Below are 57,671 nucleotides of genomic sequence, written 5' to 3'. Positions count from 1 at the left end.
GGACATACAGCGTGCGTGTGCAGGCAGACGCGCAGTTCCGCGCCCATGCGGAAGATATTGGCCGCCTGAAGGTTCGTTCGGCAACGGGTCAGATGATCCCGCTTTCGACGCTGCTGAAGGTGGACGCGACGACAGGACCGGAACGCACCAACCGTTATAACGGCTTCCTTGCGGCCGATATCAACGGCGGTCCGGCGCCGGGCTTCTCCTCGGGACAGGCGCAGGCGGCGATCGAGAAGATCCTTGCCGAAACCCTTCCCGCGGGCGTCGATTACGAATGGACTGACCTGACCTACCAGCAGATCCTGGCCGGCAATTCCAGCATCGTTGTCTTCCCCTTGGCGCTGCTGCTCGTCTATCTCGTGCTTGCCGCGCAATATGAAAGCCTCACCTTGCCGATCGCGATCATCCTGATCGTACCGCTCGGTGTGCTCGCGGCCCTCACCGGCGTCTGGCTGACAGGAGGGGATAACAACATCTTTACGCAGATCGGCCTTGTCGTCCTTGTCGGTCTCTCGGCGAAGAACGCGATCCTGATCGTGGAGTTCGCCCGGGAGCTGGAATTCGAGGGACGAACGCCGCTTCAGGCGGCAATCGAGGCAAGCCGGCTTCGTCTGCGCCCGATCCTGATGACCTCGCTCGCCTTCATCATGGGCGTGGTGCCGCTGGTTGTCTCTACCGGTGCAGGTGCGGAAATGCGCGCGGCCATGGGTGTCGCCGTCTTCTCCGGCATGATCGGCGTGACGTTCTTCGGCATCTTCATGACACCGGTCTTCTACGTGCTGGTGCGCAAGCTGTCGGGCAACCGCCCGCTCATCCAGCACAAGCAGGAAGAACCGGCCAATTCGGACTACAAGCTCGAAAAGGCCGGCTGAGACCATACTCCCATCCACCGCACCTTCGACGCAAGCCCGCCGCGCATCCCCCGGATGCGCGGCGTTTTTCATGGACGGAAATGTCTATGCCGCCTTACTAAAATAGAATCAGTTTCAAATGCTTAAGCGGAAAACACGCCTATATTGCCCCACATTGAACCTGTCAAAAATCAATATATCGGCTTCAATCGGACAGGTCCTCAAGAAACGACGCTATTCTATGCTTGGAATTTTGTGGTAATTTCCAAGAACAGGGTGATTCGGACTAAATGATTTAGTTCAGGGGCGGCATGATGGAGCAGGACTACGAGAACTGGGCAACGACCGTTGCCTATTCGATAGTGATGCATGAGGGTCTTGATCTCGCGCTTTCCGCGCAAAATCTCGACAGAGGCAAGACCAGAAACAATCGCGAGCGGTTGATGGAAGCCATTCGCACATCCTTGCTGGAAGCGCGCTCGCGCAGCCACTTGACGGCGATGCAGCGGATTTAACGCCGGCCTGGCTCCGGACCTTGCCTGCGGCATAGCTTGCCGTAGCAAGATCAGATCGGAAGAAGATCGGTCCGGACCGCAGCCTTCAGCGGCAGATGGTCCGAGGCGATACGCGCCAGCGCGCTGTCATGCGCCTCCACCTGCTCGATCAGCCCTTTTCGATTGGCGATGATCCTGTCGAGCGCCAACACCGGCAGGTTGGACGGAAAACTCGGCACCGCCGGCGGCAAGGCGCCGAAAGCATCCCGGAACGTATTGAGCGACGAACCGTTGCCGAGACGCCATTCATTCAGGTCTCCCATGAGAATGGTCGCGCATTCGTTGCGCGCTTCAAGAAGGCCGATCAGCGCTTTCGCCTGCTGGGCGCGCGAATGCCTGAGAAGCCCGAAATGGGCGGCGATGACCCGCAGCGTGCTGCCGCTCTTCAGATCCAGTTCAACGACAAGCGCACCGCGCGGCTCCAGCCCCGGCAATTTCAGCGTATGCACATCCCTGACGGCGCCTTCCTTGAAAAGGACGACATTGCCGTGCCAGCCATGCGCCTTCACACCGGCCTGCACCGGCACTGGGATGAGGCCGCTTTCCCGCTCCAGCCGGGCGAGATCAAGCAGGCCGGTGCGCTCGCCGAAACGGCTATCCGCCTCCTGAAGCGCGATGATGTCAGCGCCGATTTCCTGAATGACGCGGCTGGTGCGATCGGGATCGAACTTGCGGTCACGACCGACGCATTTATGCACATTGTAGGAGGCGATGACCGGAAAGGAATGGTCTTTCGTCGCCGGTGCCGCATTCTGCCGCTGACGACGGTCGCGCAGCGACTGCATGACGAAGGCGGACAGGCTGGTGTTTTTCGTCAAAGCCGTTTTTTCATCCTCCAGCAAACCGTTCTTTTTCACGCGTTTATGCCTCCGGTCTCGCGCAGCGCCCCGTCGGACGCACCGCATTCTAAAGATAAGGCGAAGCGAGCCACAGGACACGCTCCACAAAACGGACAACGAATGGCCGCGCATTCAGTTCGCTGAGCCGCACGGGCAAGGCGGTTGCACGTGCATCCCGGATGCGCTCCCCGATCGTTGCTGCGAATTCCTCATCCATAACTTCGAGATCGATCTCAAAGTTCAACCGCAAAGAACGCGGATCGAGATTGGAAGAACCGATGTAGCTCCAGCGCCCGTCGATCACCAGAAGCTTGGAGTGATTGAATGCCCCCGTCGCCCGCCAGATGCGGCAATAATTCTTCAGCATCTGGTCGAATTGCGCCGTCATCGCCCTGTCCACAAGCACCAGATTGTTGCTTTTCGGCACGATGATATCCACCACGACCCCCCGCCTCGCAGCGGTAATGAGCGCCGAAATAAGCTCCCGATCAGGGAGAAAATAGGGCGACATGATGAGAATGGAGGAACGGGCGACGGAAAATGCCCCCATCAGCATCTTGTGACTGGTCTCGATGCTCCTGTCCGGCCCCGAGGAGCAGACGCGGGCGACGATCTGCGAGCCTGGCACGCCATCGGGAATGGCGATATCCCAGACCGGCGCATCCAGAAGCTCCTTTGTCGTGAAGCGCCAGTCCTCCGCCGCAATGGAGAAAAAGTCCGATACCACCGGCCCGGTGATCTTGAAATGCGTGTCGTGCGACTGACTTTCCCCACCGAACTCAAGGGTAAACCCCTCGCGGATATTCATGCCGCCGCTAAATGCAATGCGCCCGTCCACCACGAGGATCTTGCGGTGGGTGCGCAGATTGGCATAGGGCAGCCGCAGCCCCATGATGACATTGCCGTTGAAGACATCGCAGACGATACCCTTTTCCCTGAGCGTCGGCAGGATGCTCGGCACGGAATAACGGGCACCCACCGCATCCACCAGCACACGCACCTCCACGCCGCGAATCTTCGCCCTTTCGAGCGCGGCGACAAAACGGGCGCCGATCCGGTCATTGTCGAAAATATATGTTTCGAGAATGATCGAGCGCCTCGCCTCCCCGATCGCCTCCAGCATGGCGGCATAGGCCGCATCTCCGGTCAAAAGCGGCTCGATACCGTTGCCGGTCGTCAGCGCATGGCGCGTTACCCGGTCGCCCAGCGTCTTCATCGCCTCGAAACGCCGTCCGAAGCGCGCGGCGATCGTGTCGCCGCCGGCATCCAGACGCGCCACGCGATCCATGATCTCGTCCTGCATGAAGGACCGCTTCTGCGTGATGTTGGACCGGCGAATGCGGTTGATGCCGGCAATCGCATAGATGACCGCGCCGACGATGGGAGAGAGAACGATGACGCCGACCCAACCGAGCGCGGAGCGCACCTCCTCCTTCGTCATCGTGGCATGCACGGCCGCCACGGTTCCCATCAAAATCGAGAGAACGGCAAGGATATGCGGCCAATAGGCAATGACGAGATCGAGCATGTTGCAACTATAGAGTACTTCGGCAATCCCGCAATGACAGGCAGGTAACGCCGGCAGAGACAAAGAACCCGACCGCGCCATGCTTTTGCGGGACAGACCCTTGCGGGATTAACGGTGGAAACCGGCCTTGCGATATGTCATGAGAGCGCATCTTGATCTTTGGCAGTGGCAGGGCGAGGTGCACTTGCGGGCTTTCTGCCTCGTTTGAAAGCAAGAAGGCCGTGATGCAGGAAAATACACAGGGCGCTGTCATCGTCATTTCCAGCCACGTCATGCGTGGCTCCGTCGGCAACCGCGCGGCGGTCTTTGCGCTGGAGACGCTGGGTTATCCGGTATGGGCGGTGCCCACCATCGTCATGCCCTGGCATCCCGGCCACGGCCCTTCCACCCGCATGCGCTTTCAGGACGACGATTTCGACAAGGCCATGACCGACCTCGAAAACGCCAAATGGATCGGCGAGGTCAAGGCTGTCCTGACCGGTTATTTCGGCAGCGCGGCGCAAGTGCGCTCCGTCGCAAGGCTGATCCGCAATCTCAAGGAAAAGAACCCGTCGCTGATTTATGCCTGTGACCCGGTCATGGGCGATCTGGGCGGGCTTTACATTCCCCTTGAGACCGCCGAAGCCATCCGCGATCACCTCATTCCGCTAGCCACCGTCGCCACGCCAAACCGTTATGAACTGGCCTGGATGAGCGGCGCCGAGCTTGAGACCAACAATGCCATCATGGATGCCGCGCTCGCACTCGGCCCGCCGAAAATGCTGGTCACCTCAGCCGTGCCGATGATGACGGGCGGCACCGGCAACCTCTATCTCAGCGGCCGCCACGCACTGCTTGCCGAACATCGCGCCATCGAAAATGCGCCGAACGGTCTCGGCGACCTGATGTCGGCGCTGTTCCTCGCCCGCCTGCTGGAGGGCCTGGATGATGAAAAGGCGCTGCAGCTGGCAACCGCCAGCGTCTTCGAAATTCTGGCGCGCACCAAAAAACGCGACATGAACGAACTGACGCTGGAGACGGACTCTTCAAGTCTCTCCACACCCATGGCCATGGTGCAGATGCGTCATCTCTTGCATCCTTCGCGCAGCAAGCGCAAATAGCGGCTAGAGCATTTCCAGGAAAGTAATCCCCGGGCTCCCGGCTGGAAATGCGGCAAACAAGGAGCTGGAGCGGTTTCGCGGTTCGAAGAAAAGCGAAAATGCTCAAAAAGGATTGGTCTTCAACGCACCGAGTTCTTCTCTTGATCTTGGTCCAAGCACAACGGTACTGCGATAGATGAAAGATTTTCCGGAAAACCTTCTCAACGGCTACAAGAACTTCATGAGCGGCCGCTATGTCGATGAACGCGAAAGATATCGCGTTCTGGCCGAGACCGGACAGAAACCGCAGACCCTGTTCATTGCCTGTTGTGACTCCCGTTCGGCGCCGGAAACCATTTTCGACTGCGGACCGGGAGAGCTTTTCGTCGTCCGCAACGTCGCCAACATGGTGCCGCCCTTCGAGCCGGACGGTCAGTATCACGCCACCTCGGCGGCCATCGAATATGCCGTGCAGGTTCTGAAGGTGAAGGACATCGTGGTCATGGGCCATGGCCGCTGCGGCGGCATTCAGGCAGCGCTCGACCCCAATCTTGAGCCGCTGTCGCCGGGGGACTTCATCGGCAAATGGATGAACATGGTCAAATCAGCGGCCGAGCAGATCCAGAGCAACGACGTCATGACCGCCTCCGAACGTCAGACCGCGCTGGAGCGCGTTTCCATCCGCAACTCCATCGCCAATCTGCGCGGCTTCCCCTTCGTCAAGGCGCAGGAAACCGCCGGCAAGGTCAAGCTGCACGGCGCATGGTTCGATATTTCGACCGGCGAATTGTGGGTGATGGACGGCAAAACGGGCGACTTTCGCCGCCCGGACCTGTGATTGAAGCGGGGTGGTTCTACGGGCGCCGTTTGGCCTGCTCAGGTAACTCCCGTCATCCTCGGGCTTGTCCCGAGGATCCAACCACCCAACAGAAAATCGAAGCGTCGCAAATCCTCGGGACAAGCCCGAGGATGACGTCGAGAATGCGGATAAGGCCTTGTTATCACAAGGCCTTTCAAACCTAAGACCTTATTGGCCGTCGATCGCTTTGCCGATGAACGCAATGGCCTGCTGGTAGACGCTTGCGGCGTTCCAGCCCTGAATGGCGGCATAGTTCGCCTGACCCTGCTGATAGCCCGCACCACGCTGCCAGCCATGGCCGACGAGGAAGTTCGCGGTGGAAGCCAGCGCATCGGCGCGCGAGCCGACGAGATCGATACGGCCGTCGCGGTCGAAATCCACGCCATAGCGCACGACGTTCAGCGGCAGGAACTGCGTCTGGCCGATTTCACCATGGGCAGCGCCCTTGGCGTTGACGTTCAGCGAACCGCTGCCGACGAGCTTCAGGGCTGCATAAAGCTGCTCGGTGAAATAATCCGAACGGCGGCAGTCGAAGGAAAGGGTCGCAACGGCGGAAAGCGTATGCTGGTTGCCCATGAAGCCGCCAAAGCCGGTTTCCATGCCCCAGATGGCGAGCAGCGGACCGGCCGGCACGCCATAGGCGCGCTCGATGGAAGCAAACAGAGCCGCATTGTTCTTCTTCATGGTCTTGCCGCGTGAAATGATCGTCTGACCACCGCGCTTCTGCATGAACTGTTCGAAGGAAAGCTTGAAGCTGTGCTGGCCCCGATCGGCGCGGATCGTCGCCTGGTTGTAGGAGACGCCGGAGAAAGCACGGTCAAGCACCGAGGCGCTGACGCCGCGGCCCGCCGCTTCCTGCTTGAAGGCGCCGACCCAGGCATCAAAACCCGCCGAGGTGTTGCCGCATTGCGCGGCCATAACCGGCGTCGCTGCCAGAACCGAAACCATGGCCACACCAGCCAGAATTACCTTCATTGCCCGCATCAAAATCTGCCTTCGATATACTTTGGGGAATTTTCCCGAGAACCAAACCTTCAATACTGTATGATTCAGGTGCCAAAACTGTCTTTTGGCGGCCTAAATTGCCTTTCGGCAGCAAGGCCTGCAAATAAACTGGCCGTGATGACAGCCAATTATGAAACCCGCCTGCCCCACACAGAACAGACGGGTTATACTTAACGAACCTTAAAAAATGGTATCAGGCAGCCGCCTTGCGGGGCTTGATGAAACCACGATTGATAAGGAGCTCGGCGATCTGAACGGCGTTGAGGGCAGCACCCTTGCGCAAATTGTCGGAAACAACCCACAGGTTGAGGCCGTTTTCGACCGTCGCATCTTCGCGGATACGCGAGATGTAGGTCGCGTCTTCACCGGCGGATTCGACCGGCGTGATGTAGCCGCCGTTTTCGCGCTTGTCGATGACGAGGCAACCCGGCGCTTCGCGCAGGATATCACGCGCCTGATCGGCGGTGATCTCGTTCTCAAACTCGATGTTGACCGATTCCGAATGGCCGATGAAGACAGGAACGCGCACAGCCGTGCAGGTTACCTTGATCTTCGGATCGAGCATCTTCTTGGTTTCGGCCAGAACCTTCCACTCTTCCTTGGTGTAGCCGTCTTCCATGAAGACGTCGATGTGCGGAATGACGTTGAAGGCGATGCGCTTGGTGAACTTCTTGGTTTCGACCGGGTCGGCGACGAAGACGGCGCGGGTCTGCTGGAACAGCTCGTCCATGCCTTCCTTGCCAGCGCCGGAAACCGACTGGTAGGTGGAGACGACGACGCGCTTGATCTTGGCGAAGTCATGCAGCGGCTTCAGCGCGACGACGAGCTGCGCCGTGGAGCAATTCGGGTTGGCAATGATGTTCTTCTTGGTGAAGCCCGCGACCGCATCGGCGTTGACTTCCGGAACGATCAACGGAACGTCCTGATCGTAGCGCCATGCGGACGAGTTATCGATGACGACGCAGCCCTGCTGGCCGATCTTCGGCGACCACTTCTTGGACACATCGCCGCCGGCCGACATCAGGCAAATATCGGTGTCGGAAAAATCGTAGTTTTCGAGGTTCGAGACCTTCAGCGTGCGGTCGCCATAGGATACTTCCGTGCCCTGCGAACGGGCGGAAGCAAGCGGCACGACTTCATCGGCGGGAAAACCGCGTTCGGCCAGGATATTGAGCATTTCGCGACCGACGTTGCCGGTGGCGCCTGCAATTGCAACTTTGAAACCCATGATCAAGCTCTCTTTCTGTCTCTCCTCTTTTTGGTGAGGTGGGAACCCGCATTAGATCGCGGCTTCCACGATCCCCGGCCAAACCGGGGAGAGAGCGGTGGCCAGAGACGTCAGACGGTTTTAATCGTCGTTTTGGCCGTAATTCGGATAGAATAAGAAAGGCGCGGATCATCGCCGGCGGATCGTGCCGGTCCTTCCATGACGAACATGTCTGCAACATGCATGCGCAAGGTGATGCTCCTTCTTCGCGAGAAGCTATTAGAAGGTTTCTTGTTTGTGTCAAGAAAAAAGGCGCGTTTCAGACCATCCGGTGCGGGCAGGCCAAAACCGCGCTGCGACATTTTTGCACATTATACATTAGACTAAAGTCATAATCCGAAAGCATCGCTCTTATTGGGGTTAATTTTCTGTCACTCTGACATCACGCGCATTGCAGCCGCAAGGTTTGCCCGGAGGAGAGAGATGGGCTCCGCAATGCGCCGATTGGGACATCTGTGGAGGACAGACAATGGCAAATGTTGCAGCCGTAAGCGGCGCAGCCCGTCCGATGACGGGTGAAGAGAAGAAGGTGATTTTCGCCTCTTCTCTCGGAACAGTCTTCGAATGGTACGATTTTTATCTATACGGTTCGCTCGCGATCTATATCGGCGCGAACTTCTTCAGCCAATATCCGGAAACAACGCGCAACATCTTCGCGCTTCTGGCATTTGCCGCGGGCTTCCTCGTGCGCCCCTTCGGCGCGCTGGTGTTCGGCCGTCTGGGCGACATTGTCGGCCGTAAATATACCTTCCTGATCACAATTCTCATCATGGGCGTTTCGACCTTCCTCGTCGGCGTCCTGCCCGGCGCATCCCAGATCGGCATCGCCGCTCCGATCATCCTAATCGTCCTGCGCATGCTTCAGGGTCTGGCGCTCGGCGGCGAATATGGCGGTGCCGCAACCTATGTGGCGGAACACGCCCCCAATGGCCGCAGGGGTTATTACACCTCTTGGATCCAGACGACGGCGACGCTCGGCCTGTTCCTGTCGCTGGTCGTCATCCTCGGCGTGCAGTTCGCACTCGGCAAGGAAGCCTTCGCCGCCTGGGGCTGGCGTATTCCCTTCCTCGTTTCCGTTCTGCTGCTCGGCGTATCCGTCTGGATCCGTCTGAAAATGAATGAATCCCCCGCCTTCAAGAAGATGAAGGAAGAGGGCAAGACCTCCAAGGCGCCGCTCAGCGAAGCCTTCGGCCAGTGGAAAAACGCCAAGATCGCCCTGCTTGCCCTCGTCGGCGCCGTCATCGGTCAGGCCGTCGTCTGGTACACCGGACAGTTCTACGCGCTGTTCTTCCTGCAGAGCATTCTGAAGGTGGATGGCCAGTCAGCCAACATCATGGTCGCGGCAGCGCTCATCCTCGGCACCAGCTTCTTCGTGATCTTCGGCTGGCTTTCCGACAAGATCGGCCGCAAGCCGATCATCATGGCTGGTCTCGTTCTCGCCATGCTGACCTATTTCCCGCTGTTCAAGGCGCTCACCTGGGCGGGTAACCCGGCACTTGCGCAAGCGCAGGCCAGCGTTCGCGCCACCGTGACCGCGGCTCCGGGCGACTGCAAGTTCCAGTTCAACCCGACAGGTACGGCGAAATTCACCACATCCTGTGATATCGCCACCTCGTTCCTGACGCGCAACTCCGTTCCCTATGACGTCGTCGCGGGAACAGCCGGCCAGCCGGCGAGCGTCAAGCTCGGCGACGCCACCATCGCCAGCTACGACGCGATCGCAGCCGGTGCGGATGCCGCGGCCAAGGACAAGGCCTTCCAGAAGCAGGTCAACATCGCACTGCATGACAGCGGCTATCCGCTGGTGCGCGGCGCGGCACAGGTGCCGGATGCGAAACTGGACGCCTTCATTGCCGCCAACCCGGAACTCAACCTCAATGCCGACGCGGTTCGCGCCGCCGACAAGAAGATGGTTGCGACCGACAAGCTGGTGGCGGACAAGCTGCTGACACCGGCGGAAACCGCCGGAGCAGCCGAGATGGCCGTCTACACAATTGCCGGCGGTGGCACCTTCGCCATGGTCGCCGATCCGGCCGCCGTGAACTGGATCGTCATCATCGCGGTTCTGACCGTCCTCGTGATCTACGTGACGATGGTCTACGGCCCGATCGCGGCGCTCTTGGTCGAACTGTTCCCGACCCGCATCCGCTACTCCGGCATGTCGCTGCCCTATCACATCGGCAACGGCTGGTTCGGCGGCCTCCTGCCCGCCACCGCCTTTGCGATGAGCGCGGCGAAGGGCGACATCTATTACGGCCTCTGGTATCCGATCATTTTCGCAGGCATCACGCTGGTCGTCGGCCTGCTGTTCCTGCCGGAAACCAAGGATCGCGACATCCACACTATGGAGTGAGCAACGGTCCTGACGGACATTTTCGGAACCCGGCGCGCAGGCGCCGGGTTCTTTTATTGCGCCGCGAGCCGCAATATCGAACGAACTGTCGCAGGGGGCTGTCATTCCGTCGCAGGCAAGACAAAATCAATATGGAGACAAAGCCCCCCTGAATAGGTTATGACCCCCCTGTATTTTCAGGCAGAGGGAGAGCCATTTTGAAGATCGGGACGCCTAAGGAATTATATGAGGGCGAAGCGCGCGTCGGTATGACGCCCGACAGCGCCCAGGCATTGCAGAAACTCGGATATGATTGCATCCTCGAAACCGGTGCAGGCAAGGCGGCGGGATTTTCCGACGACGCCTATCGCGCCGCCGGTGTAACAATCGTCGACAGCGCCGATGCGCTTTACGCCGGTTCAGACATCATCGCCAAGGTTCGTCCGCCGGAAACGTCGGAGATTGATCGCCTGTCTTCGGACAAGACGCTGATCTCGTTCTTCTACCCCGCCCAGAACAAGGACCTTCTGGAGCAGGCCAAGGAAAAGGGCGCAAATGTCATCGCCATGGACATGGTGCCGCGCATTTCCCGCGCCCAGAAGATGGACGCGCTGTCCTCCATGGCCAATATCGCCGGCTATCGCGCAGTCATCGAGGCGGGCAATAATTTCGGCCGCTTCTTCACCGGTCAGGTCACCGCCGCCGGCAAGGTGCCGCCCGCCAAGGTTCTGGTCATCGGCGCAGGTGTTGCCGGTCTTGCCGCCATCGGCACGGCCACCTCGCTCGGCGCCATCACCTATGCCTTCGACGTGCGCCCGGAAGTGGCCGAACAGATCGAGAGCATGGGCGCCGAATTCGTCTATCTCGATTTCGCCGACCAGAGCCAGGACGGTGCAGCGACCGGCGGTTATGCCGCCCCCTCCTCGCCGGAATTCCGCGAGAAGCAGCTGGAGAAATTCCGCGAGCTGGCGCCGCAGATCGATATCGTCATCACCACCGCGCTGATACCGGGTCGCGATGCCCCGAAGCTGTGGCTGGCCGACATGGTGGCGGCAATGAAGCCGGGTTCGGTCATCATTGACCTTGCTGCCGAGCGCGGCGGCAATTGCGACCTGACGGTTCCCGACCAGCGCGTCGTCTCCGACAACGGCGTCATCGTTATCGGCTATACGGATTTCCCGAGCCGCATGGCGACGCAGGCCTCGACGCTCTATTCCACTAACATCCGTCACATGATGACCGACCTGACGCCCGCAAAGGACGGCAAGCCGGTTCACAACATGGAAGACGACGTCATCCGCGGCGCGACCGTCACCTATCAGGGCGAGATCACTTTCCCGCCGCCGCCGCCGAAGATCCAGGCCATTGCCGCGCAGAAACCCAAGGAAAGAGCAAAAGAGCTTACGCCTGAGGAAAAGCACGCCAAGGAACGGGCCGAGTTCAAGGCGCAGACGAAAAGTCAGGTCGGCCTGCTGGTCATCGGCACGGCGGTTCTGCTTCTCGTCGGCCTTTATGCGCCGGCAAGCTTCATGAGCCATTTCATCGTCTTCGTGCTCGCCTGCTTTATCGGCTTCTCTGTCATCTGGAATGTCAGCCACTCGCTGCACACGCCGCTGATGGCGGTGACGAACGCGATTTCCGGCATCGTCATTATCGGCGCGCTGCTGCAGATCGGTTCCGGCAACTGGCTGGTGGTGATCCTCGCCTCGCTTTCCGTCCTGATCGCGACGATCAACATCGTCGGCGGTTTCCTCGTGACACGGCGCATGCTCGCCATGTTCCAGAAGTCCTGAGCCGTGTAGGGGACAGTTTATGACCATTGGTATCGTTTCCGCGGCCTATGTTGCCGCAGCCGTTCTTTTCATCCTTTCTCTCGGCGGACTTTCCGGACAGGAAAGCGCCAAACGCGCCGTCTGGTACGGCATCGTGGGCATGGGTCTCGCCATTGTCGCCACCGTCTTCGGCCCTGAGATCAGCAAGGGCGCCGGGCAGTGGCTCGTCGTGCTTCTGATGCTGGCGGGCGGTTCCGTTCTCGGCTATTTCGTCGCAAGCCGCGTGCAGATGACCGAGATGCCGCAGCTTGTTGCAGCCCTCCATTCTTTCGTCGGCCTTGCCGCTGTCTTCATCGGCTTCAACGCCCATATCGAGGAAGCGCATGTCGCCTCGCTCGATGAGACCGCGCGTTCGCTGCTGACAGGCTTTTCCGCCATCCTCGCCCACAAGACGCCGGTGGAACTGGCGATCATGAAGGTCGAGGTCTTCCTTGGCGTCTTCATCGGCGCGGTCACCTTCACCGGTTCCGTCGTCGCCTTCGGCAAGCTTGCCGGCAAGGTGGACGGCAAGGCAAAGAAGCTTCCGGGCGGACACCTGCTGAATGCCGGCGCTGCGATCCTGTCGCTCGTGCTGCTCATCATGTATTGCAATGGCGCGGGCGCCTGGACGCTGGTGCTGATGACGCTTGCCGCCTTCTTCATCGGTTACCACCTGATCATGGGCATCGGCGGCGCCGACATGCCTGTCGTCGTCTCGATGCTGAACAGCTATTCCGGCTGGGCCGCCGCCGCCATCGGCTTCACGCTCGGCAACGATCTCCTGATCGTGACAGGCGCGCTGGTCGGTTCCTCGGGTGCGATCCTGTCCTACATCATGTGCAAGGCCATGAACCGCTCCTTCGTCTCTGTCATCCTCGGCGGCTTCGGCGGCACGACGGGTCCGGCGATGGAAATCGATGGCGAACAGGTGGCCATCGACGCCGAAGGCGTTGCTTCGGCACTGAACGATGCCGACAGCGTCATCATCGTTCCCGGCTACGGCATGGCGGTGGCGCAGGCGCAAAGCGCGGTCTCCGAACTGACCCGCAAGCTGCGCGCCGACGGCAAGACCGTGCGTTTCGCCATCCACCCGGTGGCGGGCCGCCTTCCCGGCCACATGAACGTGCTGCTCGCCGAAGCCAAGGTGCCTTACGACATCGTGCTGGAAATGGACGAGATCAACGACGACTTCCCCAATACCGACGTCGTCATCGTCATCGGCTCCAACGACATCGTCAACCCGGCGGCACAGGACGATCCCAACTCGCCCATCGCCGGCATGCCGGTTCTGGAAGTGTGGAAATCCAAGCTCGTCATCGTCTCCAAGCGCGGCCAGGGCACGGGTTACTCCGGCATCGAGAACCCATTGTTCTACAAGGACAACACCCGCATGTTCTACGGCGATGCGAAGAAGTCGATCAACGACCTTCTGCCGCTGATCAAGTAAGAGAAAGGGCGTTTCCGGTCTCCGGGAGCGCCCTTCTTACTGACGTGAAAAGAAAGCTCCGCCGTCATCCTCGGGCTTGTCCGAGGATGACGGCGCGCCAATAGCTGATCGTGAGTTAAGGGTATCAACCGGCCCCAGAGACCGCTCTCAAAGCACCCGGTAACGCCGGTTGAAATAGAGCAGCGCTTCTTCGCCCTCATTGATCTTCATATCGACGACATCGCAGATCAGAATATCATGCGTGCCGCCATCATGGGCCTCGCGGATGCGGCAATCGAAGGAAACCAGCGCATCCTCCAGAACCGGCGCGCCGGTTTCAAGCACACCCCAGCTGCCGGCAGCAAAGCGTTCATCGGCGGGTGTCTTGCCACCGAAAAGCGTGCTCAGCACCTCGTGATGCGCGGCAAGCGTGTTAACGCAGATGACGCCGTTGCTCTTCACCACCTTATAGGCGGAGGCATTGCGGTTGAGGCAGACGAGAAGCGTGGGCGGATTGTCGGAAACGCTGCAAACGGCCGTCGCTGCAAAACCCGCACGCCCAGCCACACCGTCCGTGGTGACGATGTTGACCGCCGCACCGAGCCGCGCCATGGCGTTTCTGTATTCGAGGCTGCGCTGCTCTGCAGTCTTCGTCTCCATTTCCGCTTCCTTTTCAAGAGACATCATCCGCATCTAACCCATCCTTCCTTAACAGGCCATCAAGCCAGGACACAGGCATCTTCAAAGCCGAGACGCGGCAGGCGGCCGAACAGTTTCGACGGATCGCCATATCCGAGATTGATCAGGAAGTTGGACTTCCATGTCGTGCCTGCGAAAAACGCCGCATCCACCTTGGCCTTGTCAAAACCGGACATCGCCCCGGTATCCAGTCCCAACGAGCGGGCCGCAATAATGAGATAACCCGCCTGCAAAGTGGCATTGCGGAAGGCCGTTTCCTCGGCAACGGCCGGGCTGGAGGTAAACCACGAACGCGCGTCGGCATGTGGAAACAGCACCGGCAATTTCTCGTAAAATTCGCGGTCGATAGCAGCGATCACCGTCACCGGTGCAGCCATGGTCTTTTCGAGATTGCCCGAAGAAAGCGCGGGCCTCAGCTTTTCCTTGGCTTCCGGGCTGCGCACGAACACGAAACGCGCCGGCGAGCAATTGGCCGAGGTCGGCCCCATCTTCGTCAGATCGTAAAGTGCTCTCAGTGTCTCGTCGCCGACCGGCTTGTCAGCCCAACCATTATGGGTGCGTGCCGCGGTGAAAAGTGCTGCAAGTGCCTTATCGTCGAGTGCTGTCGTCATTGTCTTAAAAATCCTGTCAGAATGGCCGTGTTGCCGGCAGCAGAAACCGCAAAAGCCGCGCGTTGAAAAGGTCAGTCTCGGTGATATTGACCGCATGCGCCCCGAAATCGAGGAGGCAAAGCTCGCTTTGCGGCAGACCCTCAGCAAGACGTAGCGACCGGGTATAGGGCACCAGAAGATCGTCCTTCGTCGCCACCAACAGCACCGGATTGTCGATCTCGCCAAGACGGGTATCGATATCGAAGGCCCTGAGCGCCGCGATGCGCCGAAGCACATTCGCCCTGCCCTGAAAATGCGCGACACCATGCGCATCGTCGCGTGCAAGCCGCTCCTGATGTTCCGACATCCAGGCCGCCGGATACAGAAACAGCGGTTGGGCTTTCACGAAAGCCTCGACGCCGGATTTCTCCAGAAGCTCGATCCGCACATCAAAGCAGCGCCCGGAATGCGGATCGGCCTTGCTCCAGGCATTGATAAGAACAAGCCTGTCGATGAGGTCGGGCTTGCGCAGCGCGATATCGAGACCGATCAGCCCGCCGAGCGCATGGCCCATGAAGTGAAATTTTTCGAGATTCAGAGCCGAGACAATCTCCAGAACATCATCCGCCATCGCCGATATGCCGCCATCCGCCGGCACTTCGCCGCCGGTCCTGCCGGTTCCGCGATGGTCGTAGGTAACGATCCGGAAATGACCGGAAAGAGCCTCGATCTGCGGCGCCCAATAGGCGCCAGATCCACCCAGCCCCGATGACAGCAGGATAGTGGGCGCCTCAGGATCAACCCGGCCATGAACCTCGAAATGCATCATCGTGCCGCTTCGCCCTATTTGCCGATATGGGCGACGGTGGCGATTTCCACCAGCGCGTCGGGCTTCACGAGGCCGCACTGGATGCAATAACGCGCCGGCTTGTCGCCGGGGAAATATTCGGCATAAACCGTGTTGACGGCTTGGTAATTCGCCCAGTCGGTGATGAAGATGTGGTTCATCGTCACGTCCTCCATCGTGCCGCCAGCGGTTTCGATGACTGACTTGATGGTTTCCAGTACATGGCGGGTCTGCGCGCTGGCATCGCCCACATGCACGACATTATTGTCCTTGTCGAATGGCAGCGTACCGGAAACGTAAACCACGCCATCGGCAAGGGTTCCCGGCGAAAAAGGGGCGATGGGTTTGCTTGTACCGGCAGGCACGACGATCTTCTTCGGCATTTCATTCTCCTCTTTGTGTTTGGGGATCAATCCCTGACGGGTGCGGCCTGCGAGATGACGCCGCAGAAATCATTGACGGTCGCCACCCAGCCGAAAAATTTCTCGACATTGTAGACCGTCGCCTGCTGGATAAAGTCAGGACCGAGATGATGTGTGGCATCCTCCAGCATCACCCCGAAATATTCGAGATGGAAGGCGTCGCGCAGCGAGCTTTCCACGCAGACATTGGTGGCGATGCCGACAAAGACCAGATTGCGGATGCCGCGGGCACGCAGGACGCTGTCCATATTGGTGTTGAAGAAACCGCTGTAACGCGTCTTCGGCACCAAGATATCGCCGGGCTGCGGTTGCAGCTCATCGACGATGGCGTAATCCCACGTCCCCTTGGCCAAGAGCTGGCCCTGCAGTTCCGGCCTTTTGCGCATCGTCTTCAGCGCATTGGATTTGTGCCAGTTGGGCGAACCCGGCCCGCCCGCCTCGACATAATCCTTGTCCCAGCCATTCTGGAAATAGATGACCTGAACACCCGCCGCCCGCGCCGCATCCAGCGTCTTCTTGATGTTGGCGATGGTGCCCTTGGCCCCGGAAATATCGAACCCGGCCAGATCGACATAACCGCCCTCGGTCGAATAGGCGTTCTGCATATCGACCACGACAACGGCGGTCTCGCTCGGCTTGAGGGTGATCGGCTCCGGCCGGGCGGGAAGCGTCACGCTTTCCGAGCGGCTTTCCGGCCCCTTGTAACCCGCCACAACGGCTTCACTCATTCCGCAGCCTCCAGTTCGGCCAGAACATGCTTGCGGCTCTTCATCAGCGGCTGCACATATTTGCCGAATTTCTCGACGCCTTCGAGGAAGTCGTCGAAGGTCAGCATCACGCCGCCCGTTCCCGGCACTTCGCTCATCTCGTCCAGCATGGCCGCCACTTCCTCATAGGAGCCGATCAGCGTTCCCATGTTGATATTGACCGCCGAGACGGGATTGGACATGTGCCGGACATTGGTATCCGAACCGGATTTGGTGTCGACAGAACTTTGCAGGCCGAGCCACTTGATCGCCTCCTCATCCGCACCGGCCTTGTAGTGCTCCCACTTCGCCCAGGCATCCTCGGATTTTTCTTCTGCGAGGATCATGGTCAGCACGACGGATTTAACGTCGCGGCCGGTCTTTTCCGTTGCCGCGAGAAGGCGCTCATTGGTGGGCGCGAAGGCCTTGGGCGTATTGACGCCGACGCCGAAGCAGAAGCTGTAATCGGCGAACTTGGCCGAAAACGCCATGCCGGAATTGGAGGAACCGGCGCAGATGAGCTTCACATCACCCTGCGGCACCGGCTTCATCCGGCAATCATCCATCTGGAAGAACTTGCCCTTGTGGTCCGATTGCCCGTCCGTCAGCAGTTCCCTTAGCACCGTGGTGTATTCGCCGAGATATTCATAACGGTCGCCGAAATAATCGTCGCCCGGCCAAAGCCCCATCTGGCTGTATTCAGGACGCTGCCAGCCGGTAATCAGGTTGATGCCGAAACGGCCGTCGGAAATGGAATCGATCGTCGTCGCCATGCGCGCGACGATGGCCGGCGGCATGACAAGCGTGGCGGCGGTGCCGAACAGCTTGATCTTGGAGGTGACGGCGGCGAGGCCCGCCATCAGCGTGAAGGATTCCAGATTATAGTCCCAGAACTCGGTCTTGCCGCCGAAGCCGCGCAGCTTGATCATCGACAGCGCAAAGTCGAAACCATATTGCTCCGCCTTCAGCGTGATCGCCTTGTTCAGGTCGAAGCTCGGTTTGTATTGCGGCGCGTTTTCGGAAAGAAGCCACCCATTGTTCCCGATCGGGATAAAAACACCAACTTCCATTTTGCTGTTCCCTTTTTAGCGTCAGGTGTCTCCTGACTTGACAAAAGAGTAGCAGGTTCTGTGCCAGACCAAATAAAATAATTTTATCAAATGGATAAAATTTCGGGGGCGCAGTGAGCCTTGACCAAAAGATAAAAAATTTATCATTTGGTCAAAATATTTGCCTGTTTATTCGGCATAAATGGAATGCGAGAGGGGTAAGAGGGGAGGCTTTCGCAATGGGCCTGAAGTGCGGCAAGGGGCGCTTCACACTCTTCGTCATCCTCGGGCTTGTCCCGAGGATCTATCCACGTTCAGTAAAATCAAACGGTTGCAGATCCTCGGGACAAGCCCGAGGATGACGGCATTGGGCTTTAGAAATTTCGATCAATCGTGGATAGCTCTTAAAAGAGCTATGTCAAAAACTCAACCCAGCCGCTGCTGCGCATAGGCATGCACGGCGCGGAAGGCAGCCTCGGCGCCTGCGACAACCCGCTCTTCCTCTTCAACCGTCAGCGAAATTTCATCGAGCGCGGCAGTGAAAGTACGCCAGTGCAGGCCGCGCCCTTCCGGAGCACCGGCCAGATGGCGCGCGCCGAATTCTTCGCCAAGACCGAGCTTCGCCGCATCTTTCAGGAGGAAAGCCGCGCCGAGATTGGATCCTTCGACCACGTAAAGCCAGCCCATGGCCTCCGGCAGATCGAATGGCGTTTCGCCGGTAAAGCGCGGTGCCGCGGTTTCGGGAATAGCGTGACCGAGATCGGCAAGGTCCTGCTCGATCATGGAGAGACGACGGCGACCCTTGAGATCGGGCAGCAGGCTATCGAGCGTTGCGTTGGAGAAGAAAGCATCGAGGTCGCGATGGAAAAGATATTGCGTTTCCACGAATTTGCCGAAGTTCTCCCGGCTCTCGAACGGCTTGGCTGCCATGATGAAGGCATCGAGTTCGCCATGCGCACCACGCGTTGCCGCTCTCAGGCGCTTTACGCGGCTCTGCTCGATCTCTTCCACAGGCGCTGACGGCTCCACAATGCTCATGATATTTCCCTTTATCCCACAATCAGATCGCCTGATAAAAATCTTTACTCAAACAGTCAAATTTATTTTTGCATTTATTCACCCACCTTGCCAAGAGGATAGGCCGAGAGCGTGGCGGAAAAGCCGCGTCGGCACGGACCAGTATAACCATCCTGTCACTTTCCCTTCGCAAAACCGCTCTCCAGCCAGAGTTCACAGCAAACTCCCTTCATTTTCACCCGGCGAATAATCGTGTTGCAATTAGCTCTTTACAACTAACATGTCAGTATGCCATCAATCTGCAGCCATCTTGGAGGAGCATCTTAATTGACCCAGAAATTCGGCCTTTCGGCAGCCCTGACGACCCCTTTCAAAACTGACGGAACCGTCGATATCCAAGCCATGATCGCGCATGCCCGCCGTTGCCTTGCAAATGGCTGCGACAGCGTCACACTCTTTGGCACCACCGGCGAGGGATGCTCCGTCGGCAGCCGCGAACGGCAGGTCATTCTATCCCGCTTCATCGAGGCAGGCATTACACCCTCCCGTCTCGTCACGGGCGTTCTCGTGGATTCCATCGAAGATGCGGCCGAACAATCCGCCGAGGCGTTGAGCGCAGGCGCCCGCAACATTCTTCTCGCCCCGCCCTCCTATTTCAAGAATGTCAGCGATGACGGCCTGTTTGCCTGGTTCTCGGCGGTTTTCGAAAAGATCGGCAAGGGCGCACGCGACATTCTCGTCTACAACATCCCTTCCGTGACCATGGTGACACTGTCGGTGGAACTGGTGGGTCGTCTCAAGAAGGCCTTCCCGGGCATCGTCACCGGTGTGAAGGATTCCTCCGGCAATTGGGCACATACCGAGCGTCTGCTGAAAGAGCACGGCGACCTCGCCATCCTGATCGGCGATGAGCGCGATCTCGCCAAGGGTGTTCGCCTCGGCGGTCAGGGAGCGATTTCAGGCGTCGCCAATTTCCTGACGCAGGAAGTGCGCGCCATGGCCGTTGACGGCAAGGACGACCCACGCATCGTCGATCTTGTTGTGGAACTTCTGAAATTCCCGGTTACACCAGCCGTCAAGGTGCTGGTATCACACACGACAGGGGAAAATATCTGGTCTGACGTGCGCGCGCCGCTCGTTGCCATTTCACCGGAGGACCGGCGGCAGATCGAAGGTGCATTTGATGCGCTGTTTCGCAAACAGGCCGCCTGAACAGACCTTGAAAGGTTGAGCATGGACGATACCGGCGAACAGACATTGCGGGAACGGGCGTATGAAAGCTTTACGCATCACCTTCTCTCGCGCGACGTTCGCCCGGGGCAATTCATCTCGCAGCGCCGCCTCGTGGAGTTGACCGGTTTGCCGCTAGGGGCGATCCGGGAAGCAATTCCACGGCTGGAGGCGGAAGGTCTGATCAAGACCGTGCCGCAGCGCGGGTTGCAGGTTGCCCATATCGACATCAACCTCATCCGCGAAGCGTTCCAGTTCCGTATCTTTCTCGAAAAGGAGGCCGTGGCGCTCTTTACCCGTTCGGCTTCGGACGAGACCATCGCGAAGCTCCTTAAACAGCATCGCGATATCGCCGAAGCGGCTGAAAAGGGCGGAGAATCGCCGGAGCTTGACCAGCACGCACAGCAGGTGGACTGGGGCATGCACGACGCCTTCATCGATAGCCTCGGCAATTCGATCATCTCGAATGCTTACCGGGTCAATTCCATCAAGATGCGCCTCATCAATCAGGAGCGCTTTCGCATCGCCGGTCACGTCAAATCGGTGATGAAGGAACATCTCGCCATTCTCGAAGCAATCGAGAAACGGTCTGTCGAAGACGCCGTGGAGCGGCTGACCGCCCATATCCGCAACGCAAGGGACAGGGCGCTGGCGGTATAGGGCAATTCCGGCAGGAACACTGAGGGTCCTGCGCCGGAATTGCATGAAAATAAGCAACAAGCCGGGGTGAGGAGAATTTCCGGCTAACTGGAGGAGAACAGACATGACGCATTCATTGCTCAACCCCACGCGCCGCGCCTTTCTGGCAGGCACGGCAGCGATCGGCGGCAGCGCGATGCTTGGCATTCGCCCGGCATCGGCGGCGGTGAACTGGAAGAAACACGCCGGCACCACCCTTGAGGTCAATCTCGTCAAAAGCCCGCGCAGCGAAACACTGATCAAATATCTCGGCGAATTCGAGGAACTGACCGGCATCAAGGTCAATGCCGAAGCAACGCCTGAGCAGCAGCAGCGCCAGAAGGTCGTGATCGAGCTTTCCTCCGGCAAGCCGAGCTTCGATGTGGTGCATCTGAGCTACCACGTTCAGAAGCGCCAGTTCGAAAAAGGCAAGTGGCTGGCCGATATCAGCGGCTTCCTGAAGGACCCGTCGCTCACCGATCCGTCGCTTGTCGAAAAGGACTTCGCCGAGGCCGGCATGCTGTTTGCCAAGGATAGTGACGGCGTGCTGCGCTCGCTGCCCTTCTCGGTGGATTACTGGATCGTCTACTGGAACAAGGAACTCTTTGAAGCCAAGGGCCTGAAATACCCTGAGACCTTCGAGGAACTGGTGACGGCAGCGGAAAAAATCACCGATCCTTCCACCAACACCTATGGTTTCGTCGCCCGCGGCCTGAAGAACGCCAATACCCCGGTCTGGACCTCACTGATGCTGGGTTACGGCGCAAAGCCGATCGGCGCGGACGGAAAGATCGATACCGAATCGAAGGAAGCGGTCGAGGCAGCAAAACTCTATCAACGCCTGATGACCAAAGCCGCCCCTCCCGGCGTCTCCGGCTTCAACTGGGCGGAAGCGCAGTCTGCCTTCCTGCAGGGCAAGATCGGCATGTGGTTCGATGGCGTCGGTTTTGCACCGCCGATCGAGAATCCGGAAAAGTCCCGCGTGGTCGGCAAGGTCGGTTACGGCGTCATGCCTAAGGGTCCGGCAGCACAGGCCGCCGGTACTTTCGGCGATGGTCTGGGTGTTGTCGAAGCCAGCAGCAAGAAGGAAGCCGCCTATCTCTTCTGCCAATGGGCGATCTCGCACGACATGGGTGCGCGTCTCTTGCAGGCGGGTGCCGGCGTTCCGTTCCGCCAGTCCATCCTTGAAGACCAGAAGGTGCGCGAAGGCGTGAAGATGCCGGCCGCCTGGCTGGATGCGGTCGTCGGTTCCGGCAAGGTCTCGCAGCTTGCCCTGCCCGTCATCATTCCGGTGACGGAATTCCGCGACATCTACGGCGTCGGCCTCACCAACATGATCGGCGGCGCAGACCCGGCAGCCGAACTCAAGAAGGCGACGGAACAGTTCGCACCCGTTCTGGCGCGTAGCGAGGGATAATGGCCTCCGTGAGCATCGAAAACACCAAAACAGGCGTCAGTCGCAAGGAAGGGAGCAGGCCGGCAAGGCTTGCCCCCAACTACTGGCCCTTCGTCATACCGGCACTTGTCGTCATTTCGGCGGTGATCGTTTTTCCATGGGTCTTTACGCTATGGATGAGCGCGCATCGCTGGACGCTCGGACAGGAGCAAAGCTTTATCGGTTTCGAGAACTACATCCGGCTCGCAAGTGACGGACGCTTCTGGGAATCGCTTTGGCACACGCTCATCTATACCGTGCTGTCGGTCGTCGCCCCGCTGTTCCTTGGAACATTGGCGGCGCTGGTTTTCGATGCGCAGTTTCCGCTGCGCGGTTTTCTGCGCGGCGTCTTTGTAATGCCGATGATGGCGACCCCGGTCGCCATCGCGCTGGTCTGGACCATGATGTTCCACCCGCAGCTCGGCGTCCTGAACTATCTGCTCTCCTTCATCGGCATCGGCCCGCTGGAATGGATTTACAACCAGTCCACCGTCATCCCCTCGCTGGTGCTGGTGGAAACCTGGCAATGGACGCCGCTCGTCATGCTGATCGTGCTCGGTGGTCTCGCTGCCGTGCCGCGCGAACCCTATGAGAGCGCCGAAATCGACGGCGCCAACGCCTGGCAGAAGTTCCGTTACCTGACCATGCCGATGATTGCGCCGTTCCTGATGATCGCCGTCATCATCCGCTCCATCGACGCCGTCAAGAGCTTCGACATCATCTATGCGATGACTCAAGGCGGGCCCGGCACGGCGTCTGAAACCATCAACATCTATCTCTACAACACGGCATTCGCCTATTACGACATCGGTTACGGCTCGGCCATGGCCGTCGTCTTCTTCATCATCATCGTGGCGCTCTCCTTCGTGCTTCTGATGGTGCGCCAGCGCTCGCAATGGAACGAGATGGAGGATCGCTGATGTCTGCAAAAATCCTGAAACGCAAGACGCTTGATCGCATCGGCCTGTTCTTCGTGGCGCTGGTGATGATCTCGCCGGTCATCCTGTTCTTCATGTGGATGATCTCGCTGTCGCTGAAATATGAAATCGACAACGGCGCTTATCCGCCGATCCTCATTCCCGAACGTTTCGCCTGGTCAAACTATGTGAAAGTGTTCGAGGAGAACAATTTCTTCCTTTATTTCTGGAACTCGGTCCTCGTCACGGGTGCCGCCACCATTCTGGCGCTGGTGATTGGCGTGCCCGCCGGTTACGGCATCGCCCGGCTGAAGGCGGAAAAATCGGCTGTTGTCATCATGATCGCCCGCATGACACCCGGCCTCTCCTTCCTTATTCCGCTGTTCCTGCTGTTCCAATGGCTGAACCTCCTGGGCACGCTCTGGCCGCAGATCATCATCCATCTGGTGGTGACGGTGCCTATCGTGGTCTGGATCATGATCGGTTATTTCGAGACCACGCCGAAGGAACTGGAAGAGGCGGCAAGCATCGATGGGGCATCGTCCTGGCAGGTGTTCCGGCTGGTGGCGCTGCCGATCGCCAAGCCCGGCATCGTCGTTTCCTTCATCCTCGCGGTCATCTTCTCATGGAACAACTTCGTCTTCGGCATTGTGCTGGCCAGCCGTGAAACGCGCACCCTGCCGGTCGCGGTCTACAACATGCTCTCCTTCGAACAGGTGAGCTGGGGACCGCTTGCCGCAGCCGCGCTCATCGTGACGCTGCCGGTACTGCTGCTGACCATGTTCGCACAGAAACAGATCGTGGCGGGCCTGACCGCCGGCGCCGTCAAGGGCGGCTGAACCAACCAGTTAAAAATACGGGAACATCCACATGGCACCGGTCAATATTCAAAACGTCCAGAAGCGCTTCGGCGCGGTCAACATCATCCACGGCATCGATATCGATATCAAGGATGGCGAATTCGTCGTGCTCGTCGGCCCTTCCGGCTGCGGCAAATCCACCCTGCTGCGCATGATTGCGGGCCTGGAAGAAGTCAGCGACGGCGAAATCCACATCGGCACACGCGAGGTCAGCAACCTGCCCGCCCGTGATCGCGATATCGCCATGGTCTTCCAGAACTACGCCCTTTATCCGCACATGACGGTGAAGGACAATATGGGCTTCGCGCTGAAGCTGAAGAAGGTAAGCGCCGACGAAACCAAGGCGAAGGTCGACAAGGCCGCCGCCATTCTGGGGTTGGACAAGTTGCTGGACCGTTATCCCCGCCAGCTTTCCGGCGGCCAGCGCCAGCGTGTCGCCATGGGCCGCGCACTGGTGCGCGATCCGCAGGTCTTCCTGTTCGATGAGCCGCTCTCCAACCTCGATGCCAAGCTGCGCGTGCAGATGCGCGGCGAGATCAAGGCCATGCACCAGCGCATCGGCACCACCACCATCTACGTCACCCACGACCAGGTGGAAGCCATGACCATGGCCGACAAGATTGTGGTCTTGCATGACGGCGTTATCGAACAGATCGGCGCGCCGCTCGAGCTTTACGACCGCCCGGCCAACCTTTTCGTCGCCGGTTTCATCGGTTCGCCCGCCATGAACTTCATTCGTGGCCGCGTTGAAGAAGGCGTGTTCCGCACGGTGAAGGGCCTCAGCCTCCCCCTGCCCGCCAACAGCGATATTGCCGCACTGGGTGGCCGCGACCTCGTCTACGGCGTGCGCCCCGAACATATTCGCGCGGCAAGCGGCGGCATCGAAGGCCGGGTTGAACTGGTCGAAGGCACCGGCTCGGAAATCTACGCCAAGCTGAACTGCAAGGGCGACGAGATCGCCTGCCTGTTCCGCGAGCGGCTGGACGTGCGGTTCGGCGATACGATCCATATCGCCATCGACCCGGAAATGGTGCATCTCTTCGATAAGGCAAACGGCAAGCGCATCTGAGAACTGAGAAGGGTGACGGGCATGGACAGCGAACACGAGAGCCGCAGGCATGTGCTGTGCGTGGGCGCCGCCGTGCTCGACACCCTTTTTCGTGTGCACGAGATGCCGAAGGGCGAAGGCAAGGTCCTGCCCTATGAGATGCTGCAGATTGCCGAAGGCATGGCGTCGAGCGCAGCCTATGCCGTGCACCGCATGGGCGGCCGCGCCAGCCTGTGGGGTGCTGTGGGTGACGACGAGACCGGCACCCGCATCCTGCGCGACCTCGCCGAAAGCGGCATCGACACATCAGGCATGACGGTGGCCGCCGGCGCACGCTCCGCACTCTCGACAATCATCATCGATGATCGTGGCGAGCGGCTGATCGTGCCTTTCTACGATCACAGTCTGCACGAAAAGAAGCGCTCCTGCACGCCGGCGGACCTCGCCGCTTTCGACGCCGTTCTGGTGGATGTGCGCTGGCCGGAACTGGCGCTCGATGTGCTGGATGTAGCGCGCGCGCTCGGCAAGCCCGCCATTCTCGATGGAGACGTTGCACCGGTCGAAACCCTTGAGAAGCTTGCACCTGCCGCAACCCATATCGTCTTTTCCGAACCAGCCGCCGCCCGATTGACGGGACTTGAGACGGTAAAGGACATGCTGCCGGTACTGCACGCCCGCTATCCGCAGACCTTTATTGCCGTCACTGCCGGACCGGCGGGCTGCTACTGGACGGAAGCAGGCGACCCGATTGTCCATTTTCAGGAAACGATGCAGATCAAAGCGGTTGATACGCTGGCGGCAGGCGATATCTTCCACGGCACCTTTGCGCTGGCGATGGCCGAAGGCATGGAAAGCCGCGCCGCCATCCGGCTCTCCTCCGTTGCCGCTGCGCTCAAATGCACGGTCTTCGGCGGCCGCATCGGCGCACCCACACGCGAAGAGACCGAAGACGCGATGCGGCAATGGCTGGAGCGTGAACGGGGACCGGCGCTACGCGCCTCCTGAGCGCATCCATTGCCCGCATAAAACTATTCCATTTTTGCGATGCCGTTTCCCGGCGAACTAGGCTAACGTCAAGTCAGAGCAAAGCTTTTCGAAAGCCGCGCTTGTTCCACCTTGAGCCTGCATTCCGCAAAAGTGATCGCCCGATGCATCAGACGACCCGCCCGAGACTGCGCGATATCGGTTTCCGGCCCGGCCATTTCGAGACCGGCCCGCTCAATGCCATCACCGATGTCAAAGGCGTGACCATCGGCCATTCGACCGTGCTTGAAGGCGAGACGATCCGCACCGGCGCAACCGCGATCCTGCCGCATGACGGCAATCTTTTTCAGGACAAGGTGCCCGCCGCCTTCGCCGTCTATAACGGCTTCGGCAAATTTGCGGGCTCGACCCAGATCGAGGAACTCGGCGAACTCGAAACGCCTGTCATCCTCACCAATACGCTTGCAACCGGCCGGGCGATCGAGGCGATCAACCTCCATACGCTTTCGCAGCCGGGTAATGAAAAAGTGGTGTCCATCAACGCGGTCGTCGGAGAGACCAACGATTCTCGCCTCAACGACATCCGCGCCGGACGTCCGACCGTCGAGGAAATTTCGGCCGCGCTGAGAAACACTGCCACGGGCCCGGTGGCCGAGGGTGGCGTTGGAGCCGGAACGGGCACGGTGGCCTTCGGCATGAAAGGCGGCATCGGAACTGCATCCCGCATCGCCAGCATCGCGGGGGAGACCTATACGCTCGGCGTTCTCGTGCAGTCCAATTACGGCGGCCATCTGCTGGTCTGTGGCAAGCCCTATGTCAGCCCTGATCACAAAGACAAGGACGGCTCCATCGTTATCGTGGTTGCAACCGATGCGCCGCTGTCGTCCCGCAATCTGAAGCGCCTGGCCGCCAGAAGCTTTGGTGGGCTGGCCCGCACGGGCGCAGCACTAAGCAATGGATCTGGCGATTACGCGCTGGCATTTTCCACCAACGAGCGCCTTCGCCGCACGCCTGCACGCCGCAAGGCTGTCACAGACTATCCTGAGCTTTCCAACGATGCGATCTCGCCGCTCTTCGAAGCAGCAATAGAGGCGACCGAGGAGGCGATCCTCAACTCACTTTGCACGGCCACGACGACATCAGGCTTCAATGCCGGCGCCGGCAAGGCCGCAACGGTTGATGCCATTTGCATCGATACCCTTAAAACCCTTCTTTCAGCCTGACTTTTCCAGACGGAGTTTTCATGACTAGCCAATCCGGTCGCATCGTTTACCTCAACGGCGAATTCCTGCCCGAGGCGGAAGCCCGCCTTTCCATCTTCGACCGCGGTTTCCTGTTCGGCGACGGCATTTATGAAGTCACCTCCGTTCTCGAAGGCAAGCTGATCGACAGCGACCTGCATATGACCAGGCTGGAGCGCAGCGCCCGCGAAATCGACGTGGCCCTGCCGGTCACGACGAAGGAAATCGTTGAGGCCGAACGCCGCCTGATCGCCGACAACAACCTCGTCGAAGGCATGATCTACCTGCAGCTGACGCGTGGTGCGGAAGACCGCAACTTCCTGTTCTCCGCTGATATCAAGCCGACGCTTGTCATGTTCACGCAGGCCAAGAAGCTCATCGGCACCCCGGTCGAAGAGGCAGGCATCGCTGTCAAATCCGTTCCCGACCAGCGCTGGGAACGCCGCGACATCAAGACCGTCTGCCTGCTGCCGCAGGTCATGGCAAAACGCATCGCCAAGGCAGAAGGCTGTGACGAGGCCTGGATGATCGAGGATGGTTTCGTGACCGAAGGCGCTTCCTCGACCGCTTACATCGTCACCGCCGATAAAAAGATCATCACCCGCGGCAACAGCAACAAGACCCTGCCCGGCTGCACCCGCCTTGCCGCCCTGCAACTGGCCAAGGAAGCCGGCTTCACGCTGGAAGAGCGGCCTTTCACGCTGGAAGAGGCGATGAACGCCGATGAAGCCTGCCTGACCAGCGCCTCCAACTTCGTGGTTTCCGTAACGAAGATCGACGGCAAGCCGGTGGGTGATGGCAAGCCCGGCCCGATGGTGAGCCGCCTGCGCGCCCTCTACCTCGAAAACGCCCGCCGCACGGCGATCTGATCGAAAGCGTTTTGTTTGTCGCATTTCCGGAAGGAAAACCGGGGTCCACTTTTCCTGGAAATGCTCTAACCCTCGAGAACCGCCCAGATGCGCTCGACCACGGGCCGGCGGTTCTCCTTCGAACGATAGAGCCTGATATCGACGGCGATATCGAAGGTGGGATCGGCGGCGCGAACCAGCGTGCCGCTATCCAGCTCGTGCCGCATCAGGCTTTCCGGCACCCAGGCGACACCCCAGCCCGCCATCGCCATGGCTTTCAGCCCCACCGACATGCTGCCCTCATGCACCCGCTCGAACTGCGGCAGGCGCGCGCTCAGGAGATCGCGCAGCAAAGGCCCGAAGAACGAGGCCTTTTCGTAATCCAGATAGGCAAAGGGTTTTCGCGCATTTTCCACCAGCGCATGCAACGGCGAACCATCTTTCGCCGGCGCGGAAACGGGAATGATGTTTTCCGCACCCAGCACGCGGAACTCAAAGGTCTGCGCATCAAGCAGCATCGGCACTTCGGGATGGGCATAGGTCAGAAGGAAATCGCTTTGCCCATCCACCAGCGAATTGAGGTTTTCCTCCATGCTGCCGGAATCGGGGCGCAATACTGAAAATAGCGGCCCGGCCGTCTCGTTCACCCGTTTCAGCCAGTCGGGAAAGAAGGTGAAGGACAGGGTATGAAGGGCCGTCAGCCGAACGGTCCTCGCATCGGCCCCTTCTTCCTGCAGCAGGGTGCGCCGCGCATGATAAAGCTGCTTCAGCGTCTCCTGCGCCACCGGCACGAACTTCACACCCGCCTCGGTCAGCCGTGAGGGATAGGACGCACGGTCAACCAGCGTCGCCCCAACCCAGGCTTCAAGCTGCTTGATACGCCGGCTGAAGGCGGATTGCGTGACATGCCGCTCTTCCGCCGCCTTCGAAAAATTGAGCGTTCCGGCCAGCGCCAGGAAATCCTCGAGCCATTTGACTTCCAAGGGCCTGTTCTCCCACAAAGATGTCGTCCCGGCCTTCAACCGGAACATGGGGTCTTTATTAGGAGCAATAAGGGCTGATTGAAACCCTTTTAGGAAGGCCGAAAATACGGATAAACTGCCACGAAACTCTCTTCCGTCATCCTTCGGCCTGACCCGAGGATGACGTCAAGTTTGCGGGACGCGATGGGGATCGGTTTCAGACCGTTAGCGGCCTCTGGAATATTCGATCATCCGCGCGCGGCTGGAAACCAGCTCGATCCGGTTATCGCCCAGACGATTGAGACAGACACGCTTCGTCCATGGCCCGTCAATCAGCGTGAAAAGGAAACGGCCATTGCCGAGCGCCTTCAGAGGCATGCTGCGACGCGTCGGGCCGATGCCCATGGTCAGCGAGGAACCGCTGATCGTGAATTCGGCTCCCTCATCCGAGCGCCACGACCCCGAGAGATCATCGGGCACGGCGTGGTTGCCCACCGGCACGAAACGGCGGACGGCGTGGCCTGCCTCACCGACGATCGCATCGCCTTCAAGCTTGAGACGCATTGGCGAAGATGCGGAGCGCGACGACACCCAGCCATCGGCATCTTCATAAAGCGTGTCGTCGCCATCGATGAAAGTCGACGTGCTGCCTTTGATCTCCAGCCACCACGGTCCGCTTTCGGTAACATAGAGGCCTTCCGGCAGGCTGGCGGCGGGCTTGGGCAGCGGCAGGCCGGTCAAAGCCGCCATACTTTCCAGCGCGATCTTGAAGCCGTTGGTATCCTCGCGATTGGACACCACAACGAAGCCTGTACCGTTTTCCGGATCGAGCAGGAAGTAAGTCTTATATCCCGGATGCGAACCGCCGTGACCGATGAAGCGCCGTTCGCCGAGGTGGGACCAGCGCAGGCCGAGGCCATATTCGCTCATCCGTCCATCGGCGAGTGGCCGCTCAGTGGAAAGTCCGTCCAGAACACCCGCAAAGCTGCCCTCGCCGCGCATCAGGCCCTGCAGCCAGCGGGTCAGTGCTTCCGCGCTACCGGCAAGGCTGCCGGAAGCGGAAATATGCAGGCCGGCCGCCGAAAGCTGCCAGTTGCTTTCCGCCTTCCAGTAGCCGGGTACCAATCCATCGACCGGATCGTTCCAGACATCCGGCGCCTTCAGGAAAACGCCGAACGGGCGGGCAATTTGCGCTTGCACGAAATCGTCGAAACGGAAACCGTGGCGCTCCAGCGCCGCTTCCACCAGACGATAGCCGGTATTCGAATAGGAAACCTCGCTGCCGGCATCGAAGTTCAGCCGGGTCAGCCGCGCCAGATAGTCGAGAAGCGGACGGGCCTTCGTTTCGGTGTAGACGGAAAGGCCAAGCAGAGAGAGGCATTCGCGCGTGTCCGGCAGGCCGCCGCTCATATCCAGCGCCTGCCCCACTGTGACGTCGCAGAGCGGCGATTGCAGCTCCGGCAGATGCTTGCCGAGCGGATCGTCAAGCCCGATCAGATCGGAATGGGCAAGCACCATGGCGCAGAAGGCGTGTTTGGTGACGGAGGCATAACGCACCACGCTTTTCGGCGTGAAGGGTGTGAAGGTCGAAAGGCTCTCAACGCCACCCGCATGGGCAAACCGGATGCCGCCGAGATCGAAACCAATCACCGCCCCGCCCGGCTCGTTGCCCGCCCATTGCGAGACAAAGCTCTCGGCAAGCGTTGAAGCGGCGTTCCAGTCGAGTTGCTGTGACATTGTTCGGTCTCGTGTCTTGTTTCGACGCCGATAACCTCGACGTCACCACTTGTTTCTTCTCCCCGCCGGGGAGAAGGTGGCCCGAAGGGTCGGATGAGGGGGCGACGTTGCCGGATTCGGAGAGCTTGCCCCTCATCCCGCTGCCGCGACCTTCTCCCCGGCGGGGAGAAGAAGAGAGCCGCGCCCGCTCAATCTGTGCGCAACGCAGGCTAGGGGCTGCCCCTCAGGCCGGCTCTTCCAGCCGGATGCTCAGGCTGCGCAGCTCTTCCGTATGCGGATGTTTGATACGGCCCTCGCGCAGATCGCCCGCGCTCAGCTGCTCGACCATTTCACCGTTCAGCATCACGCCCACCTGCGGGCAGAGATGCGCGATGACCGCCAGATTGTGGCTGACGAGGATATAGGTGAGGTTGCGCGCCGCACGCAGGTCCTGCAACAGGTTCAGGATTTCCGCCTGCACCGAAACGTCGAGCGCCGAAGTCGGCTCATCGAGCAGCAGAACCTGCGGATCGGCAATCAGGGCACGCGCAATCGCCACACGCTGGCGCTGGCCGCCGGAAAGCTGGTGCGGGTAACGGAAACGCACCGCCTGCGGCAGAGCCACATCCGTTAGCGCCTGCTGGATGCGTTTTTCGATATTGTCCATGCCGTGCACCAGCGGCAATTCGCTGAGAATGCGGTCGATGGTCTGGCGCGGATGCAACGACCCGTAAGGGTCTTGAAACACCATCTGCACCTGCCGGAAGAATTCCGGCGTGCGCTTCAGCGGCGCATCCTTGCCGGCAAAGGCGATGCGGCCTTCCCAGCTCTCATTAAGGCCGGCCATGGCGCGCAGGATAGTGGACTTGCCCGAGCCGCTTTCGCCGACGATGCCGAAGCTGCCGCCCTTTTCTACCGAAAAGGACACGCCCTTCACCACTTCACGGTCGCCGAACTTGATACGGAGATTATCGACGTCGATCATTGGCTGGACCACGCTGCATCACGGTTAAGGACGGGAAGACGCTCGCGCGGATGCGTCAGCGAGGGAATGCAGTTCAAGAGACCCTTGGTGTAAGGATGCTGGGCTTTCAGGAGTTCGGAAGCCTTCAGTTCCTCCATCACCCGGCCGGAATACATGACAGCCACGCGGTCGCAGAAATGCGAGACGAGCGGCAGATCATGGCTGATGAGGATGAGGCCCATGCCGCGTTCCGATACCAGCTCCTCGATCAGCCGCAGGATTTCCGCCTGCACCGTGGCGTCGAGAGCGCTGGTCGGTTCGTCGGCAATCAGCAGCTCGGGATCGGGCGCCAGCATCATGGCGATCATGACACGCTGGCCCATGCCGCCGGAAACCTCATGCGCGTAGGACGAGGCGACCTGGCGCGGATTGCGGATCTTCACCTGATCGAGCAGCGCGATGGCCGCTTCCATGGCCGCACGCTTGCTGCCGCCCTTGTGGGCGCGCCAGGCTTCCGCGATCTGCGCGCCCATGGTCTTGACCGGGTTCAGCGAATATTTCGGATCTTGAAGGATGAAACCCGCCCGTTTACCCCGGATCTGGCGCATCTGCTTTTCGCTGGCGGAAAGCACGTCGATACCGTCAAAGGAGAGCTTGTCGGCCCTGATATCGGCATTGGAGGGCAGGAGCTTCATCAGCGCGCGCGCCGTGAGGCTCTTGCCCGAACCGGATTCACCGACGATGCCGAGCTTTTCGGTTCCAAGCTTCATGGAAACACCGCGCACCGCCTCGAAACGGCTAGTGCGAGTCTGGAAAGCGATCTTCAGATTTTCGATTTCGACCAGCATGGCTCAATGTCCCTTCGGGTCGAGCACGTCGCGCAGGCCATCACCAAGGAAGTTGAAGGCGAGCGAAACGAGGAAGATGGCAATGCCCGGAATGGTGGCGACCCACCATTGTTCGAAGATGAAGCGCTTTGCAGTCGCAATCATCGCGCCCCACTCCGGCGAAGGCGGCTGTGCGCCCATGCCGAGGAAGCCGAGGCTGGCGGCGGTGATGATGATCGAGCTCATGTCGAGCGTGATGCGCACGATAAGGCTCGGCACGCAGAGCGGCGCGATGTGACGGGCGATGATGCGCCAGGCGGAAGCGCCTGTCAGCCGGTAGGCCGCGACGAAGTCGCTGCCGCGCACCGTCATGGTTTCGGCGCGCGCCAGACGCGCATAGGGCGGCCAGGCGGTAAGCGCGATGGCGAGAATGGCGCTTTCGACGCCGGGCTTCAGCGCCGCGACAAAGGCCAGCGCCAGAATGAGGCGCGGGAAAGCCAGGAACACGTCCGTCACCCGCATCAGCACCGTATCGACGATGCCGCCGAAATAACCGGCGATGCAGCCGATGGCGAGACCGATCGGCGCAACCAGAACAACGACGGCGATGACCATGCCGAGCGTGACGCGGCCGCCATAGAGAATGCGCGAGAGAATGTCGCGACCCAATTCATCGGTGCCGAACCAGTGTTCCGCGCTCGGAAATGCCAGACGGTTGCCGAGGTTCTGCGTTGCCGGATCATAGGGCGCGAGCCACGGCGCCAGCAGCGACAGCGCGATGAAGAGGACGATGATGGTCAGACCGACCACCGCCAGCGGGTTGGACTTGAGGTTCAGCCAGATGCGGTACCGGTTTCCCCAGGCAGCCTGGCTGCGGGAATGCGGCGTCTCATCCAGAGCCCAGTTTCTGAAATTAGCTAACATCATCGAACGCGAGGATCCATAACTCTGTAAAGCACGTCTGCGAGCAGGTTGAGGGCGACATAGATGAAGCCGATCAACAGGGTTGCTCCGACGACCGGGTTCATGTCCGCGTTCATGAGCGAGACAGTGAGATATTGGCCAAGGCCCGGCCAGCTGAACACGGTTTCCGTCACCACCGCACCTTCGAGAAGGCCGGCATAGGTGAGGGCGAGAACCGTGATGAGCTGCACGGCGACCGTGGGAAAGGCATGGCCCCAGATCACGGTCATGGCGGACAAGCCCTTGGCGCGGGCGGTGATGACATATTCACCCTTCAGCGCATCGATCATGAAGGCGCGCGTCATGCGGGTGATATAGGCCATGCTGAAATAGGCGAGAATGCAGACGGGCTGCACCATATGGGCGATGGCGTCGTAAAAGGCGTCCCAGTCACCCGCAAGCAGCGTGTCGACCGTCATCAGGCCGGTGACCGGCGAGATCATGCCGTCATAGATGATATCCTGTCGGCCCGGTCCGGGTGCAACGCCAAGCGTGGCGTAAAAGACGAGCAGCGAAATCAGCGCCAGCATGAAGACCGGCACGGAATGACCTGCAAGGCAGACGACGCGGATGACCTGGTCGGTCACCTTGCCCTGCTTCACGGCGGCCCAGACGCCGAGCGGAATGCCGATCAGCGCAGCAAGGATGAGGGCTGCGGTGGCAAGTTCGAAAGTGGCGGGGAAGACGCGCTTGATGTCGATCCAGACCGGATTGCGGGTCAGGATGGAATTGCCGAAATCGCCGTGCAGAACCTGCGAGACATAATGGAAGAACTGCACGACCAGCGGCTGGTCGAGGCCCATTTCCGCACGCACGCGCACGATGACGTCTTCAGGCGCATTGTCGCCGACCGCCGCGATGACGGGATCGACGGGCATGACGCGCCCGATCATGAAGGTGATGACCATCAAACCGAACAGCGTCAGGAAGACGCTGCTCAGTATCGACGATATGCTTTTGACGCGCTTGTTCAATGTCACGCTTTCTTCGCATCGTGGTAGGAATTGCCCTCGGAGAGAACGCCGAGTTCGAAACCGGAAACGCCCTTACGGAAGGCAGCCGTTTTCGTCGTCTGGAACATGAAGACGAACGGGCTGTTCTGCATGTGCTCGCGCTGCAGGGCTTCATAAAGCTCCACGCGCTTTGCCGGATCCTTCTCGTCGCGGGCGGCTTCCGCCTTGGCGGCGAACTCGTCGTTCTTGAAGCGCGAACGCCACAGGAACGGCTTGGACTTGGCGTCGTCGCCATTGTCCTTGTTGATGTTGAAGACATCGGCGTTGGAATGCGGATCGAAATAATCCGTACCCCATGCGGAAAGCGCCATCTGATGCTCGCGGGCGCGCATCTTGGTCAGAACCTGACGGTTCTCGGCCGACTGCAGGCGAACCTTGATGCCGATATCGGCAAGGTTTGCCTGGATCGCCTGCGCCAGATCCGGGTAGGGCTGGGCGGAGTAATGATCCATGGTGATCTCGAAACCGTCGGCAAGGCCGGCCTCCGCCATCAGCGCCTTGGCCTTTTCGACATCGCGCTGGAACGGCGTGTCATCGACGGCGCCGGGGAAGCCTTCCGGCTCGAAGCTCTGGTGAACCTTGTGGGACAGCGGCACGATGTTTTCCTGCATGCCCTTGTAGTCCAGCGCCCACTTGATGGCCTGCCAGACCTGCGGCTTGGCAAGGTTCTCATTGCCCTGATTGAGCGAGATCAGTACCAGCGAGGCGATGCTCTTGCGATCCAGTTCGATGTTCGCGTCGTTCTGGGCGCTGCGCAGCTGTTCCGAGGTGAGGTCGCGGGCAATGTCGATATCGCCCTTCTGCAGCATCAGAAGCTGGGAAGACGGATCGGTGACGTGGCGCAGGATGATGCGCTTGATGTTGCCCTTGTAAGGGCCGTTGGGATTGACGGTCAGCGCGACGCTTTCGCTCGGCTTCCAGGCCTGCAGGACAAAGTCGCCGGAACCGGCGCTGTTCTTCTGCAGCCAGCCATTGCCGAGGTCTTCGCCCGAAGCATTGGCGAGAACCGCCTTCTTTTCGACGATCGCGCCGATATTGGCGGAGAGGCAATACAGCAGGAAGGAGATGGCGGTCGGCTTCGCGGTCGTCAGCTTCACCGTCTTGTCGTCAGCGGCAACGATGGTCGTCTCGGCATTCTCAGGCGTGAAGCCGAACTGGCTGATGATGAAGGCCGGGCTCTTGTTCATCTTGATGGCGCGCTGCAGCGAGAAGGCAACGTCTTCCGCCGTGACTTTCGCGCCGCTGGAGAAGGTGGCTTCGTCACCGATCACGAAGGTGAAGACCTTGCTGTCAGCGTCAGCTTCCCAGGATTTCGCGATGACGGGATCGACCTTGGTGGAATCTTCGCGGTTTGCACGCACCAGCTTCTGGTACATGTTGGAGATGATTTCACCGCCGACGGCTTCGAAACCTTCATGCGGATCAAGGCTCGTCATATTGTCCAGCTGCTGGGCGACCACCAGAATATCCTTGGGCGTCGCGGCAAAGGCCGGAATGCGCGCATAGGACAGGAACGGAACGGCAGCGCCGGCAATCAGCAGGTTGCGTCTTGAAATCATCGAAAATCCCCTTTCGGACCTTATTTTTCGGAAACGGTGTGGGTTTGCCCCAATCCAGTCATTTTTTTTATGTTTTCCCGCGATTACCACGAGCAAACGAGGCCCGACCAATTCCAAATTTGGCAGAGCCTATGCACGGATTGCATTTGCTCCCGCCTTGACCTTTCCTCTACCAATTCCCAAAAGTCTGAATAGGTGCGCCCGCGCCCTCCCCCTATCCAAAGGTGAATGACCATGACCGATCAAAAAACCGTACCCGTCTTCGACGGCCACAACGACGTGCTTCTGCGGTTATGGCGATCGGGCAACGCCTCTCCCGAAACGCTTCTCATCGAAGGGGATACTGTCGGCCACATCGATCTTCCGCGCGCGAAAAAAGGCGGCCTCGCCGGCGGTCTCTGCGCCGCCTATGTGCCTTCACCCAGCATGGACAAGGACGCTAACGGCGACTATCCGACCCCCGCCGAGGCGGATGCGCTAAAGGCGACGCTCGCCATGGCCGCTCTTTTGTTCCGCGCCGAGAAACAGTCTGCAGGCGCGCTCAAGGTCTGCCGCACGGCCGCCGATATCCGCGACGCCATGGCGAAAGGCGCTTTCGCCTCCGTCTTCCATATCGAGGGCGCGGAAGCGATCGCTGCTGATCTGGATGCGCTCTACGTTCTCCACGAAGCGGGCCTTCGCACGCTTGGACCGGTCTGGAGCCGCCCGAATATCTTCGCTTACGGCGTGCCCTTCCGTTTCCCCTCGACGCCGGATATCGGCCCCGGCCTGACGGAGGCCGGCAAGCGGCTGATAAAGACCTGCAACGAACTGAAGATCATGGTCGACCTGTCGCATATGAACGAGCAGGGCTTCTGGGATATAGCGAAGATATCAGATGCACCGCTGGTGGCATCCCATTCCAACGCTTATGCGCTCTGCAATCACAGCCGTAACCTGACGGATCGTCAGCTGGACGCCATCCGTGACACGGGTGGTCTCGCCGGCATCAATTTCGGCGTTCTGTTCCTGCGGCAGGACGGCGTGAAGAACCCGAATACCGACCTGAACGAACTGGTGCGCCACGTGGACTATATCGTCAACCGCATCGGCATCGATCACGTCGCACTCGGTTCGGATTTCGACGGCACCACCATTCCCGCCGCCATGAAGGACGCGGCCGACCTGCAATTGCTGGTCCAGGCCCTGCGCAATGGTGGTTATGACGACGAGGCGCTTGCCAAGATCTGCCACGGCAACTGGATCCGCGTGCTCGAAAAAACCTGGGGCGCATAAGACTTAGCGTCAAATCCGTCTCCGGCGCAGAACGCCGGAGACGTGAAGCGGCAGGCCCTTAAGCCTTTGCCGCTTTTTTCTTGCCGCTCGCCCGGAAGGCCAGAAGCCCGGCGACGACACCAATCATCGCCCATTTCATCGGCAGCACATCCGCCGTCTCGCTGCGGATCGGCAAAACGGTCACGGTGCCCGGACGGGATTCGTAACCCATCTGCCCCTTTGCCTTGGCCTCCGCGATCTGCTGCGGCGAAACGACCCATTCGGCACCGCGCATCTTATCCACCGCCATGTATCCGCCCCCGGCCACGAGGGCGACGACGAGCGAAACGACTATTCTTGCGGGCATGTTCATTGGCATCTCCTTCAATCGAAAGGAGCGTGTAGTCGCATCAAACGGCACCACCAAGCAACCGCAACGGTCAATTTGCCGCCTTTCGGAACAATCCGGCAAATCATGCATTCCATAGTTGCATTTCCGCTCTAGACTTGGCGAAATTCGTGCATGATGCGACACAAACTTCACATCGACACTTCATGCTTTTCTGCTAATCACATTTCCGCAACAGAAACGAATTAGCGACACAATCCTATGGTTCGCCAACAGGAACGGGCGCTGGGCAAAGTAAATGGCAGACAAGAGCGAAATTACACAGACCGATGTTACTGAATCCGCGGTTGAAAGCTTTTTTGCCAGAAACCGTCCTTATCTGACCGCGATTGCCATCACGCTGGTCTTCGTGATGATGACCTTCGCCATTTATCACCTGACCTCCGAAGTCCGTTATGACGACGTCATCGATGCGCTGACGCAGACTTCGGCTTCGGCGGTGCTGCTCGCCATCGTTTTCACCGCGCTCAGCTTTCTGGCGCTGATATTCTATGACGCCAATGCGATCGAATATATCGGCCGCAAACTGCCCTTTCCGCCCATGGCGGCAACAGCCTTCGCGGCCTATGCCATAGGCAATACTGCCGGTTTCGGTCCCTTGAGCGGTGGCGCCATCCGCTTTCGCGCCTATTCGCGGCTGGGTCTGTCGCCCGGCGAAATCGCCCGCGTCATCGCCTTCGTCACACTGTCCTTCGGGCTTGGCCTGCTTTCGGTCAGCGCCATCTCCACCTTCATCGTTGCACCGCGCATCGCCGCCATCATCGGCGTTGATGCCGTCATCCTCAGAGGTGCGGCGCTCGCCGTCATCGCGGTTCTCGCGGTGGCGGCCTATATCGGGCGTAACGGGCACGCGATCCGGCTCGGCAAATGGCGCCTGCGCCTGCCCGACAGCCGAACCTCTTCCCGCCAGTTCCTCGTCTCCGCCTTCGATATAGCCGCCTCCGCCTCCGTGCTTTATGTCCTCCTGCCCGACACGCATCTCGGCTGGCCGACATTTTTTGCAATCTACGCCACCGCGGTCGGCCTCGGCGTCCTCAGCCATGTACCAGCCGGTCTTGGCGTCTTCGAAACCGTGATGGTCGCGGGGCTTGGCAACGCCATCAGCGTCGACCAGCTGCTCGGAAGCCTCGTTCTCTACCGCGTGATCTATCACGTCCTGCCGCTTGTGGTGGCCATTCTGGTCATGCTCGTCTCGGAGATGAAGCAGTTCGCGGCAAAGCCTGTTGTCTCCGATATCAGCCAGCTTGCCGTCAGGCTCGCGCCGCCGCTGTTATCGACCTTCGCGATGATCCTCGGCACCATGCTGATCTTCTCGAGCGTGACGCCGACACCCGACAGCAATCTGGATTTCCTGTCCAATTTCGTGCCGCTGCCGATTGTTGAGGCGGCGCATTTTCTCACCAGCATTCTCGGTCTCGTGCTAGTCGTCGCCTCGCGCGGCCTCGGGCAGCGGCTGGATGGCGCCTGGTGGATTGCGCTGGTCGCCGCCTCGCTGGCGCTGGTTCTCTCCCTCCTCAAGGCCATTGCAGTCTTCGAAGCCGCCATTCTCGGCGTCTTCATCGCGGCCCTTTCCGTCAATATGCGCAGCTTCAACCGCCATGCCTCGCTGGTGAAACAGGCGCTGGGCCCAAGCTGGCTCGCCGCCATGGCCGTCATTATTGCCGGCGCAGCGACAATCCTGCTCTTCGTCTACCGCGACACGGATTACAGCCAGACATTATGGTGGCAGTTCGAATTCTCAGAGGAAGCGCCGCGCGGATTGCGCGCCCTTTTAGGCCTCGTGCTTGCGTCCTCCACCATCGCCATTTTCAGCCTGATGCGGCCGGTGGCCTTCCGGCCGGACGCTATCAAGGCCGACGACGTCACGAGTGCAACCGGCATCGTCATGACACAGGATGCGGCCGACGCCAATCTTGTGCGCATGGGCGACAAGCACGTGATGTTTTCCGAAAGCGGCAACGCCTTCATCATGTACGGTATTCAGGGCCGCTCCTGGATCGCCTTTGCCGATCCGGTGGGCGACGAGGATGATTTCCCGGATCTGGTCTGGCAATTTGTGGAAGCCGCCCGCGCTGCCGGTGCACGCGCCGCCTTCTATCAGATTTCACCGTTCCTCCTCTCCCATTGCGCCGATGCGGGCCTGCGCGCCTTCAAGCTGGGCGAACTGGCATTGGTCGACCTCACCGCATTCGAACTGAAGGGCGGCAAGCTCGCCAATCTTCGCCAGTCGCTGAGCCGCGGTGCGCGCGACGGACTGACCTTCGAGGTGGTCGAGCAAGCGCAGGTGGCGGATATTATGGAGGAGCTGAAACAGGTCTCCGACGGCTGGCTCGCCCACCACAATACCCGCGAAAAACGCTTCTCGCTCGGCGCTTTCGAGCCGGATTACATCCTGTCGCAACCCGTCGCCGTGCTGCGCAAGGACGGCAAGATCACCGCCTTCGCCAATCTGATGGTGACCGACACGAAAAAGGAAGCCACCGTCGATCTCATGCGCTTTTCGCCGGATGCGCCGCGCGGCTCGATGGATTTTCTCTTCGTCAGCATCATGCAATATCTGCGCGAGGCCGGCTATGAGAGCTTCAACCTCGGCATGGCGCCGATGTCCGGCATGTCGAAGCGCGATGCGGCGCCCGTCTGGGACCGCATCGGCAGCACGCTGTTCGAACACGGCGAACGTTTCTACAACTTCAAGGGACTTCGCGCCTTCAAGGCAAAGTTCCACCCGAAATGGGAACCGCGTTACCTCGCCGTGCAGAATGGCGCAGACGCCGCTCTGGCGCTGATGGACGCGACGGTTCTGATTAGCGGCGGCGTCAGAGGAGTAATCGGAAAATGAGAAAATCCAGCGTGTTGAAAGCAGTCCTTGCCGCCTCCGCCCTGTTTGCCTCCACCGCAGTTTTTGCTGAGGACAAGCCCGCTTACGAGACCGGCATGATCCCCGCCGAGCACATCATGGTGCCGGATGGCGAAATTCTCGCCAGCGTCTTCCTGATTTCCGACGCGGACGGATGGACGAGCACCGACGAGACCCGCGCCAAGGCGCTGGTGGAAAAGGGCGCCGCCGTGGTCGGCATCGACTTCAAGGAATATCTGAAGGCGCTCGAGGCCGATGAAGACGAATGCATCTATATGATCTCGGACATCGAGTCGCTGTCGCAGCAGATCCAGCGCACCGCCGGCACCAACAGCTATCGCCAGCCCATTCTCACCGGCATCGGCAAGGGCGGAACGCTGGCGCTGGCGATGATTGCGCAGAGCCCGGTCTCGACCATTAGGGAAGCCATAGCCGTCGACCCCAAGGCCGGCCTGCCGCTGGAAAAGATCCTCTGCACCCCCGCCACCAAGGACAAAGCCGATGGCGAAACGGTCTATGGCCTGACCGATGGCCCGCTGCCCGCCCCCGTGAGCGTGCTGTTCACGCCGGCTGCGGACCAGAAGGGCCGCGACCACGTCAACGCGCTCGTCAAGCTGCATCCCGATATCGACGTGACGGATGTGGATGACAAGGCGGACGAGGTTCTGACCCAGACCCTGTCCGATCAGGTCGATGCCGCAGGCGACACCGACAGCCCGCTCGGCCTGCCGATCAAGGTTCTGGAAACCAGCCCGGTGATGGACACCATGGCGGTGATCTATTCCGGCGACGGCGGCTGGCGCGATCTCGACGAAGAAGTGGGCGGCGCATTGCAGAAGCAGGGTATTCCCGTGATCGGCGTCGATGCGCTGCGCTATTTCTGGAAAGAAAAACAGCCGCAGGAAGTGGCGGGCGACCTTGCACGCATCATCGACACCTATCGCAAGGAATGGAAGGTTCGCAACGTCGTGCTGATCGGCTATTCCTTCGGCGCCGACATCATTCCCGCCACCTATAACCTCCTGCCGGAACGGGCGAAATCACATGTCGTGCAGCTCACGCTCATGGGCCTGTCCACGGAAGTGGATTTCGAAATTTCCGTTCAGGGCTGGCTCGGCGTTGCCGGAGAGGGCAAGGGCGGCAAGACCGTGGATGATATCGCCAAGATCGATCCGAAACTGGTGCAGTGCATCTATGGCACGGAGGAAGAGGATGAAGACCCCTGCCCCGGCCTGAAGGCGAAGGGCGTGGAAACGCTCGGCATCGAAGGCGGCCATCATTTCGACGAGGATTACGAGGCGCTTGCCAACAAGATCGTGGCAGCGCTGAAGACCCGACTGCCGAAGTAAGCCGGCCAATCGCGGCAGGCTTGGCAGACATTCCGAAGCCGGGTGAATAATGCCGCTGGATTTTACCGGCGTGAACCATGGAAGCCGGCAGCATTTTCCAGCTTCCTGGGCGAGCGACGCCGCTCGAAAACCGTTTCCCATATTTTCCTAAATCACCGCCATGCTTGCGGAATCGGTCAAACTATTATTCAAAAGAAATCGGCCTGCGGCGAATGTTCATCATATTCCCGCAACCATGCTGTTGTTGATCGCCAAAGATGGATTTTATATTTCCCGACCGGTTCAGGGAGCCGCCGCATGCCCGCCTTAAAACGAAAAACAAAAACACCGGTCCTCGTTGAGCGCATCGATCAATTCGTTGGTGAGGTCAGGGAGGCGATGAAAAGCGACGACGCCTCGCGAAACAGAAAAATCCGCGATCTGTGGGACGCCGAGGTCCGCTACCATTTCGACAATGGCCGCACCGAAAAGACGCTCGAACTCTACATCATGAAATATCGCTATGCCCTTAAGGCCGAGTTCGGCGTAAAGAGCACGCCGCTTGCCATCTGCAACATGAAGAAGCTGCGCGAGCGGCTGAAAACCTATATCGAGCGCGCCGACTATCCGAAAACCGGTGTGGCGACATCGATTGTCGAAAAAATCGAACGGGCGGAATTCAATACCGCCGGCCGCAAGCCGACCGTTCTCCTGCGCATCGCCGATTTCATTTCGGCGATGAACGGCATGGGTACGAAAGACGAGATGCAGACCCTGTGGAATGCTGAAATCAGCACCATGAAGGGCAGAGCCCAGACCACGATCATCTCCTACATCACCAAATATCGTAACGCCATCCGCGAGGCTTTTGGTGATGATCACCCGATGCTGAAGATCGCCACCGGCGATGCCGCGATGTATGACGATGCACGCCGGGTGAAGATGGAGAAGATCGCCAGAAAGCACGGCGCACTGATCACCTTCGAGAATTATCGACAGGTTCTGAAGATCTGCGCCGATAAACTCCTGTCCGCCGATCCTCTGATGATCGGCATCGGCCTGATCGGCATGACAGGACGCCGCCCCTATGAAGTCTTCACCCAGGCGGAATTTTCACCTGCCCCCTATGGCAAGGGCGTTTCCAAATGGAGCCTCCTGTTCAACGGCCAGGCCAAGACGAAACAGGGTGAGGGAACGAAATTCGGGGTGACCTATGAAATCCCGGTGCTTGCCCGCTCGGAAACCATTCTGGCGGCCTATAAGCGCCTGCGCGAAAGCGGGCAGGGAAAATTGTGGCACGGCATGCCGATCGATGATTTTTCATCGGAAACCCGCCTGCTGCTCAGGGACACGGTTTTTAACCTGTTCGAGGATCTCTGGCCGAAGGAAGAACTTCCCAAGCCCTATGGCCTCCGGCACCTCTATGCCGAGGTGGCCTTTCACAATTTCGCGCCGCCGCATGTGACCAAGAACAGCTACTTCGCCGCCATTCTCGGACACAACAATAACGACCTCGAAACCTCGCTTTCCTATATGACCTACACCCTGCCGGAAGATCGCGACGATGCGCTGGCACGGGCCAAACGCACAAACGAACGGACGTTGCAGCAGATGGCGACAATCGCACCGGTTTCCCGCAAGGCATGATGAATTAGAGTTTTCTCGCACTGCCCGTCCGTAAAACCGCTCCGCAGCTTTGCCGGAAATGCTCCGGCCGCGGATTTCAGTCCTCCGCGGCCAGCCGTTTCATTCATCAAACCCGCGCGTCACCGGAGGTGCGGTAAAGCAGGGTCAATAACGTCAGCATCAGTCCCACGAGTGCGACCGACCCGAAAATGTAGAAATTCCATTCGGGCGCCAGACCACGCTGCAGCACGAGGCCGCCGATCATCGGGCCGGCAATGCCGCCGAGCCGCCCGACCGCCAGCGAAAACCCGAGACCCGTGCCGCGAATATGGACGGGATAAAGCCGCCCGACCAGAACATTGGCGAGAATCTGGGTTCCGATGGTGCCCGCTCCCGCAAGAGCGACGAAGGCATAGAGAAGCGGACCCTTGTTCGCCGTCAGGGCAAAGATCGAGGCGGCGCCGATGGCAAACAGGATCGCCACGACCACCTTGACGTTGCCCTTATCAGCAAATCGCCCGCCGATGAGGATGCCGATCGCGGCCCCGACATTGAGCATGACGGAAAAACTGAGCGCCGAACTGATGTCATAACCCATCCTGTTCATGATGGTGGGCAACCAGTTGACCATGCCGAAGGTGAGAAGCAGCGAGCAGAAGTGGATGCCCCAGGCATTCAGCGTCGAGAGCAGCCGGCCTTCCGAGAACAGCGCGCCGACACCGCCCTTTTGAATTTTCGCATGCGGCGCGATGCGTTGCAGACCGTAGCTGTCGCAAATGCCGTCAGCTTCCGCCTGCCGGCCCTTGCTTGCCAGCCATTCCGGCGATTCCGGCAGAAACCGCATGAAGATCGGCAGAAGAACAAGCGGCAGACCACCGATCAGCATCAAAGGCCGCCAGCCATAGGTCTCCAGAAGCAGGATGCCCATCACGCCGGAGATGATGCCGCCGATAAGATAACCGAGGAAGGAGAGGGAATTGGCCTGCGCCCTGCGCTGCGGCGGCGAAAATTCCAGCACCAGCGCGGTAACCGTCGGCAGCAGCGCGCCCAGCCCCAGACCGGCAAAGAAACGCGTGATTTCGAAGGCGAGAAAATTCGGCGTCATGGCCGAGGCGATCATCATCGCCGAAAAGCCGGCGAGGCTGAGAAGAACCACCTTCCGGCGGCCGATGCGGTCGGCCATGGTGCCGGCAAAAAGCGCGCCCAGCAGCATGCCCACCAGCGTCAGCGCGGCGGCGCGCCCGACCATGGCGGGGTTGAGCGCCCATGCGCTTTCTTTCAAGAGCGCCGGTGCGACAGCGCCATAAACGACGAGATCATAGCCGTCAAACATGATCATCAGGCCGCATGTCGCGATAACGCCGGCCGGGTTCTTCGTCCGCACTGAAGCGGCGCTCAGATAATTCGTGGACATGTTCCTCCCTTTCACGCATGAACGCGCCATCCGGAATGGATAAGCGTCTTCCCGTCCCTGCGATATCCTCCGTGAGTGCCCGGCGTGCTCCACCCTGATATGTGTCCCGCTCCTGTCAAGCCACATATCGCCGGCATCACCCGCCTTCGATTAAATGTTGCATTTGCAAAAATTGCAAATGAAATATTAACAAATGCCAAACGTCACGCGCCGACGAAAATTCAGCCGGTTTCCAGCCCGGAAATGATCGACAGTGTCGGCGTCCAGCTCGAAATATGAATGCGCTTATAAACGCCGTGAATGACGAAGGGATCGGCATCGCTGAAGGCGATGACGTCTTCGATCGAGAGCGCCTCGGCAATGATGAGTGCAGCGGATGAGCCGCCGGCAACGGCGCTCATCGGGCCGGAAGCAAGAATTCTAAACCCTTCGGCCATGGCTTCGCCATTGCGCAGATGGGCCTTGTGAGCGCTCAACTGCGCCGCCCGTTGCATCGCCGCAGCGGGATCGCTCTCGGCGAAACGCACGTAAAGCCGGGGTCGATTGCTCCCGCCGCTCATCGGGCGAGCACGAAATCATGGTTCACCGACCAGAACCAGTCGCTGACGAAACCCAGATCCCGCGCCTTCTTGACATCCTCCACCCGCTGGAAATCAGCGAGCAGACTTTCCTTCACGCCAAACACCGCATCCGAACGGATATAGGGATCATCGGGATCGAAAATATGCGTGACGAGCGTGGTGAAGCCTTCTGCCGACACGATATAATGCAGATGCGCCGGCCGGTAGGGATGCCGCCCCATCGCCCGCAGCAGCTGGCCGACCGGGCCGTCATCCGGGATCGGATAATATTTCGGCTTCGCCGCCCGGAACCAGTAGCTCCCGTCCTTGCCGGTCACGAAAACGCCGCGCAGGTTGAAATCGGGCTGGATGCCCTTCTGCTGCACATCGTAAAAACCTTCGTCATTGGCCTGCCAGACATCAATACGTGCGCCGGCGACCGGCGCGCCCTCGGTATCGAGGATGCGGCCGGTGACCACCATATCCTCGCCCTTGCCATCAAGGCAGATGTTTGCACCCATCGGCATTTCCGGCGCATCGGCCACATGGAAGGGGCCGAGAACAGTCGATTCCGACGCACCGCTCGGCTTGCGATGATTGATGGCGTCGACCAGCATGGAGACACCGAGAATATCGGAAAACAGGATCCATTCCTGCCGCCATTCATTGCAGATCTGGCCGACCTCGGTGAGAAAATGGATGGCCTTCATCCACTCCTCCTCGGTCGGTTCGATTTCCTTCACCGCCTCATGCAGCTTGCGTGTTACGACCGCCATGATTTCCTTCAGACGCGGATCGTCACAGTCGCGCATCCGCGCGATCACGGTTTCAGCCGAGCGCTCCTCAACGAAGTAGCCGTCATCACTGGTCATTTTCATATCCATCGTCTCCTCCTCCCATTACTCCGGCCGCACGCCCTCGAAGGCGCGTTGCAAAAGATCGCGGATCGCGGTTTTCTCGATTGGCCGCGGACACCAGTAAGGATTGGCCGTCGCAAGCTCTGCCATGGGATCGAGATCGTCCGACCGGACCCCGAGAGCCGCAAGGCTTGCCGGCGCGCCAAGCCGGGCGGCGAAATCATAAAGCCCGGCCCCTGCCCTGCCGCCGACAAGAGCGGCGAGCGGTGCGAGCAGATCCGGCACCGCCTGTTCCACATAGGCGATGGTGTGCGGCAGAAGCACCGCATGGGTTTCCGCATGCGGCAGGTCGAGACTGCCGCCCAGCGTGTGACAAAGCTTGTGATGCAGCGACATGCCGACGGCGCCAAGCACCGAGCCGCACAGCCATGCACCATAAAGCGCGGTTTCGCGCGCCTCTATATCCCGCGGCTCGGCCTTCACGCCGGGAAGGGCTCCGATCATCGCCCGCAGCCCCTCGACCGCCATCAGGCTGGCGATGGGATTGCGGTCCCGCGCGTAGAGCGCCTCCGCCGCATGGGCCATGGCGTTGATCCCGCTCGTCATGCTGATGGCGACAGGCAACCCAAGCGTCAGTTCCGCATCGTAAATCACCACTTCCGGCAGGATTTCCGGCCCGCGCATGGTGGTCTTCACCCCGTTTTCCGTCTGGCCGAGAATGGGCGTCACCTCGGAACCGGCATAGGTGGTCGGAATGACGATCTGCGCCGCATCGGTGCGCAGCGCAATGGCCTTGCCGAGGCCGGTGGTGGAACCGCCGCCGAGCGCCACGACGCAATCCGCACCGGCGGTGCGATAAGCTTCGACCGCGTTTTTCGTCACCTCGACCGGCGTATGCATGGCCGCATCGGAGAAGACACCGGCAGCAAGCCGGCCGAGCCGGGCAGCAAGCGCCTCCGCGTCACCCTTCTGCTGCGGCGTGGAAAGCACCAGCGCCCGCGACAGGCCAAGGCAGCGGATTTCCTCCACCAAGCCCGCCGAGCTACCCGCGCCGAAAACGATACGGGCGGGAGCGGCCGTATAGACGAACGGCTGCATGGTTCAGTGCCCGTCGAGCTTGAACAGACGGCGCGCATTGGTGCGGCCGATCTTCACCCGATCGGCTTCGGCGATGGTTGTCGCATTAAACCAATCGGAGGCGTGATCGATATTCTCGAAGGGCCAGTCGGTGGAAAACAGGATACGATCCGCACCGATTTCCAGAATGGCGTCGATCAATGTCTGGGTGCGGAAATTACCAGAGGTGGTGATGTGGAAATTCTGGTTGAAATAATCCACGAAACGACGCTTGGCCGGATAACGCGGCGGCAGCTTCACCCAGGCATTACGATGGTCGATGCGCCACATCATGTAAGGCAGGCCTTCGCCCATATGGCCGAGAATGATGTTGAGACGCGGATGCTGGTCGAACAGGCCTGATGCCATCAGACGCAACGCATGGACAGCCGTTTCCTGCGCGAAAGCCCAGGTGGGGCCAAGCAGCCAGGGATGGCCGTCATAGATGCGCGAATCCTGCGGCAGCGGATTGCGCGGATGCAGGTAGAAAGGCACGTCGAGCTTTTCGACTTCACCCCAGAACGGGCGATATTGCGGCAGATCGTAATAAAGCGGCGTCTGGCCATCGCCCTCCTGGCTGAAGCCGTTGACGAGCGCACCGACGAAACCGAGATCGTTGACACAGCGCTGCAATTCCTCGGTCGCCGCATCCGGGTCCTGCAAAGGCAAGGCTGCGAAGGCAAGGAAGCGATCCGGCCGCTTGGCGCATTCTTCGGCGAGAACGTCATTCGCCCGCCGCGCGATTTCGATTGCCTTGCTGGTGTCGGGAATAGCCTGCACCGCCGGCGCATTGAGCGACAGGATCATGGTTTCGATGCCGTGCGCATCCATCAGCTTCAGGCGCGTATCCTGAATGTCGAGCAGGCGGTGCTGCAGTTCCTTCCAGTAATCGCCGGGCACGAACCCGGCCGAATCCTGGAGTGTTTCCGGGATTGCGAAATGCTCCTCGAGAGCGACCTTGCCTTGCATGTAGTTTCCTCCAAATTCGCTGTGTGTTCGTCGCCCGAGAGGCGATCAATATTGACCCTTGGGTTCCAGCCCGAGCATGCTCTGGCCGATCATGGTGCCCACGGCATCCCAGTTCATGCTGATATGGCGGCCGACCGCGTTCGCATCCCGCCAGGCCCGCTGCACGGGGTTGGAAAGATCGAGCCCGACGCCGCCGGTGGAATCGTTGAGCGCCTGCACCGCGCGAAGTGCCAGAGACACCGCAAAGGACTGGCCGCGACGGCTGAGAAGCCGGTCATCCACCGTAAACTCCGCCCGGCCTTCGATCCTTGCCTGCGAGAGCGCCTGTGCCCGGGAAACATCGCGCAGCAGAATTTCGCACGCCGCATCAACGCTCGCGGCAGCTTCCGCGACGCGCAGCTGAATGGTCGGGAATTCGGCCATGCGATTATTGCCACCCGCCACCGCGCCGCGTGTGACCCGGCCGCCGACGTGATCGACATAGGCGGCAAGCGCACCCTTGGCCGCGCCGACGCCAGCCGCCGCGAGACAGGAGGGAATGCCGGTCAGAAGCGGCATGTTGAACAGGCCTTCCTCCGCATAATAGTGCCCGCCAGGTGTCTTGCCACTGGTGGCGTCGGGAAAGGTCAGAACCCGGTGTTCGGGAATAAAGACATCATCGAGAACGAGCGTCTTGGAACCCGTGCCGGCCAGGCCCACCACGTGCCAGGTGTCTTCAACCACATATTGCCCGGCGGGAACGAGCAGGAAGGCCGGAACCGGCTTTCCTTCACCCCGCGGCGGCAGGATGGCGGCGCAGAGGGACCATTGCGCGTTTTCGCAGCCCGAGGCGAAGGCCCATTTGCCACTCAGGCGATAACCGCCATCGGCGAGCTCCGCCATCTTCACCGGCGCATAGGAACCGCACAAAAGCGCATCGGGGTTTCCACCCCAGACATCGGCCTGCGCCTCTTCCGGAAACATCGCCAGCAGCCATTGATGGGCCGACAGCAGGCCGGCAACCCAACCGGTCGACGCACAGGCGGCCGAAAGCTCGATATTGGCCTCGACCAGTTCGGCGAAATCTCCACCCTTGCCGCCGAAGGCGCGGGGCTTGACGATATCGAAATATCCAATGCCGCGCAGCGCCTCGATATGGCTTGCGGGAACACGCCGAGCCTCCTCCGTCTGTCTGGCGCTCATCCGGAAAAGATCGGCTATGCCGGCAACGCGGCTTGCGAGGCGGACACGCGGGTTCGTTTGCGCCGGCAGCGGCGCATGGCTCATATCGTTCATGATTGTCTCCTTCCGGGCGTTACTGGCCGGACGTTGCTGGCCGGCGGTTATTCCACCGGAATTGTCTGGGCGGTAATGATCAGGCGGGCAGGCTCGCGGGGCTTGCGGCGCAATATTGGGCGTTTTCGTAAAGCAGCGGCCGCGTCGTCTCGCTGACATCGGCCGAAACCACCTGGCCGATAAAGACGGTATGGGTTCCATAGGGCATGGCAGCAACCCGGCGGCAGGCGATGGCGGCATGGGCCGTGGGCAGATAGAGAACACCATTGCCATGGCGCTGCCATTGACCGTCGTGGAAACGCTCTTCCGGCGGCACCTTGCCGCTAAAGGCATCCGAGAGGACCATCTGGTCCTGCGTCAGCACGTTGACGATGAAATCCGGCCGGCACAGCAGCAATTCATGCAGCAGGGTGCGATTGTTCAGGCAAACCAGCAGAGACGGCGGCTCCATCGAGACGGAGGTGACAGCCGTCACCGTCATGCCGTGATCGCGCTGATCACCCGAAGCACAGGCCGTGATGACAGTCACAGTCGCCGGAAAACGGCGCATCGTCGAACGGAAATTCTGGCCGACGCCTTCGGGTGCAAGGCCGCTCAGGCCAAACAATGCTGATGTCATGAGATCCTCCCAAATCCTGCATTTCTATTTATTTGTGTTTGCAACATTTGTCAATGCAAATGTTTTTCGTCATTTATTGAACCAGCGAGGACCTCGCATTCTCCGTCTTGTGGGGCGAAGCTATTGAAACGGATGGATTGTGCCGGTACAGCCGATAGGCGCACATCAGCATCTGCGCAGATGGTTCTCAAACGGGGATTTGCTCGTGTCTTATCAATTCACCGACTCGGTACCCTACCTGCTCAACTGGGTGGGCGTTCGGCTTGGCGAGCGCTTTTCCGTTAGGCTGGCCTCCTATGACATCACCCTGCCGATGTACCGGGTGCTGGCGACGCTGCGGCAGCAGGAGAGCAAGACTCTGACCGAGCTTTCGGACATGGTGTCTGTGGAAATTTCCACATTGTCCCGGCTCGTGGGGCTGATGGTCCGGCGCAACCTCGTCAGCCGGGAACGGCCTCTCGACAACGCACGCATCGTGCGCATCACCCTCACCCCGAAGGGCGAGGAACTGGCCGATGAACTCATGCCCATCGCCGCCATGTTCGAAAAAACCGCCATTGAAGGCCTCGATCCCACCGAGGCGAAACTTTTCAAAAGCATCCTGCGCCATATTGGCCGCAACATCGCCGGCCTCTGACACAGATAGCCGGCGAACTAGCTGAGACCGATCGGCAGTCACGGCCCGCCCAGCGATCTCGCCGTGCAATGTACTTGCAACAAGCTGTTCCTATCCCTGCGGTATGTCCCCGCAGCTGAAAGGAATTTCCATGTCCAGCAGAGCCTCATTCGCAGTCCCGACAGCAATCATCCTTATCGCCGGCGCGTCCATGCTGCTCACGGCCTGCGCCTCAACCGTCATGAAAAGCTATATCGGCGCGCCCATTACCAGCGTGATGCTGGACTATGGGCCGCCGGACAATATTTACAGCCTGGGTCCCGGCCAGCAGGCCTTTCAATGGCGGAAGAAAAAGACACAGGTTGTTTCCGGGTCATCGAGTGGCGAGGTGCGGACAACGCGGCGCGGTGAGCGATATGAAGTGTCGGAAACGCCAGGTTATGTCGAACGCATCGATTGCTATTACACGTTCTATACGCGCAGTTCCGGCAACGAGTGGTACGTAACAAGTTTCCGGCAGCCGCCGCTTGAGTGCGAATGATCATGTCCGGACTTCATCCGGCGCCGCATGTTTTGCGGTAAATGTTATTGTACCGCCGCCTTCACGCTGAAAGCGGCGGTTTTCTTTCGAAAATTCTCCCTGGGCCTGTCATGGGGCGGGCCGATCAGAAACGATAGTTCAGGCCGGCCTTGATGACATGATCGCTGACATCGGTCTTCGACCTGCCGCTTGAAGTCGTCGTGGCCACATTTCCCGTGCTCACATAATTATATTCGAACTTTGCCGACAGGCCGCCGCCGAAGCTCTGTTCAACGCCTGCCCCGACCAGATAGCCCTGTTTCCAGCCATCGGGACCCGTCACGCCATTGCCGTCCTTGAACTTCGTCGTGGTCAAGCCGGCAGTGCCGTAAATGAGCGTCTGGTCGAGCGCCACACCGGCCTTCATCTTGGCCGCGCCGCGGAAACGCTCCCGCAACCGACCGTTGGGCACACGCGCCTCATTTCCGAGATAGGAACCTTCGAGTTCCGCGCCGACCACGCCCGAGCCGAACTGGAAGTTATAACCGGCCTGAACACCGCCCGTCAGGCCGCGGCCGCTGGCCAATGGATTGAATTTCGGGGAAGCGACGCCACCATGCGCACCGACATAGGCACCGCCCCAGGAGAAGGCCTGCTGACTGCCATAATCGAAGGACTGCTGCGTATTATAGTTCGTAGGATCGGCGGAATAGGCATTGCCTGCAACCGCAACAGCGACGGCCGCGGCGACAAGCGATTTCTTGATGATCGACATGAATGACTCCAGACGAAACCGATGCGCCGTCTTCCGGCGCAGCCAAGTTTCAGTTCGCGTTGAAGAACCGGAAATCCGGCTCCCGTTTGTCTGCTGCGCCGGCCGACATGACGTGCGGATGCGGTCAGCAGATAAGGGGATTTTCCGCGCGAGAATTGCGCTTGCATTGCATGGGGCGCATTTTATTCAAAATAATTTATTTATTTAAACAAGTTAGAAGAATTTCCTTAACCAAATCGTAAGTAATTTCGTTATCAGAGCTCGTTCGAGCGCTCGGGAATCTCGTCAGCTAAACGGTGCCAGCCGCAATGCCTTTTTGGGCGATCGAGCGAATTTCGATCCGAACACAAAAGCCGGGATCGAGATCGAGGAACACGACACGGCCGCAGTGAAGCTCCGCCGCCTTCTGGACCAGATTTAACCCAAGGCCGGCGCCTGGCGAACTTGTGTTGATGCGGTGAAACGGCTCGAATACCTGCTCGCGTTCGGAAACCGGGATGCCCGGCCCTTCATCACGGACCTCAATGGCGCCTGCCGGGTCGACCCGGATCGTGATTGCGCCTCTACCGCCCGCATGATCGATTGCATTGCGCAGGAGGTTGACGACCGCCATCTCGATAATCGATGCCTGCACCGTAAAGATCGCCGCATCCGCGCTCGGCTCGAAATCGAATTCATATCCGGCATCCATTGCAATCGGCGCAAGGTCGGTTGCGATGCGCTCGACAAGTTTATTGAGATCCCGCGGCTCCGCCGGCAGTTCCACCACACCCACAGCCTGCATCTCCAGCAACTGATGCGCAACGCGGGTGAGGCGATCGATATCGGCCCTGATCTGATGGCTCAGCGCGTCATCGGGCAAGAGGTCGGCTCTGGTGCGTACGATTGCAATCGGCGTCCTGAGCTCATGCGCCGCATCGGCGAGAAAGCGGTTACGGCGATTATAACCGTCATCAAGCCTCGACAGCGCGACGTTGAAGGCATCGACCAGCGGGATGATTTCAAGGGGGACTTTCGAACGGTCGATACGCTCGGACCGGTTCTCGAAATCAATGGACTGCGCCTGCTTCACGGTTTCCATCAGCCCGCTCAGGGAGCGCCCGACCGCCCGCGGGGTCACGAGCAATGTCGCGATGCCCGTCAGGATCAGCATGGGCACGACGGCGATGAGGATGATGAAGCCCAGCGCCGGCAGCACGGTAAGCCAACGGATGGCGCCCTCGGCATCCTTTTCCAGGTCCAGCTGAACATTGATCCAGATACTCAGACCGTCGTTGGGAATTCCTTCCTCCGTCCCGGCAATGAACTGAAGCCGCCCGGCAGCTGTATCGCGGTTTTCCACGGTTGCGCGGAGCGTTCCGGCCGCTTCCAGGCGTGCGCGGTCAAAACTCAGGGGAAACACCGCCGACAGGGCGGGCGGCGGGACAACGCCATATTGCAATACGATGTCATCGGCGTCTCGCACCACAAACCAGAGATTTGGATAACGCCGTTTCAGCTCCGCCAGCTCCGGCGTCGTCGACAATTGCGGCCTGCCCTCTCCATCCTTTGTCACGCTCTCCGCGACGATGCGGGCGGCCTCTTCATTCGCACCTTCCAGCCGCGGATCGATGATCCATATCCAGCCGATGAGAAGGATGACGAAAAGGACGAGCAGGAATGCCTGCAGTGCAAAAAGGCGCTTCATCAGCCCCCATCGCAGGGATCGATCGGGCGCTCTCTTCATGTCTTCGACCGGATGAGGTAACCGATATTGCGCACGGCTCTTATTTCCACCGTCGCTTCCGCCTGCGCCAGCTTTTTCCTAATACGGGAAATGTGCGCCTCAAGAGCGTTGGACTCGATCTCGTCATCAAGCGTATAGACCGCCTCGATCAGGTTCGACCGCGTGACGATGCGGTTAGGACGTCGCATCAGCGCTTCAAGCACCAGATATTCCCGACGCCGCAACTCGATGATGGAGCCGGCAATGCTGACTTCATTGCTGCGGGGATCAATGCTCAGATTTCCGAAATGCGCATATTTGTCGGAAAGAGAAGGGCCGCGTCTGTGGAGAGCCCTGAGACGGGCGAGCAGCTCCTCGATCGCAAAGGGCTTGGCAAGATAATCATCCGCCCCGGCATCGAGCCCATCGACACGATGATCGACACTTCCAAGCGCCGTCAGAACAAGGATGGGCACGGTATGTCTGCTGCGGCGAAGCGAAGCCACCAGGTTCAGCCCCTCGCCATCAGGAAGGCGGCGATCCAGAACCAGAACATCGTAAGACCCGTCCCGCGCAAGGGCGTCAGCATCGCTGATGGTGCTGACATGATCAGCAAGCACATCGCGCCGGCGCAGGGCTTCGAGAAGCACGCGCGCCATTTCGGGTTCATCCTCAAGAAGCAAGATTCGCAATGACGTTCCCCAGATGAATCCTCGCCATCCCCCACCACTGTTCGGTGAATGTTGCAGCTACATTGCAGGAGGACGGACAGACAATTCGTCTTGTATCACCTTGCCTGTCACGATCCGACGGCATTGCGCGTGTTTTCGCGACATCATCGCGTCAGGTTCAGGAAGCCGGCCTGTACCCATGCCTTGCATAAAACCGGTCAAGCTCACGCTGCCGAGGCGCCTCGCCGGTATAGATGGCGATATAGTCCGGAATTCTCTGCATCCGCACCCCCACATCTTCCTCAGACTGCATGGAAATATAGCCGATCTGCACCAGATAGGTGGTCCGGGCACGCACATCCGCCGTGTTTTCATTGTGACCGAACCGCACGAACATGCGTGAAAGCGCCGCCATTCTCATCTCGTCAGCCTTGCGAACTTCCGCAAGAATCTCATCGGACTGAAGAGCCCAGCTTCGAACCGCGAATTCAAATCTGCTGTCGAAAAGCGAGGAATCCAGCCAGCAATCGAAAACATTCAGCATGGCTTCGGCCAACGTCTCGGCATAGGCTTCCGACTGCCTGACGATGTTCCCGGTATTTTTTTCCCGCCAGCGGGCGACGAGTGCGGCCAGCAATTCCTCCCGGTCCTTGAAAAACCAGTAGAAGCTCGTGCGCGACAGATTGAGCTTTTTCGCCAATGGCAGGATTTTGACGGAATCCACGCCCGATTCCAGCAAAGCCTGATAGGCGGCCTCAAGCCACCCCTCCTGCGATCCACGCCAACCGGTGTCGTTCAATGTCGCTTCCATGACCGGTTCGTAGCAAATTGGTCTCTGCGCGACAAGCGGATGTACACCTATGTCGAAAAGAAAGACAATTGTGCTTTGTAAATTGACACAAGTGTACATTTCCGCTTAGCCTTGGGACAGAAACCCTTTTGGAGCAGGCTATGTCGAGTGATCCCCTTCTTCAGCCCTACCAGCTAAAACACCTCACGCTGCGCAACCGCATCATCGTCACCTCGCACGAACCCGCCTATCCCGAGGATGGCATGCCGAAGGGGCGTTACCGCGCCTACACGGTGGAGCGGGCGAAGGGCGGCGTTGCGCTCACAATGACGGCCGGCTCCGCCGCCGTCTCCAGGGACAGCCCACCCGTCTTCAACAACCTGCTCGCCTACAAGGATGAAATCGTCCCGTGGATCCGGGAAATGACCGACGCCGTGCATGAACAGGGCGCGGCGATCATGATCCAGCTCACGCATCTCGGTCGCCGCACCCGCTGGGACAAGGGCGACTGGCTGCCGATCGTTGCCCCGTCCCATCATCGCGAAGCGGCGCATCGGGCTTTTCCGAAGAAGATCGAGGACTGGGATATCGAGCGTATCATCAAGGACTTCGCCGACGCCGCCGAACGCATGAAGGCGGGTGGCATGGACGGCGTGGAACTGGAAGCCTATGGCCATCTGATCGACCAGTTCGTCTCGCCGCTGACCAACGAACTGGACGGCCCCTATGGCGGCCCGCTTGAAAACCGCATGCGCTTCTGTCTCGACATTTTCAGGGCGATGCGCGAACGCGTGGGCGACGATTTCATCCTCGGCGTCCGTTATACCGCCGACGAATGTCTCGAGGGCGGCACCGGAAAGGCTGAGGGCATCGAAATCGCCAGACGGTTGAAGGACAGCGGCCTGATCGATTATCTCAATGTCATCAGGGGCCATATCGACACCGACCCGGGCCTGACCGACGTCATCCCCATTCAGGGCATGGCCAACGCGCCGCATCTCGATTTCGCCGGTGAAATCCGCGCCGCGACCAGTTTCCCGACATTCCACGCCGCCAAGATCCCCGATGTCGCCACCGCGCGCCACGCCATCGCTGCTGGTGAGGTGGACATGGTGGGCATGACCCGCGCCCACATGACCGATCCGCATATCGTGCGCAAGATCATGGAAAAACGCGAGGACGATATTCGCCCCTGTGTTGGCGCCAATTATTGTCTCGACCGCATCTATCAGGGGGGTCTCGCTTTCTGCATCCACAATGCGGCAACCGGCCGTGAGGAAACCATGCCGCACGAAATACCCAAAGCGGCTGAGCGCCGGAAGGTGGTGATTGTCGGCGCAGGACCGGCCGGGCTCGAGGCCGCGCGCGTCTGCGCCGAGCGCGGCCATGACGTCGTCGTTTTTGAGGCCGCCAACAATCCCGGCGGCCAGATCCGGTTGACGGCGCAAAGCGAACGCCGTCGTGAGATGATCAGCATCATCGACTGGCGCATGGGCCAGTGCGAAAGACTGGGCGTCACCTTTCACTTCAACAGCTGGGCCGAGGCGGACACGGTTCTCTCGGAAAATCCTGACGTCGTCATCATCGCTACCGGCGGATTGCCGCACACCGATGTGCTTTCCAAGGGCAACGATCTTGTCGTCTCGGCATGGGATATCATTTCCGGGGACGTCAAACCGGGAACGAATGTGCTGGTGTTCGATGACGCCGGCGATCACGCGGGCCTGCAGGCCGCCGAATTTCTGGCAAAGGCAGGCGCAAGGGTTGAGATCATGACGCCTGACCGCGCCTTCGCCCCGGAAGTCATGGCCATGAACCTCGTCCCCTATATGCGCTCCCTGCAAAAGCTCGATGTCACCTTCACCGTTACCTACCGGCTGGAAGCGGCGGAAAGAAACGGCAACCAGCTTATCGCCCATGTCGGCAGCGACTATGGCGGCGTGACGAAATCGAGAACTGTCGACCAGATCGTCGTCAACCACGGCACGATCCCGCTGGACGACCTTTATTTTGACCTCAAGCCCGGCTCGAAGAACCTTGGCGAAATCTCCTACGACGCCCTGCTTTCGGGAGCATCCCAAACAGTTGAGCGCAACCCTGATGGCGCCTACCGGCTCTTCCGGATCGGCGATGCGGTCGCC

General features: G+C 59.8%; 54 protein-coding genes (2 of these 54 cut by a window edge). 23 read left to right on the top strand and 31 right to left on the bottom strand.

The features are described from left to right. A protein-coding gene (locus WDZ78_RS08095) for an efflux RND transporter permease subunit (RefSeq protein WP_020011676.1) crosses the window boundary here: on the top strand, positions 1-875 show its 3' end. It extends 2,320 nt beyond the left edge of the window; 875 of the gene's 3,195 nt are visible here — the last part of the coding sequence; its start codon lies beyond the left edge, outside the window; the stop codon is at positions 873-875. A 290-nt stretch (positions 876-1,165) separates the two neighbouring features. Then, positions 1,166-1,369, top strand: a complete 204-nt coding sequence (locus WDZ78_RS08090; protein ID WP_425672759.1) for a hypothetical protein — start codon at positions 1,166-1,168, stop codon at positions 1,367-1,369. Positions 1,370-1,419: 50 nt separating this feature from the next. On the opposite strand, the gene WDZ78_RS08085 is transcribed toward WDZ78_RS08090, so the two are convergent. Then, positions 1,420-2,265, bottom strand: a complete 846-nt coding sequence (locus WDZ78_RS08085; protein ID WP_020011678.1) for an endonuclease/exonuclease/phosphatase family protein — start codon at positions 2,263-2,265, stop codon at positions 1,420-1,422. Positions 2,266-2,314: 49 nt separating this feature from the next. After that, a complete protein-coding gene (locus tag WDZ78_RS08080) occupies positions 2,315-3,775 on the bottom strand; it encodes a phospholipase D-like domain-containing protein (RefSeq protein WP_425672758.1) in 1,461 nt (486 codons plus the stop codon). Between the two features lie 224 nt (positions 3,776-3,999). On the opposite strand from WDZ78_RS08080, the gene pdxY reads away from it, so the two are divergent. Together pdxY and WDZ78_RS08070 are read left to right on the top strand one after the other, a co-directional pair. Next, on the top strand, positions 4,000-4,875 hold the full coding sequence (gene pdxY / locus WDZ78_RS08075; protein WP_020011680.1) for a pyridoxal kinase PdxY: 876 nt from the start codon (positions 4,000-4,002) through the stop codon (positions 4,873-4,875). Positions 4,876-5,050: 175 nt separating this feature from the next. Next, on the top strand, positions 5,051-5,692 hold the full coding sequence (locus tag WDZ78_RS08070; protein ID WP_020011681.1) for a carbonic anhydrase: 642 nt from the start codon (positions 5,051-5,053) through the stop codon (positions 5,690-5,692). 189 nt (positions 5,693-5,881) lie between these two features. Here the strand turns inward: WDZ78_RS08070 and WDZ78_RS08065 are convergent, their stop codons facing one another. The 3 genes from WDZ78_RS08065 to WDZ78_RS08055 form a co-directional block, all read right to left on the bottom strand. Continuing rightward, positions 5,882-6,697 (bottom strand): lytic murein transglycosylase, encoded by an 816-nt coding sequence (locus tag WDZ78_RS08065; RefSeq protein ID WP_078051652.1) that lies wholly within the window; start codon positions 6,695-6,697, stop codon positions 5,882-5,884. Between the two features lie 214 nt (positions 6,698-6,911). Continuing rightward, positions 6,912-7,946 carry an aspartate-semialdehyde dehydrogenase gene (locus WDZ78_RS08060; protein ID WP_174036430.1) on the bottom strand — a complete coding sequence of 345 codons (1,035 nt, stop codon included), beginning with the start codon at positions 7,944-7,946 and terminating at the stop codon, positions 6,912-6,914. 110 nt (positions 7,947-8,056) lie between these two features. After that, positions 8,057-8,287 (bottom strand): hypothetical protein, encoded by a 231-nt coding sequence (locus WDZ78_RS08055; protein WP_020011684.1) that lies wholly within the window; start codon positions 8,285-8,287, stop codon positions 8,057-8,059. A gap of 167 nt (positions 8,288-8,454) precedes the next feature. On the opposite strand from WDZ78_RS08055, the gene WDZ78_RS08050 reads away from it, so the two are divergent. From WDZ78_RS08050 to WDZ78_RS08040, 3 genes are all read left to right on the top strand, one after another. Next, positions 8,455-10,338 (top strand): MFS transporter, encoded by a 1,884-nt coding sequence (locus tag WDZ78_RS08050; RefSeq protein WP_425672757.1) that lies wholly within the window; start codon positions 8,455-8,457, stop codon positions 10,336-10,338. A gap of 197 nt (positions 10,339-10,535) precedes the next feature. Continuing rightward, on the top strand, positions 10,536-12,110 hold the full coding sequence (locus WDZ78_RS08045; protein ID WP_425672756.1) for a Re/Si-specific NAD(P)(+) transhydrogenase subunit alpha: 1,575 nt from the start codon (positions 10,536-10,538) through the stop codon (positions 12,108-12,110). A gap of 19 nt (positions 12,111-12,129) precedes the next feature. Then, the gene (locus WDZ78_RS08040; protein ID WP_425672755.1) at positions 12,130-13,575 is read left to right on the top strand and encodes an NAD(P)(+) transhydrogenase (Re/Si-specific) subunit beta; all 1,446 of its coding nucleotides are present in this window, start codon (positions 12,130-12,132) and stop codon (positions 13,573-13,575) included. A 147-nt stretch (positions 13,576-13,722) separates the two neighbouring features. Here WDZ78_RS08040 and rutF read toward each other — a convergent pair whose 3' ends face one another. The 7 genes from rutF to WDZ78_RS08005 all read right to left on the bottom strand — a co-directional run bounded on the left by rutF (position 13,723) and on the right by WDZ78_RS08005 (position 18,945). Then, entirely contained in the window at positions 13,723-14,247 is a 525-nt protein-coding gene (gene rutF, locus WDZ78_RS08035; protein ID WP_026363926.1) for an NADH-dependent FMN reductase RutF, read from the bottom strand. Positions 14,248-14,273: 26 nt separating this feature from the next. Beyond that, positions 14,274-14,864 carry a malonic semialdehyde reductase gene (locus tag WDZ78_RS08030; protein WP_020810425.1) on the bottom strand — a complete coding sequence of 197 codons (591 nt, stop codon included), beginning with the start codon at positions 14,862-14,864 and terminating at the stop codon, positions 14,274-14,276. Between the two features lie 16 nt (positions 14,865-14,880). Next, complete coding sequence (rutD, locus tag WDZ78_RS08025; RefSeq protein WP_425672754.1) at positions 14,881-15,672, bottom strand: pyrimidine utilization protein D; 792 nt, start codon at positions 15,670-15,672, stop codon at positions 14,881-14,883. Between the two features lie 14 nt (positions 15,673-15,686). Continuing rightward, positions 15,687-16,073: a pyrimidine utilization protein C gene (rutC, locus tag WDZ78_RS08020; RefSeq protein WP_003492069.1), complete on the bottom strand. Its 387-nt coding sequence runs from the start codon at positions 16,071-16,073 to the stop codon at positions 15,687-15,689. Positions 16,074-16,099: 26 nt separating this feature from the next. Beyond that, entirely contained in the window at positions 16,100-16,840 is a 741-nt protein-coding gene (gene rutB, locus WDZ78_RS08015) for a pyrimidine utilization protein B (protein ID WP_425672753.1), read from the bottom strand. Beyond that, positions 16,837-17,928 carry a pyrimidine utilization protein A gene (gene rutA, locus WDZ78_RS08010; protein WP_425672752.1) on the bottom strand — a complete coding sequence of 364 codons (1,092 nt, stop codon included), beginning with the start codon at positions 17,926-17,928 and terminating at the stop codon, positions 16,837-16,839. The genes rutB and rutA overlap by 4 nt, the downstream gene beginning before the upstream one ends. A 405-nt stretch (positions 17,929-18,333) precedes the next feature. Further along, complete coding sequence (locus WDZ78_RS08005; RefSeq protein WP_425672751.1) at positions 18,334-18,945, bottom strand: biliverdin-producing heme oxygenase; 612 nt, start codon at positions 18,943-18,945, stop codon at positions 18,334-18,336. Positions 18,946-19,251: 306 nt separating this feature from the next. Here WDZ78_RS08005 and WDZ78_RS08000 point away from each other — a divergent pair, with 306 nt between their 5' ends. From WDZ78_RS08000 to WDZ78_RS07960, 9 genes are all read left to right on the top strand, one after another. Then, positions 19,252-20,136 carry a dihydrodipicolinate synthase family protein gene (locus tag WDZ78_RS08000; protein ID WP_425672750.1) on the top strand — a complete coding sequence of 295 codons (885 nt, stop codon included), beginning with the start codon at positions 19,252-19,254 and terminating at the stop codon, positions 20,134-20,136. Between the two features lie 21 nt (positions 20,137-20,157). Next, positions 20,158-20,814, top strand: coding sequence for a GntR family transcriptional regulator (locus WDZ78_RS07995; RefSeq protein WP_020011694.1), 657 nt, complete (start codon positions 20,158-20,160; stop codon positions 20,812-20,814). Between the two features lie 103 nt (positions 20,815-20,917). Continuing rightward, entirely contained in the window at positions 20,918-22,249 is a 1,332-nt protein-coding gene (locus WDZ78_RS07990) for an ABC transporter substrate-binding protein (RefSeq protein WP_425672749.1), read from the top strand. Beyond that, positions 22,249-23,187 (top strand): carbohydrate ABC transporter permease, encoded by a 939-nt coding sequence (locus WDZ78_RS07985; protein ID WP_020011696.1) that lies wholly within the window; start codon positions 22,249-22,251, stop codon positions 23,185-23,187. The genes WDZ78_RS07990 and WDZ78_RS07985 overlap by 1 nt, the downstream gene beginning before the upstream one ends. A gap of 14 nt (positions 23,188-23,201) precedes the next feature. Continuing rightward, positions 23,202-24,023, top strand: coding sequence for a carbohydrate ABC transporter permease (locus WDZ78_RS07980; protein ID WP_026363927.1), 822 nt, complete (start codon positions 23,202-23,204; stop codon positions 24,021-24,023). Between the two features lie 31 nt (positions 24,024-24,054). Beyond that, entirely contained in the window at positions 24,055-25,113 is a 1,059-nt protein-coding gene (locus WDZ78_RS07975; protein ID WP_425672748.1) for an ABC transporter ATP-binding protein, read from the top strand. A gap of 21 nt (positions 25,114-25,134) precedes the next feature. Continuing rightward, on the top strand, positions 25,135-26,097 hold the full coding sequence (locus WDZ78_RS07970; protein ID WP_425672747.1) for a sugar kinase: 963 nt from the start codon (positions 25,135-25,137) through the stop codon (positions 26,095-26,097). Between the two features lie 143 nt (positions 26,098-26,240). Next, a complete protein-coding gene (locus tag WDZ78_RS07965; protein WP_425672746.1) occupies positions 26,241-27,299 on the top strand; it encodes a P1 family peptidase in 1,059 nt (352 codons plus the stop codon). Positions 27,300-27,319: 20 nt separating this feature from the next. Continuing rightward, the gene (locus WDZ78_RS07960) at positions 27,320-28,186 is read left to right on the top strand and encodes a D-amino-acid transaminase (RefSeq protein ID WP_425672745.1); all 867 of its coding nucleotides are present in this window, start codon (positions 27,320-27,322) and stop codon (positions 28,184-28,186) included. Positions 28,187-28,251: 65 nt separating this feature from the next. On the opposite strand, the gene WDZ78_RS07955 is transcribed toward WDZ78_RS07960, so the two are convergent. The 7 genes from WDZ78_RS07955 to WDZ78_RS07925 all read right to left on the bottom strand — a co-directional run bounded on the left by WDZ78_RS07955 (position 28,252) and on the right by WDZ78_RS07925 (position 36,169). Next, positions 28,252-29,148: a LysR substrate-binding domain-containing protein gene (locus WDZ78_RS07955; protein ID WP_003503993.1), complete on the bottom strand. Its 897-nt coding sequence runs from the start codon at positions 29,146-29,148 to the stop codon at positions 28,252-28,254. Between the two features lie 204 nt (positions 29,149-29,352). Then, a complete protein-coding gene (locus WDZ78_RS07950; RefSeq protein WP_425672744.1) occupies positions 29,353-30,864 on the bottom strand; it encodes a serine hydrolase domain-containing protein in 1,512 nt (503 codons plus the stop codon). Positions 30,865-31,087: 223 nt separating this feature from the next. Next, complete coding sequence (locus WDZ78_RS07945; protein ID WP_020011702.1) at positions 31,088-31,828, bottom strand: ABC transporter ATP-binding protein; 741 nt, start codon at positions 31,826-31,828, stop codon at positions 31,088-31,090. After that, positions 31,825-32,655 (bottom strand): ABC transporter ATP-binding protein, encoded by an 831-nt coding sequence (locus tag WDZ78_RS07940; RefSeq protein WP_020011703.1) that lies wholly within the window; start codon positions 32,653-32,655, stop codon positions 31,825-31,827. The genes WDZ78_RS07945 and WDZ78_RS07940 overlap by 4 nt, the downstream gene beginning before the upstream one ends. A gap of 3 nt (positions 32,656-32,658) precedes the next feature. Continuing rightward, a complete protein-coding gene (gene nikC / locus WDZ78_RS07935) occupies positions 32,659-33,561 on the bottom strand; it encodes a nickel transporter permease (RefSeq protein WP_020011704.1) in 903 nt (300 codons plus the stop codon). After that, complete coding sequence (locus tag WDZ78_RS07930) at positions 33,558-34,571, bottom strand: ABC transporter permease (RefSeq protein ID WP_020011705.1); 1,014 nt, start codon at positions 34,569-34,571, stop codon at positions 33,558-33,560. The genes nikC and WDZ78_RS07930 overlap by 4 nt, the downstream gene beginning before the upstream one ends. A gap of 2 nt (positions 34,572-34,573) precedes the next feature. Continuing rightward, a complete protein-coding gene (locus WDZ78_RS07925; RefSeq protein WP_020011706.1) occupies positions 34,574-36,169 on the bottom strand; it encodes an ABC transporter substrate-binding protein in 1,596 nt (531 codons plus the stop codon). Positions 36,170-36,403: 234 nt separating this feature from the next. On the opposite strand from WDZ78_RS07925, the gene WDZ78_RS07920 reads away from it, so the two are divergent. Continuing rightward, positions 36,404-37,444: a dipeptidase gene (locus WDZ78_RS07920; RefSeq protein ID WP_026363928.1), complete on the top strand. Its 1,041-nt coding sequence runs from the start codon at positions 36,404-36,406 to the stop codon at positions 37,442-37,444. A gap of 58 nt (positions 37,445-37,502) precedes the next feature. Here the strand turns inward: WDZ78_RS07920 and WDZ78_RS07915 are convergent, their stop codons facing one another. Then, on the bottom strand, positions 37,503-37,796 hold the full coding sequence (locus tag WDZ78_RS07915; protein ID WP_020011708.1) for a hypothetical protein: 294 nt from the start codon (positions 37,794-37,796) through the stop codon (positions 37,503-37,505). A gap of 274 nt (positions 37,797-38,070) precedes the next feature. Here WDZ78_RS07915 and mprF point away from each other — a divergent pair, with 274 nt between their 5' ends. The 3 genes from mprF to WDZ78_RS07900 all read left to right on the top strand — a co-directional run bounded on the left by mprF (position 38,071) and on the right by WDZ78_RS07900 (position 43,664). Beyond that, positions 38,071-40,671 (top strand): bifunctional lysylphosphatidylglycerol flippase/synthetase MprF, encoded by a 2,601-nt coding sequence (gene mprF / locus WDZ78_RS07910; RefSeq protein WP_020011709.1) that lies wholly within the window; start codon positions 38,071-38,073, stop codon positions 40,669-40,671. After that, positions 40,668-42,038 carry a virulence factor gene (locus WDZ78_RS07905; RefSeq protein ID WP_020011710.1) on the top strand — a complete coding sequence of 457 codons (1,371 nt, stop codon included), beginning with the start codon at positions 40,668-40,670 and terminating at the stop codon, positions 42,036-42,038. The genes mprF and WDZ78_RS07905 overlap by 4 nt, the downstream gene beginning before the upstream one ends. A gap of 297 nt (positions 42,039-42,335) precedes the next feature. Beyond that, positions 42,336-43,664 carry a telomere resolvase gene (locus WDZ78_RS07900; RefSeq protein ID WP_020011711.1) on the top strand — a complete coding sequence of 443 codons (1,329 nt, stop codon included), beginning with the start codon at positions 42,336-42,338 and terminating at the stop codon, positions 43,662-43,664. 106 nt (positions 43,665-43,770) lie between these two features. On the opposite strand, the gene WDZ78_RS07895 is transcribed toward WDZ78_RS07900, so the two are convergent. The 7 genes from WDZ78_RS07895 to graD all read right to left on the bottom strand — a co-directional run bounded on the left by WDZ78_RS07895 (position 43,771) and on the right by graD (position 50,453). Continuing rightward, a complete protein-coding gene (locus WDZ78_RS07895; RefSeq protein ID WP_425672743.1) occupies positions 43,771-45,057 on the bottom strand; it encodes an MFS transporter in 1,287 nt (428 codons plus the stop codon). A gap of 221 nt (positions 45,058-45,278) precedes the next feature. After that, entirely contained in the window at positions 45,279-45,617 is a 339-nt protein-coding gene (locus WDZ78_RS07890) for a YciI family protein (RefSeq protein WP_425672742.1), read from the bottom strand. Then, entirely contained in the window at positions 45,614-46,501 is an 888-nt protein-coding gene (graB, locus tag WDZ78_RS07885; RefSeq protein WP_425672741.1) for a hydroxyquinol 1,2-dioxygenase, read from the bottom strand. The genes WDZ78_RS07890 and graB overlap by 4 nt, the downstream gene beginning before the upstream one ends. Positions 46,502-46,516: 15 nt before the next feature. Continuing rightward, positions 46,517-47,572, bottom strand: coding sequence for a maleylacetate reductase (graC, locus tag WDZ78_RS07880; RefSeq protein ID WP_020011715.1), 1,056 nt, complete (start codon positions 47,570-47,572; stop codon positions 46,517-46,519). Between the two features lie 3 nt (positions 47,573-47,575). Beyond that, positions 47,576-48,559: a gamma-resorcylate decarboxylase gene (gene tsdA, locus WDZ78_RS07875; protein ID WP_020011716.1), complete on the bottom strand. Its 984-nt coding sequence runs from the start codon at positions 48,557-48,559 to the stop codon at positions 47,576-47,578. A gap of 45 nt (positions 48,560-48,604) precedes the next feature. Further along, positions 48,605-49,834: an FADH(2)-dependent resorcinol hydroxylase oxygenase component gene (graA, locus tag WDZ78_RS07870; RefSeq protein WP_425672740.1), complete on the bottom strand. Its 1,230-nt coding sequence runs from the start codon at positions 49,832-49,834 to the stop codon at positions 48,605-48,607. Positions 49,835-49,913: 79 nt separating this feature from the next. Then, the gene (graD, locus tag WDZ78_RS07865; RefSeq protein ID WP_425672739.1) at positions 49,914-50,453 is read right to left on the bottom strand and encodes an FADH(2)-dependent resorcinol hydroxylase reductase component; all 540 of its coding nucleotides are present in this window, start codon (positions 50,451-50,453) and stop codon (positions 49,914-49,916) included. 205 nt (positions 50,454-50,658) lie between these two features. On the opposite strand from graD, the gene WDZ78_RS07860 reads away from it, so the two are divergent. Then, complete coding sequence (locus tag WDZ78_RS07860) at positions 50,659-51,090, top strand: MarR family winged helix-turn-helix transcriptional regulator (protein WP_003503954.1); 432 nt, start codon at positions 50,659-50,661, stop codon at positions 51,088-51,090. Positions 51,091-51,220: 130 nt separating this feature from the next. After that, on the top strand, positions 51,221-51,610 hold the full coding sequence (locus WDZ78_RS07855; RefSeq protein WP_425672737.1) for a hypothetical protein: 390 nt from the start codon (positions 51,221-51,223) through the stop codon (positions 51,608-51,610). 124 nt (positions 51,611-51,734) lie between these two features. On the opposite strand, the gene WDZ78_RS07850 is transcribed toward WDZ78_RS07855, so the two are convergent. The 4 genes from WDZ78_RS07850 to WDZ78_RS07835 form a co-directional block, all read right to left on the bottom strand. Beyond that, the gene (locus tag WDZ78_RS07850) at positions 51,735-52,364 is read right to left on the bottom strand and encodes an outer membrane protein (RefSeq protein ID WP_425672736.1); all 630 of its coding nucleotides are present in this window, start codon (positions 52,362-52,364) and stop codon (positions 51,735-51,737) included. 289 nt (positions 52,365-52,653) lie between these two features. After that, the gene (locus WDZ78_RS07845) at positions 52,654-54,051 is read right to left on the bottom strand and encodes a sensor histidine kinase (protein WP_425672735.1); all 1,398 of its coding nucleotides are present in this window, start codon (positions 54,049-54,051) and stop codon (positions 52,654-52,656) included. Between the two features lie 35 nt (positions 54,052-54,086). After that, positions 54,087-54,761 carry a response regulator transcription factor gene (locus WDZ78_RS07840; RefSeq protein ID WP_425672734.1) on the bottom strand — a complete coding sequence of 225 codons (675 nt, stop codon included), beginning with the start codon at positions 54,759-54,761 and terminating at the stop codon, positions 54,087-54,089. Positions 54,762-54,918: 157 nt separating this feature from the next. Next, positions 54,919-55,551, bottom strand: coding sequence for a TetR/AcrR family transcriptional regulator (locus WDZ78_RS07835; protein WP_425672733.1), 633 nt, complete (start codon positions 55,549-55,551; stop codon positions 54,919-54,921). A 140-nt stretch (positions 55,552-55,691) separates the two neighbouring features. On the opposite strand from WDZ78_RS07835, the gene WDZ78_RS07830 reads away from it, so the two are divergent. Next, on the top strand, positions 55,692-57,671 hold the 5' portion of the coding sequence (locus tag WDZ78_RS07830) for an FAD-dependent oxidoreductase (RefSeq protein WP_425672732.1). The gene runs 57 nt beyond the window's last position; only the first 1,980 of its 2,037 coding nucleotides appear in the window; the start codon lies at positions 55,692-55,694; the stop codon falls past the right edge of the window.

It is taken from the genome of Agrobacterium sp. M50-1, assembly GCF_049843495.1.
GTDB lineage: Bacteria > Pseudomonadota > Alphaproteobacteria > Rhizobiales > Rhizobiaceae > Agrobacterium > Agrobacterium radiobacter.
Note: the sequence above shows the minus strand (reverse complement) of the source record. Positions and strands in the feature narration are given on the sequence as shown.

Coding starts and splice junctions, on each gene's coding strand:
- WDZ78_RS08090 (WP_425672759.1), top strand. CDS start 1,166: ATGATGGAGCAGGACTACGAGAACTGGGCAACGACCGTTGCCTATTCG.
- WDZ78_RS08080 (WP_425672758.1), bottom strand. CDS start 3,775: ATGCTCGATCTCGTCATTGCCTATTGGCCGCATATCCTTGCCGTTCTC.
- pdxY (WP_020011680.1), top strand. CDS start 4,000: ATGCAGGAAAATACACAGGGCGCTGTCATCGTCATTTCCAGCCACGTC.
- WDZ78_RS08070 (WP_020011681.1), top strand. CDS start 5,051: ATGAAAGATTTTCCGGAAAACCTTCTCAACGGCTACAAGAACTTCATG.
- WDZ78_RS08065 (WP_078051652.1), bottom strand. CDS start 6,697: ATGCGGGCAATGAAGGTAATTCTGGCTGGTGTGGCCATGGTTTCGGTT.
- WDZ78_RS08060 (WP_174036430.1), bottom strand. CDS start 7,946: ATGGGTTTCAAAGTTGCAATTGCAGGCGCCACCGGCAACGTCGGTCGC.
- WDZ78_RS08055 (WP_020011684.1), bottom strand. CDS start 8,287: ATGTCGCAGCGCGGTTTTGGCCTGCCCGCACCGGATGGTCTGAAACGC.
- WDZ78_RS08050 (WP_425672757.1), top strand. CDS start 8,455: ATGGCAAATGTTGCAGCCGTAAGCGGCGCAGCCCGTCCGATGACGGGT.
- WDZ78_RS08040 (WP_425672755.1), top strand. CDS start 12,130: ATGACCATTGGTATCGTTTCCGCGGCCTATGTTGCCGCAGCCGTTCTT.
- rutF (WP_026363926.1), bottom strand. CDS start 14,247: ATGCGGATGATGTCTCTTGAAAAGGAAGCGGAAATGGAGACGAAGACT.
- WDZ78_RS08030 (WP_020810425.1), bottom strand. CDS start 14,864: ATGACGACAGCACTCGACGATAAGGCACTTGCAGCACTTTTCACCGCG.
- rutD (WP_425672754.1), bottom strand. CDS start 15,672: ATGATGCATTTCGAGGTTCATGGCCGGGTTGATCCTGAGGCGCCCACT.
- rutC (WP_003492069.1), bottom strand. CDS start 16,073: ATGCCGAAGAAGATCGTCGTGCCTGCCGGTACAAGCAAACCCATCGCC.
- rutB (WP_425672753.1), bottom strand. CDS start 16,840: ATGAGTGAAGCCGTTGTGGCGGGTTACAAGGGGCCGGAAAGCCGCTCG.
- rutA (WP_425672752.1), bottom strand. CDS start 17,928: ATGGAAGTTGGTGTTTTTATCCCGATCGGGAACAATGGGTGGCTTCTT.
- WDZ78_RS08005 (WP_425672751.1), bottom strand. CDS start 18,945: ATGAGCATTGTGGAGCCGTCAGCGCCTGTGGAAGAGATCGAGCAGAGC.
- WDZ78_RS07995 (WP_020011694.1), top strand. CDS start 20,158: ATGGACGATACCGGCGAACAGACATTGCGGGAACGGGCGTATGAAAGC.
- WDZ78_RS07990 (WP_425672749.1), top strand. CDS start 20,918: ATGACGCATTCATTGCTCAACCCCACGCGCCGCGCCTTTCTGGCAGGC.
- WDZ78_RS07985 (WP_020011696.1), top strand. CDS start 22,249: ATGGCCTCCGTGAGCATCGAAAACACCAAAACAGGCGTCAGTCGCAAG.
- WDZ78_RS07975 (WP_425672748.1), top strand. CDS start 24,055: ATGGCACCGGTCAATATTCAAAACGTCCAGAAGCGCTTCGGCGCGGTC.
- WDZ78_RS07970 (WP_425672747.1), top strand. CDS start 25,135: ATGGACAGCGAACACGAGAGCCGCAGGCATGTGCTGTGCGTGGGCGCC.
- WDZ78_RS07965 (WP_425672746.1), top strand. CDS start 26,241: ATGCATCAGACGACCCGCCCGAGACTGCGCGATATCGGTTTCCGGCCC.
- WDZ78_RS07960 (WP_425672745.1), top strand. CDS start 27,320: ATGACTAGCCAATCCGGTCGCATCGTTTACCTCAACGGCGAATTCCTG.
- WDZ78_RS07950 (WP_425672744.1), bottom strand. CDS start 30,864: ATGTCACAGCAACTCGACTGGAACGCCGCTTCAACGCTTGCCGAGAGC.
- WDZ78_RS07945 (WP_020011702.1), bottom strand. CDS start 31,828: ATGATCGACGTCGATAATCTCCGTATCAAGTTCGGCGACCGTGAAGTG.
- WDZ78_RS07940 (WP_020011703.1), bottom strand. CDS start 32,655: ATGCTGGTCGAAATCGAAAATCTGAAGATCGCTTTCCAGACTCGCACT.
- nikC (WP_020011704.1), bottom strand. CDS start 33,561: ATGATGTTAGCTAATTTCAGAAACTGGGCTCTGGATGAGACGCCGCAT.
- WDZ78_RS07925 (WP_020011706.1), bottom strand. CDS start 36,169: ATGATTTCAAGACGCAACCTGCTGATTGCCGGCGCTGCCGTTCCGTTC.
- WDZ78_RS07920 (WP_026363928.1), top strand. CDS start 36,404: ATGACCGATCAAAAAACCGTACCCGTCTTCGACGGCCACAACGACGTG.
- WDZ78_RS07915 (WP_020011708.1), bottom strand. CDS start 37,796: ATGAACATGCCCGCAAGAATAGTCGTTTCGCTCGTCGTCGCCCTCGTG.
- mprF (WP_020011709.1), top strand. CDS start 38,071: ATGGCAGACAAGAGCGAAATTACACAGACCGATGTTACTGAATCCGCG.
- WDZ78_RS07905 (WP_020011710.1), top strand. CDS start 40,668: ATGAGAAAATCCAGCGTGTTGAAAGCAGTCCTTGCCGCCTCCGCCCTG.
- WDZ78_RS07900 (WP_020011711.1), top strand. CDS start 42,336: ATGCCCGCCTTAAAACGAAAAACAAAAACACCGGTCCTCGTTGAGCGC.
- WDZ78_RS07895 (WP_425672743.1), bottom strand. CDS start 45,057: ATGTCCACGAATTATCTGAGCGCCGCTTCAGTGCGGACGAAGAACCCG.
- WDZ78_RS07890 (WP_425672742.1), bottom strand. CDS start 45,617: ATGAGCGGCGGGAGCAATCGACCCCGGCTTTACGTGCGTTTCGCCGAG.
- graB (WP_425672741.1), bottom strand. CDS start 46,501: ATGGATATGAAAATGACCAGTGATGACGGCTACTTCGTTGAGGAGCGC.
- graC (WP_020011715.1), bottom strand. CDS start 47,572: ATGCAGCCGTTCGTCTATACGGCCGCTCCCGCCCGTATCGTTTTCGGC.
- tsdA (WP_020011716.1), bottom strand. CDS start 48,559: ATGCAAGGCAAGGTCGCTCTCGAGGAGCATTTCGCAATCCCGGAAACA.
- graA (WP_425672740.1), bottom strand. CDS start 49,834: ATGAACGATATGAGCCATGCGCCGCTGCCGGCGCAAACGAACCCGCGT.
- graD (WP_425672739.1), bottom strand. CDS start 50,453: ATGACATCAGCATTGTTTGGCCTGAGCGGCCTTGCACCCGAAGGCGTC.
- WDZ78_RS07855 (WP_425672737.1), top strand. CDS start 51,221: ATGTCCAGCAGAGCCTCATTCGCAGTCCCGACAGCAATCATCCTTATC.
- WDZ78_RS07850 (WP_425672736.1), bottom strand. CDS start 52,364: ATGTCGATCATCAAGAAATCGCTTGTCGCCGCGGCCGTCGCTGTTGCG.
- WDZ78_RS07845 (WP_425672735.1), bottom strand. CDS start 54,051: ATGAAGCGCCTTTTTGCACTGCAGGCATTCCTGCTCGTCCTTTTCGTC.
- WDZ78_RS07835 (WP_425672733.1), bottom strand. CDS start 55,551: ATGGAAGCGACATTGAACGACACCGGTTGGCGTGGATCGCAGGAGGGG.